The sequence below is a fragment of the Flavobacterium aquidurense genome (assembly GCF_001404985.1).
GTDB classification, from domain to species: Bacteria; Bacteroidota; Bacteroidia; order Flavobacteriales; family Flavobacteriaceae; genus Flavobacterium; species Flavobacterium aquidurense_B.
The window spans coordinates 288,358-346,028 of the sequence record NZ_JRLF01000014.1; the positions used below are offsets into that span (position 1 = coordinate 288,358).

Consider the following 57,671-nt stretch of genomic DNA (forward strand, 5'->3'; position numbering starts at 1 on the left):
AAAAATGTTTTGGATAAACGAAAAATGATTCTATCTTTGCACCCGCAATCAGCACGGTGCCTTAGCTCAGATGGTAGAGCAATGGACTGAAAATCCATGTGTCCCTGGTTCGATCCCTGGAGGCACCACCGTTAAAACCCGAATAGCAATATTCGGGTTTTTTGTTTTTAATACTTCTTTAAAAATTCCAATCTAATTCCAATACGTTTTACTGCTAGTTTGTCATTTCGAGGAACGAGAAATCACATTACATATTCACGGCTTCGTTGCTCTTTGGATGGGATTTCTCGTTCCTAGAAATGACAAGAATACACTATTATAGCTTTATGAACCTTTCTGTTTTTTTTAACGCAGATTTTGCAAATTGAGCAGATTTTCCTCAACATAATTACATAGTAAAATTTTAGCATTCATTTCTGGTAAAGATTCAGCCCGAGTTTTAATGCAATTAATAGTACTAAAAACCCATAAGTTAATAATTAAGCGCTTTTTGTTAAAAAAGTATCAACTAAATAAAAAAATATCTTATATATTCGTAAAATGATACTTAATGATTTTATTTATTACTAAAAACACATAGCATTTTATGGGCAAAACTTCTACAAAAGGTATTTGGAAAGTAATTTCGGCCTCATCAATGGGCACAATGATCGAGTGGTATGATTTTTATATTTTTGGAAGTTTAGCCGTTGTAATCTCCACTAAATTTTTCCCCAGTGATAATCCTACCGCAGCGTTTTTATCGACCTTAGCCACTTTTGCAGCAGGATTTGTAGTTCGCCCTTTTGGGGCATTATTCTTTGGAAGACTTGGCGATATCATTGGCCGTAAATATACTTTTATGGCTACTTTATTATTAATGGGCGGATCAACTTTTTTAATAGGCTGCATTCCCAGTTATGAAACCATTGGTTTTATGGCACCTCTATTAGTCCTGATTCTGCGTTTATTACAAGGTTTGGCTTTAGGCGGAGAATATGGCGGAGCAGCTACTTATGTTGCTGAACATGCTCCGGTGGGACAAAAAGGATATTGGACTTCCTGGATTCAAACCACGGCTACAGTTGGTTTATTTATTTCATTAATGGTTATTCTGGCTACAAAAAATGTACTTTCTTCTGAAGATTTTGATTCCTGGGGATGGCGTGTTCCGTTTTGGGTTTCTATTGTAATGGTAGGAGTTTCATATTTGATTCGTAAAAACATGGATGAATCTCCTGTATTTGCAAAAGCTAAAAAAGAAGGTACAACGAGTACAAATCCGTTAAAGGAAAGTTTTGGAAACCGATATAACCTAAAATTTGTTTTACTGGCTTTATTTGGCGCTACGATGGGACAGGGTGTAGTTTGGTATACCGGACAATTCTACGCCATGAGCTTTATGAAAACCGTAATGAACATCGATTCCTCTCAAGTAGATGGATTATTGGGAATTGCATTATTAATAGGAACTCCGTTTTTTATAGTTTTTGGATGGTTAAGTGACAAAGTAGGCAGAAAATATATTATGATGAGCGGAATGCTGCTCGCTATTATATTTTACAGACCAATCTATAAAATGATGTACAACACCACAGATGTTACTCATAAAACCGAAATCACAGACAAAAGAAGTCAAAGTGTTGAAAAAACAAAAAATAAGGACATAATAACCTCAATTGCAAAAACCTATACTGACGGAACTACGTATATCGAAAAGAGGACAGATTTTGCTAATAAAAAAGAATCTCAAAATAGTATTTCGATCACTATAAATTCAGCAGACGAGTGGACATTAATATTTTTAGTTTTCATTCAGGTGTTATTTGTTACAATGGTTTATGGACCTATCGCGGCTTTTCTGGTAGAAATGTTTCCAACAAAAATCAGATATACTTCGATGTCGCTGCCATATCATGTTGGGAATGGTATTTTTGGAGGTTTACTTCCTGCAATATCAACGTATTTTGTAACTCATTCAAAAGAAGCCGGAAAACCTGAATTTTATCTTGACGGACTTTGGTATCCTATTATTATAGCCTCGATTTGCTTCGTAATAGGAATGATTTATATCGATAATAAAAACAAAACTAATCACCTTTAATATAAATAATTATGAATGCGATCAAACAAATTTTAGGTGTTTTATGGATTGTTCTTGCGGTTGCAGCGGCTTATTTTTGCGTATTTGAATTTGGTTTACCCAAACTTCTATCAGACAAACAAGACGATTTAGTCTTTGGAATCATTATCCTTTTTATCCTTACTCCGCTTATTGTTTTAGGACTGGGAAGCTTTGGGTATTTTGCCGTAATTGGGGAATACAACAAAGAAAAAATGTAAAATAAAAGGGCTGCCTTTTTACAGACAGCCCCTTTACATTACTAACATAACCAAATTTTTATCTTGTCTAAGACAAAAGGGCTACTTAACAGTAGCCCTAATTTATTTACATTAAGAAATTAATCTAATGTTATTGTTTTTGCAACGTTGTCAATTTTTAATACTCTGGATCCTGTAGGTCCAATATATTTAAAGTTAGAATCTCCGTCACCTGCATTTACTAATTCTGAGTCAATAGCATAACCTAATCCTGAATAGTAGGTAAAGTTATGACTGTTGTCTCCACCCCAGTTACCACCACTTGTGAAGTCATTTTTTATAAATTCTCTAAATCCTTCTCCGCTTTTAAGAACAATAGTAACCTGATAGATATTACTTTGACCTGCAACTAAAGGAAACTCAGTTTCAGCATCGCCATCCCAAGACCATCCTCCAGGTGTAGCTGCTCCAACTAACCAGTGAGAACTAGCCAATGGTACATGATAAGGCGTTGCTTTGATTGTAAAACTATTAGAGTATTGAGGAATCCCTGAAGCTCCTACAACAGATCTAATACGAATATCAACATTGTTTACTTCTTTCTCTACAAAACCACCGTTTACTAATGCAGAATTTAATTCTTCTACTGTTACCTCTTGCGAAATACCAGTTGTGCTCATTACAGTTATTGGGTTAGCGAAATTAGTTCCGGCTTTTGCAACCTGAATAGTGTAATTTATTATTGCCTGAGGCACGGTATAAGTTGCTTTATTCCAAGTAACCGTTGTTGCAACATTTTTCTCAGTTTCTTTTGATAGTACAATACTAAAATCAGATTTTGGTGTTAATAATACCGGAGCAGTTGCTGCATCAATAACAGGTCTGTTCTCAACATCATCAGCATTACATGAAACCACCAAAACACCAATAAATGCGATTAAAATTTTATATATATTTTTCATTTTAATGTTTTATAAAGTTAGTATCCAGGGTTTTGTTTCAAAGTTGGATTTGCCTGAATATTTCTTGCAGGAATAGGCATTAAATCTCTAAATGACTCTGTAGCATTACCATTTATAGAACCGCCTTTCCATTGCCAGATCTTAGCAGAACCACTAAATTTTCCAAAACGAATTAAATCCGTTCTTCTGTGACATTCCCAGAATAACTCTCTTCCTCTTTCATCCAGGATAAAATCAAGAGTTAACTGAGGAAGTGTAATTGCTTGTGCATTTGCTCTTGCTCTAATTTGATTTACATAACCTAAAGCTGTTGCAAGATTTCCGCTTGCAGCTCCTCTAAGAGTTGCTTCGGCATACATTAAATAAGCATCAGTTAATCTGAACATTGGGAAATCGATATCCGGGATATCATTTCTTTGTGCTGCAGAACCATCAGCATTTTTATTGATGTATTTTGTTACTGCATAACCATCTGTAAAAGTCGAAACATTCTTAATGTCTTTAGATTGCCCGTTTGTATAAAACGTACCTCTTTTATCTCCGGTTGCAGTTTCGTCAGGAAAAAGATTTACAAACTCTCTACGAGTTCTAATCCCTTGCCATCCACCATCCATTCCTCTTGATGCAGCATCCATGCTGCCTCCAATAGAAGCGTGCATAATAAAACTCATACCTCCACCGGTTGCTCTAATGGCATTACCATCACCAACAATTGGGAAGATAACTTCAGACTGAGCACCATTTCTATTATTATCAGCAGAGAATAAATAACGGTAAGGAACATTTGCAAAAGTATATCCTGAACTAGTAATGATTTCGTTACACAATATTGCAGCTTCATTATTTTTATCTACACCTATATATACTTTAGCATTCAGATAAACTTGTGCCAATAAAAATTTAGCAGCCGTTTTATCAACTCTTCCATATTCATTTGCTTTTGAAGCCACTAAACTATTGTCCAGGTCTTTCAATTCAGACTCAACGAAAGCAAAAACTTCTGCTCTTGTTTTTTGTTCCGGATAAAAGAATCCAACAGGGTCTTTTTCTGTTGTAATTGGCACATTTCCAAACAAATCCATTAAGTTATAATAAGAGAAAGCTCTTAAAAAACGAGCTTCGGCTCTAAAGTTAGCGATATCAGCTTTTAAGTTTGCATCAACACCTCTTGCCGTTAATTTCTCATCTGTAGTTTGTCTTAAAAACTCATTAGCAACACTAATATGGTAAAATGCTCTTGAGAAAGTTCCTTCCAAAAATTCATTTGCAGGAGACCATGTTTGAGCGTTCAATGTTGGTAAAGTACCATCTGCCCATGCAATAATTGCTTCGTCTGTAGTAAATTCCTGTGTTACAAAAAGTAATCTTAAGTAACTGCTAAAGTCACCACCAAGTCCTGCAATATCCGGGCTTTTTCCAGGTATGGCAGCATCACCATCACCATCATTACCACCCACATACAAACCTGCGTATAATTTAGCCAAAACTTCTTTGTACGATGCTGGATCTTGAAAAAAGGTTTCTGATAAAAATTCATCATCATCCTTTGGCGTCACGTTTAAGTCGTCCGTACACGAAGTAAGCGTCATACTTAATCCTAAAACGAATAGGAAAAAATAAGATATATATTTAAATGATATTTTCATTTTGTTTGTTTTTAAATTTTTGATTTTCAGTCTACTATTAGAAATTCGCATTTACCCCAAACAAGAATGTTCTTGCTCTTGGATATACATTATTATCAATTCCGTTGAATTTCTCAGGATCTAAACCATTGTATTTTGTTAGAATAAAAACATTCTGAACTCCAGCTGTAAATCTTAAAGAAGCTGCTTTTATGATGGTTTTATCAAAAGTATATCCAAGTGTAACGTTATCTAATTTGATAAAAGAAGCATCTTTTACAAAATAGTCAGACAAGTAACGAGATGTACCATTATCTTCAAAAGTAAAACCAGTATTATAGTAATCTGAACTTACGTTAGACAAATCAGTTTGTCTTCTTAATCCAGCATCAGAATAACCTAAATTTGAACTTACGTTATCAAAAATTTTATTACCTACACTTGCTCTCCAGTTCATTGTAAAATCAAACTTTTTGTAGTTTAATGTAGAAAACAAACCAAACGTATAATCAGGAGCCGCTTTTCCAGCTCTGTAACGGTCACCTGTATCAATTTTTCCATCTCCGTTTCTATCTACATAAGCACCTGCAATTGGTCTTTTGTTTGCATCGTATAATTGCTCATATACAAAGAATGAATTTGGAGAATATCCTACTGAGTTAATAAGGATTTTATTCCCGTTTCCACCGGCGATATTATCTCCGGTCAAATATCCTTGAAAACCAGGAACTGTAATTCCTAACTCAGAAATATTCTGATCGATATAAGTCGTATTAAAAGCTACATTCCAAGTCAAATTATCGCTTTTTATAATATCAGAAGCAATACTAAATTCAACCCCTTTTGTTCTTACACTACCAATATTAAAGAAACCTTGATTTCTAAGATTTGCACCATCAGGAACCGCAATATCTGCTAATAAATCTGTAGATTTTTTATCAAAATAGTTAATAGATCCTGTAATTCTGTCGTTTAAGAATCCGTAATCGATACCAATGTTAGACTCTGTTAATTCTTCCCATTTAATATTTTCATTATATCCTTCTGGTCTCGCAGTTGAATAAATAGTATTTCCAAAAATGTATTGCGAATTAATTGTTCCAAGAGTTACTCTGCGTAAATAATCATACTGAGCCGAGATATCCTGTTGTCCTGTTGTTCCGTAACCAACTCTTAATTTTAAAGTAGAGACAGTTGAATTACCTTTTAAGAAAGCTTCTTCAGATAAATTCCATGCAAAAGCACCACCTGCAAAATTCCCCCATCTGTTATCTTCAGAAAAACGAGAAGTTCCGTCTCTTCTATAATTTAAAGTCAATAAATATCTACTGTCATACCCTAAATTCAAACGTCCGAAGAACGATTGTAAGTTAACATCAGGATCTGTAGCAACATCCTCATTAGGATTTGGCTGTCTGGTTTCTCCAGATGAATATTTCTCTTTTTGAAACAATTGGTAGTTATAACCTGCAGTTGCATCAATTTTAATTTTTCCTATATCTTTAGTATAGTTAAAATAAGCATTTAAGTTTTTATTTTGAAGCGCATCAGTATAGTTACTGTAGTTTCCTAAATTTACATAAGCCGGATCACTAAATGCTTTTGGCTGATATCCTAATGCACTTTGTGTACTTACTTCTGTATATCCGCTACTATCAAATCTATCGATACCTGCTTCTGCAACAACTCTTAAATCTTCAAAGAAATGAAGTTTATAATCTACTCTCACATTCCCCCATTTTCTGGTTGAAGTTGCTCTTCTGTTATCCTGATTTAATCTTGCAACAGGATTTCTTGCCGGTAATAAAGGTAAGTTTCCAGTTGGCTCTAACCATTCAAAATATCCTCCGTAACGAGAACCTGCCTGATAAACCGGTTGTGTAGGATCAAATCCAATAGCACTTCCAATAACTCCACCCTCGTCCTGAAATTGATTTTTACCAAAAGATAAATTTCCGCTAATATCAATTTTCAAGTGATTGTCAAAAAGAACAGGATTTAACGATATCGATGTCGTAGTTCTTTCAAAAGAAGTGTTTCTTAGGATTCCTGGATTATCAACATTTCCAACAGATAAACGCACAGGCAATTTGTTGAACAAAGAACCACTTACAGATATATTATTGTTAGTTGTCAGGGCTGTATGAAAAATTTCATCTTGCCAGTTTGTATTTGCATTCCCCAATAAAGCTTGTTGAGCTGGCGAACCTTTAGTCTTTACCAATTCTCTGTATTGATCTGCGCTCATTACATCTACTGTATTAGCCACTGTATTGATACCTATCTGAGAACTGAAGTTAACTTTTACACCACCTTTACTTCCTTTTTTAGTCGTAATAACGATTACACCATTTGCTGCTCTGGACCCGTAGATCGCTGCTGCAGATGCATCTTTAAGAACCGTAAATGATTCAATATCATTAGGATCAATTGTAGATAGAATACTTGTAGAACCACTTGGCACAGCATTACTTAACGGAAGTCCATCCAGAACGATCAAAGGCTCATTTGAAGCATTTAAAGATGATCCTCCACGAATTCTAATATCTGCTTTAGCTCCCGGAGCACCTCCTCCAGTTACATTTACACCAGAAATACGACCACTGATTAAAGTCTCAGGAGTTACGTTGATTCCTTTATTAAAATCTTTCGCTGCAATTTGAGATACAGAACCTGTAGCATCCTTTTTCTTAACAGTACCGTAACCTACTTGTACCACAACTTCTTTAAGTTGATTTGTATCTTCTTCTAAAGAAACGCTTAATGTTTGTTGACCATTAAAAGTTACAGTTGACGTTTTATATCCAATAAATGAAACCAAAATTTTGTCTCCATTTTTTAAATTAGATAACTGAAATTTACCGTCAAAATCTGTTGATGTTCCGCCCGGAGCACCCTGTACACTTACATTTACTCCCGGGATTGGTTGTCCCGTTGCCTGATCAGCAACTGTTCCTTTTAAAGTACTTTGAGCTAGTACAGTAAACGGTAACAGTAAGAATAAAAATAACAACTTTTTATAAATTGTTTTCATACTTTTTGTTTAAATTAGTTTGAGTTTTTGATTGTTAGTTAAGTTTTTAATTTTACTTCGAATTTCAAAATTAGGAATTTATTAACACGGCCAACCAGTTACAATTTATATTGGATTACGAAAACGTGATAGTGTTGAAAACTTTCTATATTTTGTAATCTTTTCAGTCAAAAAATGACAAATCAAAAAATAAAAGATACCTTTATTAATAATTAGATTTTTTTCAATAATAACTATGAAACGCAAAATAACCTTAAAACAGATTGCGAAGGAACTTGACGTGTCTATTTCAACTGTCTCAAAATCACTTAGAAACAGCCTTGAAATAGGAGAAGAAACCCGCCTTAAAGTCCAAGCTTTTGCAAAGTTTTACAACTACAAACCAAACAATATTGCCCTTAGTTTAAAAAATCGAAAAACCAAAAGTATTGGTATTATTATTCCGGAAATTGTACATTATTTTTTCTCTACTGTAATCAACGGAATCGAGCAGGTGGCTAACGAAAATGGCTATAGTGTTGTCATATGTTTATCTGACGATTCTTTTGATAAAGAAGTCCTGAATATGGAAATGCTAGCCAACGGAAGTATCGATGGTTTTATCATGTCACTTTCTAAAGAAACCCAGTATAAAGGTGATTTTCACCACATTACCGAAGTTATAAATCAAGGAATGCCCGTTGTCATGTTTGACCGTGTGACCAATGATATTTTATGCGATAAAGTGATTATTGATGATAAAGCTGCCGCTTATGAAGCCGTTCAGAGTTTGATTGATAATGGCCGAAAAAAAATCGCTCTTGTTACTACTGTTGATTATGTAAGTGTTGGAAAATTGAGAACAGATGGTTACGAAAAAGCACTTCTGGACAACGGATTACCATTTAATGAAGATTTAATCATAAAAATTGAAGATGTTGATACCTGCGAAATCACGATAAGCCAACTTTTACACGACAGGGCTTTTGATGCCGTTTTTGCTGTAAACGAGCTTTTTGCCGTAACAATTATCAAAACAGCAAGCAAAATGGGACTTAAAGTTCCGGAAGATCTTGCCGTAATTGCTTTTACTGACGGAATTATCTCAAAATACTCAACCCCAAGTATTACAACAGTAAGCCAAAGTGGTGAAAAAATGGGAAATAAAGCGGCTAAAATGCTGATCGAAAGGCTCGAAGCAGAACATAATGACGACGAAGAAGAAAATGAAAATTATACTACTGAAGTTATCGAAACGCATCTTATAAAAAGAGAATCTACTGACTAATTTTCTTAAAATCAAATACATTCTAAAGCCATAAATAATATTTGTGGCTTTTTTGTTAGCATATATCTAAAAATAATTTATACTTTTACCGCCGTCAAAGCTTTTACTTTTACTTCGAAAAAAACAGTAAGTTTTGATAAGCAAAGCGCTTATCGTCTAATTAATTCTTTAATTACGATAATGGAAAAGCGTAAATTAAGTTTCTGGGAAATTTGGAACATGAGTTTCGGATTCCTGGGAATACAAATGGGGTTTGCACTTCAGAATGCAAATGCCAGCAGAATTCTTCAAATTTTTGGTGCCGACGTACATGAACTTTCATGGTTCTGGATTATTGCTCCGCTTATGGGATTAATTGTTCAGCCAGTAATTGGTCATTATAGCGATAAAACCTGGGGACGATTTGGCAGACGAAAGCCGTTTTTTCTTGTAGGCGCTATTTTAGCTTCGGTAGGATTAATTTTAATGCCGCAAGCTAACATTTTCATTTCAGTATTGCCTGCTTTATGGGTTGGAGCAGGAATGTTAATGATCATGGATGCTTCTTTTAACATTGCCATGGAGCCTTTTCGTGCTTTGGTTGGTGATAATTTAAGAACAGATCAGCGTACTGCAGGTTTCAGTATTCAAACTTCATTAATTGGTTTTGGGGCCGTAATTGGTTCAGCATTACCGTATGTTTTAACGAAATATTTTCATATTTCAAACAATGCCATTCCCGGAAGTATTCCTTTAAATCTGAAATTATCATTTATAATTGGAGCAGCCGTTTTAATAGGTTCAATTTTGGTAACATTGTTTACAACCAAAGAATATACTCCCGAAGAATTAGCCAATTTTGAAGATCCACAAAGTGAAGTGGATATTCCTTCTGAAGAAAAATCAAAACTTACAGACATTTTTACAGACTTTGCAAAAATGCCAACAACAATGCGTCAGCTAAGTTGGGTGCAATTTTTTTCCTGGTTTGGATTATTTGGTATGTGGGTTTTTACAACTCCTGCAATTGCACACCACATTTACGGTTTGCCTTTAAGCGACACTTCAAGCCAGCAATATCAAGATGCCGGAGATTGGGTGGGAATTCTGTTTGGAGTTTACAATTTAGTTTCTGCTATTATCGCACTGTTTTTCTTACCCTATATCGCTAAAAAAATTGGCCGAAAATCAACTCACGCACTTTCATTAATCATTGGAGGAATTGGATTAATCTCTATTTATTTCATGCCAAATGAAGATTGGGTTGTATTGCCAATGATTTTAATTGGTGTTGCCTGGGCAAGTATTCTGGCAATGCCTTACGCTATTCTTGCGGGATCAATTGCTCCTAAAAAAATGGGGGTTTACATGGGTATTTTCAACTTCTTTGTTGTAATTCCTCAAATTGTAAATGCTCTTATTGGAGGTCCAATTGTAAAATACCTTTATAATGGCGATGCTATTTACGCCTTAATTACCAGCGGAGTCAGCTTTTTAATCGCTGCTCTTTTAGTTTACAAAGTAAAAGATGTAGACGACACTATTCAAAAATAATAAAGAAGAATTTCTCATATAATGAACAAAAAAGCATTCATATTCGACCTTGATGGCGTAATTGTCGATACCGCTAAATATCACTTTTTGGCTTGGCAGAAAATCGCTCAATCATTAAATATAAATTTCACACACGAAGATAACGAGTTGCTCAAAGGTGTAAGTCGCGTACGTTCGTTAGATATAATTCTTGAATTAGGAAATGTTCAGGCTTCGCAGGAAGACAAAGACAAATGGTTAATTCAAAAAAATGAAGATTACTTATCTTATTTAGTTGACATGGACGAAAGTGAGATTCTTCCCGGAGTTTTTAAAATTCTGCAGCTATTAAAAGAAAAAAATCAAGGAATTGCATTGGGTTCTGCCAGTAAAAATGCAAGACCAATCCTTGAAAAAACAGGAATCATTTCGTATTTCGATGTTATTGTTGACGGAAACGATGTTACCAATGCAAAACCAGATCCGGAAGTTTTCTTAAAAGCGGCTCAATTACTACATATTGATCCAAAAAATTCAATTGTGTTTGAAGATTCTGTTGCCGGAATTCAGGCAGCAAACATAGGAGAAATGGTAAGTGTAGGAATTGGTGAGGAAACAATTTTACATGAAGCTGATTATATTTTTAAAGATTTTACAGAAATCGACGCACAGTTTATCGAGAAACTAATCGGTTAGTGAAGAATGTGGCAATGTGTCAATTTGATAATTAGAAAATTCATAATGCCGCATTTAACAAATCAATTAGATATTTTAAAAATATAAATCATCTAAATTAAAAAGTAAAATAGTAAAACAACGAGCAATTAATCAGATTAAAGATCACTAAAAGAAAATAATTATCTCATTTTCTAATTGGCACATTTTCTAATTAATCTAATTGCCCAATTATCTAATTAAAAAAAATGAATCAAGATTATATAAAACCAGACAATTGGTCCATAATAGAAGAAGGATTTGATGTAGAAAGAGTAAAATCGTCTGAAAGTCTTTTTAGTATCGGAAACGGTGCTATGGGACAACGCGCCAATTTTGAAGAAACTTATTCTGGTGAAACTTTTCAGGGAAGTTACATTGCCGGGATTTATTATCCGGATAAAACTAAAGTAGGCTGGTGGAAAAACGGATATCCAAAATATTTTGCAAAAGTATTAAATGCTCCAAACTGGATTGGAATTGACGTTGAAATCAACGAAGAAAATCTTGATTTAAATACGTGTACCGAGGTTAGAAATTTTCGCAGAGAATTGAATATGAAAGAAGGCTGGTACAATCGTTCTTTTGAAGCTACGTTGAAAAACGGAACTGAAATTGCCGTAAACGTACGTCGTTTTCTTTCTTTGGATCTGGATGAAACGGGAATTATTAAATTTGATATTACACCTTTAAACAAAGATGCAAAAATTGTTTACAAACCGTATGTTGATGCCGGTGTAACCAATGAAGATGCTAACTGGGAAGAAAAATTCTGGGAACCTCTTGAAGTAAAAAAAGGAACAAACGAAGCTTTTGTAACGGCTCAGACTTTTAAAACGCATTTTAAAGTAACTACTTTCATGCACAATACGATTCTGGCAAATGGCGAAAATGTAAATATTTCACCTTCTACAATCGATTCTACTGCAGATAAAGTTCAGTTTACTTACGGAACTATTATTGCAAAAGGGCAAACCTCATCTATCCAGAAAATTGGAGGATATACGGTTTCTTTAAACCATGATAACACTTTGGCTGCAGCCGAAAAAGTAATAAAATCGGCCCTTAATTCAGGATACGATGCATTACTTCAAAATCAAATTGATGCTTGGGCAAAAATTTGGGAAATGTCAGATATTACCATTGATGGCGATGTAAAAGCGCAACAAGGAATTCGTTTCAACATCTTTCAATTGAACCAAACTTATTTAGGAAAAGATTCTCGTTTGAATATTGGTCCAAAAGGTTTTACCGGAGAAAAATACGGCGGATCTACTTATTGGGATACTGAGGCGTATTGTATTCCGTTTTATATGGCTACAAAAGATCAGCAAGTTGCACGTAATTTATTGACATACCGTTTCAATCAATTAGATAAAGCAATCGAAAATGCCAAAGACAATTTAGGTTTCAAAAATGGCGCTGCTTTGTATCCAATGGTTACCATGAATGGTGAAGAATGTCATAACGAATGGGAAATCACACATGAAGAAATCCATAGAAATGGTGCGATTGCTTTTGCGATTTATAACTATTACCGTTTTACCGGAGATTACTCTTATATTCCTGAAAAAGGCCTGGAAGTTCTAATTGGTATTGCACGTTTCTGGCACCAAAGAGCTTCTTTCTCTAAAGAAAAAAATCAATATGTGATTCTTGGAGTTACAGGTCCAAATGAATATGAGAATAACATCAATAATAATTTCTATACCAATTATATTGCAAAATGGTGTATTGATTATGCATCGGAACAGATTATAAAAGTAGCTGCAGAATATCCTGCAGACCACAAACGTATTTTAGAAAAAGTAAATCTTTCGGCTTCTGAAATTCAGGAATGGAAAAAAGTGGCTGATGATATGTATTTCCCAACTTCTGAGGAATTAGGTATTTACTTGCAGCAAGACGGTTTCTTAGACAAAGATTTAGTTCCTGTAAAAGATTTAGATCGTTCTCAACGTCCAATTAATCAAAAATGGTCTTGGGATCGTGTTTTACGTTCGCCTTACATCAAACAAGCCGATGTTTTACAGTGTTTTTATTTCTTTGAAGATCATTTTTCTAAAGAAGAATTAAAACGCAATTTCGAATTTTACGAGTCATTTACGGTTCACGAAAGTTCACTTTCACCTTGCGTTCACTCGATTCAGGCTGCCGTTTTAGACAAAATGGATATGGCGTATACCTTCTATTTAAGAACTTCTCGTCTTGATCTTGATGATTATAATAAAGAAGTAGAAGAAGGTTGTCACATTACCTCAATGGCAGGAACCTGGATGAGTATTGTGGAAGGTTTTGGCGGAATGCGTGTTAAAAATGACCAGCTTCATTTTTCTCCAAAAATTCCAAAAGAATGGGACGGTTATTCGTTTAAAATCAACTTTAGGAATCAAATTCTGAAAGTGGATGTCAATCATCATGAAACCAATTTTACTGTAGATGGTGATCAGGATTTAACAATTGTAGTGAATGGAAATTCTATAATTGCAAGTAAATTTGTACAAATAAATTAAATACAATACCCTTAAAACTAAAAAACATGAAAAACTTATTTTTCGCAAGTTTAATCTTGTTTGCTTTTAGCTCAATTGCTGAAGCGCAACAATTAAAATCACCCGAAGGCAAGTTCGTAATGGAATTTTCGCTTCAAAACGACGGAACTCCAACTTATAATCTGAAGTATAAAAACAAAGAGGTTGTAAAAACCAGTAAATTAGGTCTTGAACTTAAAGATGACAAAAAATCTTTATTGAATGATTTTACTGTTACAGATACAAAATCATCCACTTTTGATGAAACCTGGAAACCGGTTTGGGGAGAAGTAGATAATATTAGAAATCATTATAATGAATTGGCAGTAACTTTAAATCAAAAAGGAACTGACAGACAAATCATAATTCGTTTTCGTCTATTTGATGACGGTCTTGGATTTAGATATGAATTTCCGGCTCAAAAGAATCTTACTTACTTCGTAATCAAAGAAGAAAGAACTCAGTTTGCAATGGCGGGCGACCACACAGCTTTCTGGATTCCGGGAGATTATGATACTCAGGAATACGATTATACAAAATCTAAATTATCTGAAATTAGAGGTTTATCTCAAAAAGCATATACAGCAAATGTTTCGCAAAAAAACTTTTCACCAACAGGAGTTCAGACATCTTTGATGTTAAAAACTGCTGACGGAATCTACATCAACCTGCACGAAGCAGCTTTGATCAACTATTCTTGCATGCACTTGAATCTTGATGACAAAAACATGATTTTCGAATCTTGGTTAACACCAGATGCAAAAGGTGATAAAGGATATATGCAAGCACCAAGTCATTCACCTTGGAGAACGATTATGGTAAGCGATAATGCGACAGAAATCTTGTCTTCAAAAATGACTTATAACTTAAATGATCCATCAAAAATTGAAAACACTTCCTGGATTAAACCAGTAAAATATATTGGTGTTTGGTGGGAAATGATTACAGGAAAAAGCTCTTGGTCCTACACCAATGATTTTCCAACGGTACAATTGGGAGTTTCTGATTTCTCTAAAGCAAAACCAAGCGGAACACACGGAGCTAATAATGCTAACGTAAAAAAATACATTGATTTTGCTGCTGCAAATGGTTTCGATGCTGTTTTGGTTGAAGGTTGGAACGAAGGTTGGGAAGACTGGTTTGGTCACTCAAAAGATTATGTTTTTGATTTCGTAACACCTTATCCTGATTTTGATGTAAAAGGTTTGCACGAATACGCAAAATCTAAAGGAATCAAAATCATCATGCACCATGAAACTTCAGGTTCAGTTCGTAACTACGAGCGCCACATGGATAAAGCGTACCAATTCATGAAAGACAACGGATATGATGCTGTAAAAAGCGGATATGTTGGAGATATCTTACCTCGCGGTGAAAACCATTACAACCAATGGATTGTAAACCACTATCAATATGCTATCGAAAAAGCAGCTGATTATAAAATTATGGTGAATGCTCACGAAGCAGTTCGCCCAACAGGAATTGCAAGAACGTATCCAAATTTAATTGGAAACGAAGCAGCTAGAGGAACAGAATACCAGGCTTTTGGAGGTTCTAAACCAAATCACGTAACGGTTTTACCATTTACACGTTTAATTGGTGGACCAATGGATTACACGCCTGGAATCTTCGAAATGGATATCAGCAAAATGAATCCTGACAACAAATCTCATGTAAACAGTACTATTGCAAACCAATTAGCATTATACGTTACTATGTACAGCCCATTGCAAATGGCAGCTGATACTCCGGAGAACTACAACCGTTTCCCGGATGCATTCCAATTCATCAAAGATGTAGCTGTAGACTGGTCAGAAAGTAAATATATCGAAGCTGAGCCAGGAGATTTTATCACGGTTGCCCGTAAAGCAAAAGGAACAAATAACTGGTTCGTAGGAAACGTAAACGGAGAAACGCCTCGTACATCAAACATTGATTTTAGCTTCCTTGAAAAAGGTAAAAAATATACCGCTACAATCTATGCTGATGCAAAAGATGCGCATTATAAAACAAATCCGCAAGCTTACACAATCAAGAAAATTGCTGTAACAAACAAATCAAAATTATCGCAGTTATCTGCTCCGGGCGGAGGTTATGCCATAAGCATTATCGAAACTAAATAAAACTTTAAAAAGCCAGAGCAATGATTTAAATTATCACTCTGGCTTTTAATTTAGGAATACCTCTCACTAATAACATTATTCAAGTCCTCATGGTTAAATACTTATCAATAAGAATTACTGCTTTTGTAATTATGCTAATTATACTATCAAAAATGGCATATTATACTTTACCAAAGCATATTCAGGAAGACGGATATAGTTTTATTGAAGAGATTGATTCATTTATAAAAATGAGTCTGACATTCACAATCATTTCATTACTATTTGTTTTAAATGAAGCTAATAAGTTTAATAAAAAGAACTTGATAATCTTACGAAATTCAGCTTTGGGATTAGCTTGCTTTTTTTCAATACTAACAATCTCATTAGTGATTTTAAATTATATTTATTAATCCATATAAATTATGAATACTCCAAAAACATCAATTAAGATAAACCATTCATTATATAAAATAATCCTGTTTGTCCTTTTATTTTCAGCCTCCGCGAAAGCGCAAATCCAGAAAGTAGAACCGCCATTTTGGTACGCAGGAATGAAAAATCCGGAACTACAAATCATGTTCTACGGAAAAAACATTGCACAATATGAAGCTTCGGTTTCAAATAATGTGGTGATTAAAAATGTAGAAAAAACAGAAAATCCAAATTACCTTTTCGTTACAATTGACACACAAAACCTAAAAGCTTCTGAATTGGTTTTCTCTTTCAAAACCAAAAATAAAGTAGCTTTTACTCAGAAATATTCCCTTAAAGAAAGAAAAGCAAATTCGGCAGACAGAAAAAGTTACGATGCATCTGACATGATTTACCTGATCATGCCGGATCGTTTTGCGAACGGAAATCCTAAAAACGACAGTAATGCTATTTTAACTGAAAAAGGAAACCGTCAGGATCCAAGCGGACGTCACGGCGGCGATATTGAAGGAATTATTAAAAATCTGGATTATATTTCGTCTCTTGGTGCAACTACAATTTGGAGTACGCCTTTATGCGAAGACAACGACAAACAACATTCATATCATACCTACGGACAATCTGATGTTTACAAAATTGATCCGCGTTACGGAACCAACGATGATTATGCTCGTTTGTCTGCAGAAATGCATAAAAAAGACATGAAGCTGGTAATGGATTATGTAACCAATCACTGGGGAATTACACACTGGATGATCACCGATTTACCGACGAAATCATGGATAAATCAATTCGAAAATTATACACAAACACATCACCGTCGTGAGGTAATTACAGATATTCACGCTTCAAAATTAGATCAGGAAGTTTGCGTTGATGGTTGGTTTGTACCTTCTATGCCGGATTTGAATTTAAGAAATCCTCTAGTAGCAAAATACTTAACTCAAAACGCCATTTGGTGGATTGAATTTGCCAATCTTGACGGATTCAGAGTAGATACTTATAACTATTCTGATGCAACTGCAATGGCAAATTGGGCTAAAGCAATTACAAATGAATATCCTAATTTTAATATTGTGGGTGAAATCTGGATGCACAATCAGGCGAATTTAGCTTATTGGCAAAAAGACAGCAAAATTGGTGCAATCGAAAACTACAATTCGAATTTACCAAGTGTAATGGATTTTACTTTGCAAGATCAAATTGGTTCTGCCTTTAATGACGATAATGCAAACTGGGACAATGGAATGATCAAATTCTACAACAATTTTGCTTTAGATTATTTGTATCCAAATCCAGACAACATTTTGGTTTTTGCCGAAAATCACGATACAGATCGTATCAATCATACTTATAAATACGATTTTACAAAATACAAATTGGTAATGACATTGATGGCAACCGTTCGTGGAATTCCACAATTGTATTACGGTTCAGAAATTGGAATGGGCGGTGATAAAGGCAAAAATGGCGACGCAGACATTCGCCAGGATTTTCCGGGTGGATGGAACGGTGATAAAAACAATGCTTTTATAAAAGAAGGAAGAACTGCTGAACAAGCTAAATTCTTCGATTTTACATCCAAATTATTCACTTGGAGAAAATCAAATGAAGCCGTTCACTTCGGCAAAATGACTCATTATATTCCAGAAAACAATACTTATGTGTATTTTAGATATACGGATGCTAAAACCGTAATGGTAGTTTTTAATAACAATGCTACAGCACAAGTTGTTAAAATAAATCGTTTTAAAGAAAATATCAAAAACTTTAAATCAGGAAAAGATGTCTTGACCGGAAAAACATTTGATTTAGTTAGTGAAATTACTTTAGAACCTAAGTCGGCTATTGTTTTAGAATTAGAATAAGAAAGTTGCAAGGTTAGGCGCACAGCAATGCGTCTAACTCAACATATGTTTTTCCGCCACGAATTCACGAATATTTATAAAATATAATTCGTGAATTCGTGGCGGTTTTTCTTTATCTTTAATATTCTGGCACAAATAAATTTTAATGAATAAAGACAATACTTCGAAAACACCTTTCGTTTGGGAAGGTGCAAACATATATTTTTTACTTACCGATCGTTTTTATAACGGAAATCCTTCGAACGATATCAACTTTAACCGTACCAAAACCTCAGGAAAATTACGTGGTTTTGAAGGCGGAGATATCATTGGAGTTATCAAAAAAATTGATGAAGGTTATTTTGATCAATTAGGTATAAATGTAATTTGGCTTACGCCAATTGTAGAACAAATTCACGATGGTGTCGATGAAGGAACCGGTCTTAGTTATGGTTATCATGGTTATTGGGCAAGAGACTGGACGGTTTTAGATCCAAACTTCGGAACCAAAGAAGATCTTACCAATCTGATTAAAAAAGCACATGAAAAAGGAATCAGAATTATGCTTGACGGCGTTATCAACCATACCGGACCAGTAACTGCCGAAGATCCTGTCTGGCCTGAAGATTGGGTTAGAACCGGAATTGTCTGTGATTATAAATCATTCGAAAACACAACGATGTGTACTTTGGTAGATAATCTTCCGGATATAAGAACCGAAAGTAATCAAGATGTAGCATTGCCTTCTTTTTTAATAGAAAAATGGAAAAATGAAGGGCGTTATGACAAAGAAATTAATACACTGGATGCGTTTTTCGAAAGAACAAAATATCCCCGATCACCAAAATATTATATTATAAAATGGCTGACAGATTATATTCTGGAATTCGGTATTGACGGTTACAGAGCCGATACAGTAAAACATACCGAAGAAAACGTTTGGGCTGATTTTAAAAAAGAATGTGAATATGCTTTCGAAACCTGGAAAAAAAATCATCCATCAGAAATAATAGATCAAAATCCTTTTTATACCATTGCTGAAGTTTATGGTTATGCAATAAGCAGTGGGCAAAATTATGATTTTGGAGATCGAAAAGTAAATTATTTTCAGAATGGCTTTAACAGTATGATCAATTTTGAATTTAAAGATGATGCTCAAAATGATTATGAAGCTATATTTTCGAAATATTCAGATAGACTTCAAAATGAATTAAACGGTTACAGCATTCTTAATTATATATCCTCACACGACGATCCTGATCCTTTTGATGGTAATCGCAACAGAACTTTTGAATCCGGAACAAAACTATTGCTTTCTCCCGGTATTTCTCAGATTTATTATGGCGATGAATCAGGCCGTTCGCTTGTAATCGAAGGTACAGAAGGCGATGCCACTTTACGATCTTTCATGAATTGGGATGATATTGAGTCAGACGAAGAAACACAGAAAATACTTTGGCATTGGCAAAAATTGGGACAATTTCGCAGAAATCATCCCGCAGTTGGTGCAGGAATACACAAACTAATTTCAGAACAGCCTTATATTTTTTCCAGAAGTTATACGAATGAAAATTATACCGATCAGGTCATCATTGGTCTAGATTTAGGAATTGGAATAAAAGAACTTCCTGTTGATTCTATTTTTCAGGATGGAACAAAATTAAGAGATGCTTTTTCTAGTGAAGAAACAGAAGTCCAAAACAGGAAAGCAATTATTGATTCTGAATTTGGACTTGTTTTATTAGAAAAAATATAGATTTTAACCGCAAAGTTTTTTAGCTACAGATTAAAAGAATTTTCAAATCTGTGGCTAACTTTTTTCTAATTCGTACTGCTGTGATTAAGCTTTTAAAAATCTTTCTCTCGCAGATTTTGGAGATAAGGCAGATTAAAAAATCTATGCATACAAATTATTTATAAATATATTCTAAAAAAAATCTGCTCACCCGAGCGATAGCGAACAGGCGAAGCAATCTGCAAAATCTGCGAGAAACAAAAAATCATTTTAATCTGGGCTAACTTTTTTTCCATTCCTTGTGACCTTTGCGTAAAACTTTGCGACCTTTGCGGTTAAAAGGTTAAACTCTCCATATATGCTAAAAATAGCTCATCGCGGTGCCAAAGGATACGAACCCGAAAATACCTTAAAAGCATTCCAAAAAGCATTGGACTTAAATGCTGACGGAATTGAACTGGATGTTCACCTGAGTGCTGACGGACATATTATAGTAATTCATGACGAAACGATTGACAGAACAGCCAATGGTAAAGGTTTTGTAAATAATTTTTCTTTATCTGAGTTAAAGACATTTTTGATTGATGGAAAATATCAAATACCAACTTTAAAAGAGGTTTTGGAATTGATCGACAAAAAATGCCTCATCAATATCGAGCTAAAAGGTTTAGGAACGGCGAGTAAAGTTGTTGCGTTAATCGAAGAATATATTTTAGATAAAAACTGGAATTATGAGCATTTTATAGTTTCAAGTTTCGATTGGAATTTGTTACAGGAAACATCAAATCTAAATTCAAAAATTAAAATTGGAGTTTTAACAGAAGAAGATCTGGATAAAGCTCTGGCTTTTGCCGAATTGATAAAAGCACACGCTATTCATCCCGATTATCAATTATTGAATTCTGAAAACGTAAAACAAATACAAGAAAAAGGATTTCTCGTTTTACCCTGGACAGTCGATGATATTGAAGACATTCAAAAAATAAAAAGCTATAAAGTAGACGGAATCATTTCTGATTTTCCTGACAGACTATAATAAAAGAATAGCCACAGATTACACGGATTAAAAGAATTTTAGAATCTGTTTTAATCTTGCAAATAAAAAAATTAGTGCCAATTCGTATAATGGCAAAAAATAAAATATGATCAAAAATTTCGACATAATCATTGTTGGCGGAGGCGCTGCAGGTTTTTTTACAGCGATTAATATTGCAGAAAAAAATCCTAAACTTAAAATTGCCATTTTAGAAAGAGGAAAAGAAGTACTTTCTAAAGTGCGTGTTTCCGGTGGCGGAAGATGCAATGTAACACACGCTTGTTTTGAGCCAAATGAACTGGTAAAATTTTATCCTCGTGGCGAAAAAGAACTTCGCGGGCCATTTCATCAGTTTTGTTCCGGTGATACTATCGAATGGTTCGAAAAACATGGTGTTGAACTAAAAATTGAAGACGACGGCAGAATGTTTCCCGTTTCGAATTCATCACAAACTATTATTGATTGTTTTCTGGAAGCAACCGGAAAATTAGGTATCAAAGTATTAACTGGTCAAAGTGTACAATCTATTTTTAAAGGGGAGAATCATTGGAAAATTGACACGCAGGATGAAAATTATGCTACAGAAAAATTAGTACTTGCCACAGGGAGTAATCCTAAAATTTGGGAAATGTTACAAACACAAGGACACGCCATTGTAAGCCCTGTTCCTTCCCTATTCACTTTTAATATCAAAGATTCCCGTATAAAAGAATTGCCCGGTGTTGCGGCGCAAGTTACAGTAAACGTAAAAGATACTAAACTAGAATCTACCGGACCTTTATTAATAACGCATTGGGGAATGAGTGGTCCGGCAATTTTAAAACTTTCGGCCTGGGGTGCACGTACTTTATTCGATAAAAATTATCAGTTTACGATTTATGTCAATTGGTTAAATGATGTCGATAGCGAAGATGCCGAAAAAATCCTGAAAGACTTAAAACAAGAACATGCTAAAAAAGCAGTTTCGAAAAAATCTCCTTTCGACTTCCCAAATCGTTTATGGGAAAGTTTGGTTTTAGCCTCAGGAATTGAAACCGAAACAAAATGGGCAGATTTATCTAAAATCCAATTACAGAATTTAGTTTCTCAACTCACAAAAGCTGAATTTAAAGTAAACGGAAAAAGCACTTTCAAAGAAGAATTTGTTACTGCAGGTGGAATAGATTTAAAAGAAATCAATTTTAAAACCATGGAAAGCAAATTGCATCAAAACCTTTACTTTGCCGGTGAAATTGTTAATATTGATGCAATTACCGGAGGTTTCAACTTTCAGAATGCCTGGACAAGCGGGTTTATTTTGGCTAATAATATTTAATAGAATGAAATACAAAGGAATTATTTTTGATTTAGACGGAACGTTAGTAAATTCATTAGAAGACATTTCCGACGCAATGAATAATGTACTTACAAGTCTGAATTATCCAATACATACTTATGATGCTTATCAATATTTTATTGGAAGTGGTTTACGCAATTTAGTTAGTAAAGCTTTACCTTCATCAAACAATAGTGAAGAACAAATTGAAACTTGTTTTGAAACTATGATTAATGAATATCGTGAAATTTGTACACTTAAAACAAAACCTTACAACGGAATTATTGAATTATTAGATAATTTGGTTTCACAAAATATTAAACTAGCCGTATTTTCAAACAAAGCCGATGAGCTTACTAAAAAAATAGCTGCAGAGATATTTCCTGATTATTTTAATAATGCAATTGGACTAAGTACTGAAGTGCTTAAAAAACCAAATCCATTTGAAGCTGTAGAAATAAGCAAAAACTGGAATTTAAAACCTGAAGAGATCATTTTCGTAGGAGATTCTGATATCGATATGAAAACAGCTACAAATGCTAACATGTTCCCAGTTGGTGTAAGTTGGGGTTATCGAACAAAAGATGAGTTGATTGCCAGTGGTGCAAAATTGGTAATAAATAATCCTTTGGAATTAATTGAAATAGTATAAAAAAGTATACCACTGCAGTTATCAGTAATAATCTACTTTTTAAAATTGCAACTGGGAATACAAACATATATAAAACAAATTAACACGAATTTACAGATTCTGTAAGTTTTCATTAAGAGTATTCTAATAATTTTACTCTCATCTAATTATCCCTAAATGAAAGTAACGTTACTTACTATAATTTCTTTTTTAACATACCAGCTTGGAATCTCACAAACAGAAAAACTACTTCACGGAATTGTTCTCTCTAATAATAATCCGCTTAACAAAGTAGAAGTTATAAACAAAACCGCAAAAACCAGCAGTAGAACAAATGATTTAGGAGGATTCTCTATTTTGGTTCAGGTCAACGATAGTTTGTTATTTTTCTCGAAAGATTATTTTTTTACAAGATTAAAAATAACTCCTGAAATTATAAATCATGATAATCTCACCGTTAATATGACCATTAAGGCCGAAGAATTAAGAGAAGTTGTAGTTACTTCTATAAAATTTGACCCGGTTCACAGTTCTCAAAAAAACATAGATGATATAAAATTAGCAAAAGACAACCGGTCTTTACAAAAATACACGGGCGTTAACGACGGAACTATTACCAATGGCATGGACTTTGCCAGAATGGGAACCGGACTTTTTAATTTATTCAAAAAAGATAAACAAGGAGAACTCAAAAAGAAAACTTCTGAAACTGGTTTCAAAAAATTAGTAGCAGCATCAATTCCTTATGCATTTTTTACCCAGGAATTAAAATTAAAACCAGAAGAAAAAGATCTCTTTATTGATTTCTGCGATGCTGACCCAAGATCAGCAAAACTTTTAGAAAACAATAACATATTGACTACAATGGACTTTTTGTATGCTAAAAATGAGATGTTCAAAAAAGAGAAACAAGAGTTTAAAAATTAAGAAACACTATCTATTCAGCCACCAGATAGAAGCATTCAGAATTCCGGCAAAAGCAACCCAAGCCATGTAAGGAATTAATAAATACCCTGCTGTTTTATTGATTTTTATAAACTTTAAATACGTTTCGTAAATCATTAGCCATAATAGCGCAATTTCGATTAAAGCCAACATTGGATTTTTTAAACCAAAGAAAATATACGACCATATAGCGTTCAGTGTCAATTGAATTAAAAAGAAACCTAAAGCTTTTTTCACCTCTTCGTTCTGTTCCTTTATTTTGTCCCAAACTAATCCGGCCGCAACTGCCATTAAGATATAAAGCAATGTCCAAACAGGCATGAAAATCCAATTGGGCGGATTAAAAACTGGTTTTATAATCGTTGGATACCAGGTTTCAACACTTGGTCTTGTTACGACACTTGCAGAATATCCAACCATTAAACAAACTATTAACGCTATTACGATCTTAACTACCTTATTCATTCTATTCAATTTTTATCCAAAAATAGTTAAAAAGAAAGTTTAAACCATATAAGTGGTATAAGTTCATTTTAGTTGAAGTTTCATTTATATTTTCTTATATAACTTATATGGTAAAAATATTTAAAAACTATCTTTGCCAAAATTTTATAATTCATGTTTACAGCAACTGATTTTATTCCTAAAAAATATACTTCGACTATAGCAAATGGAAATTTTGAATGGAGTGCTCCAAGCAATATTGCATTAGTAAAATATTGGGGAAAAAAAGAAAATCAAATTCCAGCAAATCCATCGGTAAGTTTTACGCTTAATAACTGTAAAACGATTACCAAATTAGGTTTTAAAAGAAGAGATATTTCTCCCGAAGCCTCGGGATCGCTCAATATGCCAAATAATAGTTTTTCTTTCGATTTACTTTTTGAAGGAAAACCAAAAGAAGATTTCAAACCTAAGATTCAAAAGTTTTTAGAACGAATTGAGGTTTATTTGCCTTTTCTAAAAGAATATCATTTTACGATTGATACGCAAAATACGTTTCCGCACAGTTCAGGTATTGCATCTTCGGCTTCAGGAATGGCAGCTTTGGCAATGAATTTTATGAGTCTGGAAAAAGTATTAAATCCTGAAATGACAGAGGATTATTTCTTTCAAAAAGCGTCTTTCTTAGCTCGTTTAGGTTCCGGAAGTGCTTGTAGAAGTATTAAAGGAAATGTTGTTGCCTGGGGAAAACAGGCAAATATAAAAGGAAGTTCTGATTTATTTGGAGTCGAATTTCCATATACAATTCATGAAAACTTTAAGAACTATCAAGATACAATTTTATTGGTTGACAAAGGCGAAAAACAAGTTTCGAGTACTGTAGGACATGATTTAATGCACAATCATCCTTATGCCGAAAGACGTTTTACTCAGGCACATGAAAATCTGGATCAATTGATTACTATTTTCGAAAATGGAAATTTAGAGGAATTTATTAAAGTCGTAGAAAGTGAAGCTTTGACTTTACATGCCATGATGATGACATCTATGCCGTATTTTATTTTAATGAAACCAAACACATTGCAGATTATAAATGCGATTTGGAAATTTAGAAATGAAACACAAATTCCGGTTTGTTTCACACTTGATGCCGGAGCAAATGTTCATGTACTTTATCCCGAAAACGTTAGCGAGAAAGTATTACAATTTATTAAGGACGAATTAATTGTATTTTGTCAGAATGGTCAGTACATTTGTGACGAAATTGGAGACGGTGCAATTGCATTATAATTTTACGTATATTTATATAATATATTTCAAGCCAAGAATATGAATACTGCTACTATAAAACTTTACGATTTATTTAGAAAAGAACTTAATCTTGACGAGAGTAAAGCTAAAGAATTTGTTGAAGCAATCGACAGAACGATTAGCGAAGAAATTAGGCAGGATAAAAATGAAATTGCAACTAGAGATTTTGTAAAGAAAGAAATCACAGATGCAAAAAATGATATGATAAAATGGTTTGTTGGTCTGTTTTTTGCATTGGCCATGATGATTATTGGATTATACATTAAAGGTTAATAAACGAAGAACACTTCTTCTTAAAATAAGAAAGACATTAAATAAACATGAAAGGACCATTATTTTACTCAAAAATATTACTCTTTGGAGAATACGGAATCATACGTGACTCTAAAGGACTTTCTATTCCTTATAATTTTTATAATGGTGCTTTGAAGAAAATCGAAGATCCTTCGACTGAAGCAATAGCATCAAATGCAAGTTTAAAACGTTATACAACTTATCTTGAAACTTTACAAAATGAGCAGCCTGAATTGGTTACTTTTGATTTGTTAACTTTAAAAAATGATGTTGAAACCGGAATGTATTTCGACTCAAGTATTCCGCAAGGATATGGAGTTGGTAGTAGTGGAGCCCTTGTTGCCGCTATTTACGATAAATATGCTACACACAAAATAACGGTTTTAGAGAATTTGACTCGTGAAAAACTGTTACAGCTAAAAAATATTTTTGCTCAAATGGAGAGTTTCTTCCATGGAAAAAGTTCTGGTTTAGATCCTTTAAACAGCTATTTAAGCATTCCTATTTTAATAAATTCTAAAGATAATATTGAAGCAACTGGTATTCCGACTCAAAGTTTTGACGGAAAAGGCGCTGTCTTTTTATTAGATTCAGGAATTGTTGGAGAAACTGCACCAATGGTTAACATCTTCATGGAGAACCTTAAAGACAAAGGTTTCCGCACAATGCTTAAAAACCAATTCGTAAAATATACTGATGCCTGTGTAGAAAACTTTTTACATGGAGACATGAAATCTTTATTTACGAATACTAAAAAGCTTTCAAAAGTCGTTTTAAACAACTTTAAACCAATGATCCCGGAACAATTTCACGGAATCTGGCAAAACGGGATTGACACAAATGATTATTACTTGAAACTTTGTGGTTCTGGCGGAGGTGGTTATATTCTTGGTTTTACCGAGGATTTAGAGCGTGCTAAAGTATCTTTAAAAGATTATAAATTAGAGGTTGTTTATCAATTCTAAATTAAACTTTCTTAAAAAAATACCGGCCTATTGAATAATTGTTTCCTGGAAATCATCACTCTAAAAGTTATTTAATATGAAAAGTATTTTAAAGATTATCAAAGCAACTTTTTTAGGCGGAATTCTATTTCTGGCACCATTAGTTTTATTGATGGTTCTTTTAGAAAAGGGATATCATATCATTCAGAAAATTACGCTTCCAATTATAAATTATTTTCCTAAAGTGAAAATTTTGGGATTGGCAGCAGAAGAAATAATAGCGATTTTAATCCTATTCATTATTTGCATTACTGCCGGCCTAATTTCCAGAACAGCTCATGCAAAAAAATTGGTTCAAAAACTGGAAAACGGAATCTTAAGTTTCGTTCCCGGATATTCATTTATGAAAGGTATAAATGAAAGTATAATGGGTTTTGAATCTAATGAAAACTTAAAAGTTATTCTCGTTCCTACAGATGCAGGACTGCAATTTGCTTTTTTGATAGAGCAAATAAACGAAAACAATTTTGCAGTTTTTATTCCGGATGCACCAAGTCCGTGGAGTGGTTCTGTTTGTTTTGTAGAAAAAAAAGATATCACAGAAGTAGGAATTTCTCAAAAAGAAGCCTTAGCTTGCATTCGAAAACTTGGTCTTGGTTCAGCAGCAATACTAAAAGACAAACTTTAATATTTGCATCAAAACTCACTTTTTAAACCAAGACTTTAATTAAAATCCCAAACTAACTTTAAAAAATGTTAAGCAGACAGCATAAACTTTTAGTAATGAAAATTGTTAGTCTGTTCTCCGTAGTGAGAGGCTATAACATTCCGATTATTGTTTTGGCACAATATTTATCCGCTATCTTTATACTGGCTCCAGAAAAAAGAGCACTTGACATTTTACTCGATTTCAAGTTGTTTCTAATCGTTTTTGCCTCTGCAATTACTATTGCATCAGGGTACATAATTAATAATTTTTACGATAGTCAGAAAGATTTAATCAACAGGCCCAACAAATCAATGCTGGACAGATTAGTAAGTCAAAAAACAAAACTTTCGGTTTATTTTACACTAAATTTTATTGCCGCTTTAATGGCTTTGATCGTTTCATGGAGAGCTTTTATATTCTTTTCAGCTTATATTTTTCTGATTTGGTTTTACTCCCATAAAATAAAAAAATACCCTATTGTTGGCAATTTAACTGCTGCTTTTATGGCTGTGATTCCTTTTTTTGCAATTCTTTTATATTTCTATAATAAGATTTCTTTTGAAGAGATTGAAGATCATATGAGTCATTTTATGGTGATTTCTGCACATGCGATTTTCTTGTTTTTATTATTACTGATTCGTGAAATGATAAAAGATCTTGAGAATTTAAAAGGTGATTTGGTGAACAATTACAGAACGATCCCAATCATTTACAACGAGACCGTTTCTAAACAAATCATTACAGCTTTGACCATTTTAACCGTAATTCCGGTTTATATCTTAATCAACATTTATGATGTAGGCTACATGGACATTTATTTTTATGTCTGTTTTGGGGTTTTATTATTTTTCCTGATTTATTTATGGAGATCGAACTCTAAAGGACAGTTTTTGCTTTTGCACAATGTACTTAAGTTCTTGATTGTTTCTGGAGTTTGCTGCATTGTTTTGATTAATCCGAGTGTTTTATGGCACGGAAAGAACTTGCTTTTACATCCCTAGACTGGATAATGGCTTATGCTAAAAATGGCACGCAGATGACGCGGATCTAGGCAGATTTGCACAGATTTTTTATTTCCAACTTTGTGTTTTCTCTGTGTAAAATCTTTGTGTATCTCTGTGGTAACCTTTCTCAAAATGTCTAAAAAAAGCCAATTGTCTTAAACTAGCCCCGATTGCAGTAGAAATCCTTTTATTTTTTTCCTTTAAAAAAATAAAAGATTGAAAGGAAAAGCGGGAGAATATGCCTGAAAAAAAGCCGATTGTGCTGCTCCTGCAACTTCCAAAAATAACAGCTATTAATCTAAGAACAATGAACTTAGGATTATTTAGCAAGAATAAACTATCTTTGCACAAATTACAGAATTTATGAACAATAAGGAAGGCAATAATAAAAGAGGCGGATCAAGACCAAATAGTTCAAGATCAAACTCTAACAAGCCAAAACCTCCTATGGCGAAGCGCGCACAAGGGCCAAAAAAAGTGAAACCTGCTGTTAAGGCTGCGGAAGAAGAAGCAGCGCAAAAACTTAAAAAACAGAATCAGGCTCCAAAAAGACAAAAAGCTGCAGACGAAATTCGTTTGAACAAATACATCTCTAATTCCGGTGTTTGTTCGCGTCGTGATGCTGATATATACATTCAATCCGGAAACGTTAAAGTAAATGGCGTACCAGTGACTGAAATGGGCTATTTAGTAAAATTAAATGATGTTATTAATTTTGATGGTGTTGTTTTGACTCCGGAAAAGAAAGAATACATCTTATTGAACAAACCTAAAAACTTTACTACGGCACTTGACGAAGGTCAGGAATACCGTAACGTACTTGAGCTTGTTCGTGGTTCTACAACAGCAAAAATTGCTCCGATTGGAAGAATGGACAAAAACACAACTGGTTTGTTGTTGTTTACGAATGATACTGATATGATTCGTAAATTTACTCTGCCAAGTCAGAAATCATCAAAAATCTATCAGGTTTCCCTAGATAAAAATCTAAAATTTGAAGATTTAGAAAAAATAAGTAAAGGCCTTGTTCTTGACGGACATCGCGTGTTTGTTGAAGAGATTAGTTACATTGAAAAAGAAGCAAAAAGTGAAGTAGGTCTTAAATTGCGTTCATCGAATGTAAAAGTGGTTCGTGCGATTTTCGAAAACTTTGACTACGATGTTTTACGTATAGATCGTGTATCATTTGCCGGATTAACAAAAAAGAATTTACCAAGAGGTAACTGGCGTTTTTTGACCGAGCAAGAAATTATCAATTTGAAAAACGTTTAAGAAACATCTCAAAATTGATTTAAATATAAAATCCTGTTTTACTTTTGTAAGATGGGATTTTTTTTATTCTAGAAACTGAAAAAATTATGACCAAAAAGAGTAAAGATAGATCTACCGATAGATTGGTTTTTTTCTTCGACTGATTCGTAACATGAAAAACCAAGGATAATTTTGATTCCGGGAGGAATACTGTTTAAAATATCTCTTTTTTGATCGTCGAGAAGTAATTTTAAACTCTCCAGTAATTGAAGATTGTTTTTAAGATAAGAAGCAACTAATAGGGCTGAAAAATTAAGGATTTCTCTTGCTGTCTCGCTTTTGATTCCGACTTCATTTGAAATCATTTCTGAAATTCTTCCTTTTTTATTGGTGAAAATTTCTTTCAGTAAAGCATTTCCTTCTAAACGGTAACAATCATCTACTGATAAAATTCGACCGGATGTAAAATCGACTTCCTGATAAAAGGTGGAATCTTCCGGTATTTGTGAAACAATTCCTTTACAAAAATCCGAATCATCAGATCTATTATACAAGCCCATTAAAACTGTCCCTATTGAAACATCAATTCCTTTAATTAAAAGGGCATCATTTTCAAAATAAAACTTGTTCAACTTTGAAACAACATTAGAAGAAATAAAACGTCTAAGTTCAATTTGTAGGTTAGGAGTCATACTTAAATTGTTTAAAATTATTTAAATCAGTTCAAAATAACCGATAAAGTGAGGCTTTTTATCGTTTATCAGGATAAAAATATAAAATATTTTAACATTTCCAAAAAGCTAGTTAAATACTTCAAAGAGCAATTAACAGTTGTTTAAGAAAAAAAACTCCTCTAGCCAGTAAATATAACCCCTTCGTTATCAAATAAAAGTAAAATTATTTTTTTGTAAATTTTACATTTAAAACAAAAAATAAGAAAAAAGCTTAATAAATGTTATATAATTAAAACAAAAGGTTTCGATATTCCCATGTTAGACTTAAAAATATGCCTAGAAAAATGATACAAAACATAAAATTGATAAAACTCGACGCGAGAAAACCTAGTAAAAATCCTGTTGCCGCTTTTAATGCGCGTTTATGATTTTTAGAGTCATAAATTAACTCCCCAGCTAAGGCTCCTACAAAAGGACCAATAATAACGCCAAAAGGTATTGGAGCCAGAATACCAACTATTAATCCAATGTTTGTACCCCAAATTCCATAAGAACTTCCGCCAAATTTTTTGGTTCCTTTTGCCGGAATTACATAATCCAAAACCGTGACAATTATTGTTATTACAAGTGTAATACCTAAAATCCAATAATTATTTTCGACTGCTTTTGTCATATACAATAATAGCAAGCCAACCCAACAACTTGACAGACCAGGTAAAATGGGTAAAAAACTACCAAAAACACCCACAATCATGCATATAAAACCAAGTAATAACAATAGTAAATCCATATAAATTTTTGTAATTTTGCACCTACAAACCTTTAACTAAAGCTAGTCAATGCGCAGACTTTTGCAATTTGTAATATTTATATTCTTGATCATTTTGATCAACGAAACCACCTATGCGCAAACTAAAAAATTATCTGTCGACGATCAATTAATTCAGGATAGCATTTATAAAAGTAAGAAGAAAAAAGTTTTAAATTTTTCAATGAAAGAATTTGATACGCTTTTCTTCGAATATTTTAATCGCAAAAATGATCCGAATGTTGTTTTAACCAAAAAAGAATTTTACAATTATACTGTTCAAATTGCCACTTTTTCTGATAGATTATCATCTTTATATCCTGAACAAAAAGAAATTGCTGCAAAAAATAAAGAAAAATGGCTATCAGAAAACTATGAAGATTATCTGCAATACAAAGGTTCCCAAAAAAAATAATCGTATTTTTATACTTTAATTATTTCATTCAATCAACATCAGAATCTTGAAGCAGTTTTTCCTTTTTTTAATTATCCTATTTTTCAATTCTTGTCAATATTTTGAGAAGCAGGTTCCCTCTGAAAAAGAGTTACTTCAAAAAGAATTAAAATCAATCAACTGGAAAGAAGTTGACGAATATCCATCTGTAGCTAATTGCGAAAAAATTGCCAATAAAAAACAACGCCAACAATGTTTTTTTGAAGTTATGGCGCAGCTTATCCAGGAGAAACTAGATATCGATACACTTTCTATATTGTATCCTGAACTTGATACGATTCAGGTAAAAGTAACGGTTTATCCTAACTCAACCATGAAATTCGAACCGCAATTTCCTAAAGATTCTGTTGCTTACGACACCATCAAAATCGATAGTATTTTGCATGCGAGGTTAGTCGATTTCCCTAAAATAAATCCTGCCTTAAAACGCGGACTTCCGGTAAAAACCCAATTTATTTTGCCTGTTATTCTTAAAGAAAAAGGGAAAGAATAAATTTTACTTTTTAAGATTTATTTTTTTTAGGAGCTATTTCCTGCTGTTCCTTCCAATCTTTTATGCCGAACCCCGGCACAAAAGGATTTTCCCTCCCATCAGGGCTAGGGCTTCGGTTTTCATAAAAACATTTCTCAAGAATAGAAGTTTTCAAAATAAAAATCCGCATAAATCCGCGCTTTCGCGAAGCGAATCTGTGTAATCCGCGTGCCATTTAGCGTTCCAAATAGTATAGGTTTTCCATTGGAATTTGGAATTTATCCCAAGCCTTCGGGATTGGAATTTAATTTCTAAATCTTCTTCCCTTCCATTCATACGTTCCAAACAAACTATACAAAGCTACAGCTGAACTAAAAAAAGGATATAATAAACTACTTAAAATCAAACTCTTTATTCTCGATTTCGTTAAAAACTGATTCGTTTTATAAAGCAAAACAAAGTCGATTGTAAACTTAAAAAACACAAGCAAAATAGAAAATGGATAAGGCCAAATCCCGAAAACAAAGGCAAAAAAACCAATTACAAAACTCAAATTCCCAAAGAAAACGATCAATCCCAACATCTTACCAAAATTACTTTGATACGAACTTGTTTTCGCAGCCCAACGTACTCTTTGATAAAATAAAGCTTTCCAGTTTTCAGTTGGCTTTGTAATCACAATAGCTTCTTTAGCTTTTAAATAATGAACTTCCGTTGGGTATAAATTCGCTGCTTTTTGTAATAAAAAAACATCATCGCCACTCGCGATTTTATTATTTCCTTCAAATCCATTTAGTTTTTCGAACAGGGATTTCGTGTAAGCAAAATTCGCACCGTTGCACATAAAAGCTTTTTTAATACCAAAACTACCTATTGTTGCTCCTTGCAAACTCGTTAAATCTAATTGCTGAAAATGGTCCAGAAATGAATTTTCACATTTATACGTAACTGCCCCAGCAAGCATCGAAACATCATTTTGCTGAATATAATTATCGAACGTTAAAAGCCAGTTTTCCGGCACTAAACAATCGGCATCTGTCGTAATTACCCAATTGGTTTTTACGTGTTGCGTCGCCGTAGCAATAGCATCTTTTTTAGGCGAATTCGAAACTCGAATATTGTCTATTTGTAAAATATGAAATGCGAAATGTGAGGCTTGAAATTTCTCATGAGAATTGTCATCTACTAAAATTACTTCGAATAGATCATTCGGATAATTTAAGTTTGAAAAACTGTTTAAAAGATTCGGCAAATTCTCAGCTTCATTCCTAAACGGAACTATAATTGTAAAACTTGTTTGAGGTTTTAAATCTGTTTTCTGATATCTTTTTACTTTGGTAAAGCCATAAATAAGTAAGCTAATGCTAGTTATGTAAATTGTCAATATGAGAAACAGAACCAAAATCATTCTACCGTTTTCGTTTTAAAATTCAACACATAATAAGCTCCAATAATCACTGGCAAAACTACATTAAGAAACCACATCAAAGTACTTATAAAAACCACAATCCATTCGTTTACTCCCAAAATCCCGAAGAAGTAAATCGCTACACTTCCTTTTACGGCAAAATCCAGAAACTGAAAAGTTGGCAATGATGACGCCAAAAAGTAAACTACAGCAATTGTCGCAATCAAAGTAAAATAAGGTAAATCTACATCAAAAGCCAGAAACAAAAAGTAATACTGATGCGAGAAAACCAAATAACGCAAAACACCTAAAAGAATATTTTTACGATGAATTGGTTTGGGAATCTCATTGATTTTATGCAATAACTTTTCGATCGAATATCCTTTGATTTTTATTTTCTTTAATGAAAACAAAACAATAAAAAGCAATACAAAACCTCCAAACAAAATGGCAACTGTTTGAGTCGTAATAACTTCATATTTAGCATTAAAATACAATAAGCCAAAAAGCCCAAAAATCACAGTTAAGATCATTTGGATTCCGTTGCAAATCAAGTTAAGAAAAACCACTTGTTTAGCTTCAGATTTTGGATAAAACAACGCTTTTCCGGCGTACTCTCCTACTCCGTTTGGCGTGAAGATTCCGGCCGTAAGCGCTGCCAGAACTTGCTTTGTAGCTTCACCCAATGAGATTTCATGAATTACTTTAGCAAGATTCTGCCATTTTAAAATCTCGAAATAACGATTCAAAACACTCAAAAGCAATATAAACCCAATTCCTAAAACCGATTGGTTTTTACGAAACAACGTAATGAACTTTTGCCAGTCGAGTTTGTCGTTGTTCGCCAACTGATTATAAATAAAATAAAATGCGCCACCTACAATCAAAAGTTTGACCAGAAGAACAAGGAATTGTTTAGCTTTGTGAGGAATTGAAATCATGCCGCAAAAGTAATCAATTTGAAAATGTGGCAATGAAAATGTACCGATTTGAAAATTAGAAAATTGTCCGTTTTCTAAAACTTAAACCTGAAATAAAAATCACTTGACAAAAGAACGCATCATATTAGGTATTGACCCAGGAACCACCATCATGGGTTTTGGATTGATTAGAGTAATCAATAAAAAAATGGAGTTTTTGCAACTTAACGAATTGCAACTCTCTAAGTACGACAATCATTATCAAAAGCTGAAAATAATTTTTGAACGTACCATCGAATTAATCGAAACGCACAATCCTGACGAAATAGCGATTGAAGCTCCTTTTTTTGGTAAAAACGTACAATCGATGCTAAAATTAGGTCGCGCACAAGGCGTTGCAATGGCAGCAGGACTTTCCAGAGATATCCCAATTACGGAATATGAGCCAAAAAAGATAAAAATGGCAATTACCGGAAACGGAAATGCCAGCAAGGAACAAGTTGCAAAAATGCTCCAACAGCTTTTAGGATTAAAAGAGTTGCCTAAAAATTTAGATTCAACAGATGGTCTGGCAGCTGCAGTTTGTCATTTCTTTAATTCCGGAAAAATTGTTGCGGGAAAAAGTTATACTGGTTGGGATGCTTTTGTAAAACAAAACGAAGATAAAGTAAGAAAATAGTTTTCAGTCGCAGTGGCAGTTTACAGTTAATCTGAGACTGAAAACTGAGACTGAATACTGAGACTGAATACTATAAAAATGAGCGGCATCTACATTCATATTCCTTTTTGCAAACAGGCTTGTCATTATTGCGACTTTCATTTCTCTACTTCGATGAAAAAGAAAGATGAAATGGTTTTGGCTTTAGCCAAAGAAATTGTCATGCGCAAGAATGAGTTTTCAACTGAAATTATAGAAACGATTTATTTTGGTGGCGGAACTCCATCGGTATTGACAAATGACGAAATAAATTTTTTAATTGATACCGCTTACAGCAATTATAATGTTGTCGAAAATCCCGAAATAACGCTCGAAGCAAATCCGGATGATTTATCTACAGAACGAATTTTGGAATTATCTAAAAGCCCTATAAATCGTTTAAGTATTGGGATTCAGTCTTTTTATGAAGAAGATTTGAAGATGATGAATCGCGCTCATAATTCGGCAGAAGCCATAAATTGTTTACAAGAAGCAACTAAATACTTTGATAATATTTCGCTTGATTTGATTTATGGAATACCGGGACTGACAGATGAAATGTGGAGAAAAAATATCGAAACAGCTTTAAGTTTTCGCATTCCGCATATTTCGAGTTATGCTTTGACAGTTGAACCTAAAACTGCTTTAAGAAAACTAATCGATACCGGAAAAATTGCTGAACTACAAGATGAAGTCGCTTCCAACCACTTTATTATTCTGGTTGAAACACTTCAAAAAAACGGATTTATCCATTACGAATTATCTAATTTTGGAAAAGAGAATTACTTCTCGAAAAACAATTCGGCGTATTGGTTAGGGAAAAAATATATTGGTATTGGTCCTTCGGCGCATAGTTATGATGGCGAAAAAAGAGGATGGAATATTGCCAATAATTCACTTTATATAAAGTCGATTCTGAACGATGAACTTCCAATCGAAACTGAAATCCTCACCATTTCTGATCGTTATAACGAATATATTATGACAGGACTACGAACCATTTGGGGTGTTTCTCTGGAAAGAATCGAAAATGAATTTGGTTTAGAATATCTTAATTATCTCAAAAAACAAAGTCAGAAATTCTTAAATGATGATTTACTTTTCATTGAAAACAAGATCCTCAAACCAACAGCGAAAGGAAAATTTTTAACAGATGGAATAGCTTCAGATTTATTTTATTTAAATTTGGAAGAATAAAAATTGAACGCTGATAAAAATCCGTAATCCGCGTTAGAATACCTAAAATCCGCGCTCCATTATGCTAGCACTTATTGACGAAAAATATCAAATAGACTTATCGAAACCCATTGATATTTCGATTCCGTTAACGAATACAGACGAAAATCCGATTGCGTGGTATATTGAAAAACCGGCTATTGAACCAGTAGTTTTTGGAGATTGGATCGGGAAAGTTTCTGAGGGAAAATCATCGACTAATTTCAATAATATTTTCTTCAATCCTCATGGGCATGGAACGCACACGGAATGTTTAGGACATATTACGAATGATTTTTACAGTATCAATCAATCTTTAAAACAGTTTTTCTTTTATGCAAAATTGATTACGGTTGAACCTGAAAAGATTGGGGATGATTTGGTGATTACGAAAGAAAGCATTTCGACTTCGCTCAGTGGGAAATCTTTGGAAGCAATTATTGTCAGAACACTTCCAAATAAAAAAGACAAAAAATCAAGAAAATACTCGAATACAAATCCGCCTTATTTGTCTGAAGAAGCAGCGATTTTTATTCGCGAAAGCAAAATTCAGCATTTATTGATCGATTTACCAAGTGTAGACAAGGAACATGATGAAGGCAAATTACTAGCACATAAGGCATTTTGGAATGTAAAAGACACCTTAAACTTAAATTCTGACGCCAGATTAAATGCAACAATTACAGAAATGATTTATATTCCGGACGAAATAAAAGATGGAGAATATATTCTAAATCTTCAAATTGCTTCATTTGAAAATGACGCGAGTCCGAGTAAGCCAATATTATACAAAATTTAGATTTTAGTCCCGAAGTTTCGGGATAGATTTTAGATTTACTGAATACTTAAAACTGAGACTGAATACTATGATTAATGTTTCTACAGATAAAACTAAACTTGACGTTCCGTTTATACAAAACTTTTTAAAAGACATTTATTGGGCTGCGGGAAGAACTATCGAAGAAGTTCAAACTACAATTGATGCTTCGGTTTGTTTTGGAATTTATTTAAATGAGCAACAAATTGGCTTTGCCAGAGTAATTACTGATTATGTGGTTTTTGGTTATGTAATGGATGTTTTTATTACTGAAGAACATCGAGGTAAAGGATATTCTTCTATTTTAATCGAAAATATGATGAATGAACCTATTCTTAAAAACATTCAAATTTGGAGATTAGCCACTACTGATGCGCACTTTTTATATCGTAAATTTGGTTTTACAGAATTGGAATATCCTGAAAAATTAATGGAGAAAAAACTATAATGAAAACAATTATCAAACTTGAAGAATTAGGTTTATTTATTTTGGGAATCTATTTATTTAACCGCTTAAATTTTGATTGGTGGTGGTTCCCAGTTTTAATTTTGGTGCCGGATTTATCCATGTTCGGATATTTATTTGGCAATAAAAACGGTGCATTTTTTTATAATGTATTTCATCATAAAGGGATTGCACTTTTTATTTATGCCTTAGGATGTTATTTAAATATTGAAAGTATTCAATTAATTGGAATTATTCTATTTTCACATTCGGCAATGGACCGGATTTTTGGCTACGGTTTAAAATATGAAAAAGGCTTTAAGTATACTCATTTAGGTGAAATTGGTAAATAAAAAATAATATGAATCTAGAAACGTTTTACGAATATTGTCTTTCGAAAAAAGGCGTTAGCGAACATTTTCCTTTTGATGAAGATACACTGGTTTTTAAAGTTGGCGGCAAAATGTTTGCTTTATCCTCTTTATCTCAGTGGGAAAAGAATGAACCTTCGGTAAATTTAAAATGTGATCCTGAGCGTGCACAGGAACTAAGAGCAGAATATGACGAGATAAAACCAGGCTTTCATATGAGTAAGGTGCACTGGAATACGATTGACCTGAATGGCAATTTATCGAATGCTTTTGTAAAAGAATTAATCGATCATTCATATGAACTGGTTTTCAAAAGTTTGACAAAGAAAATTCAGAATGAAATTATTGAATTAGAAAATTAGGCATTACATTTGCAGCAAATCATAGCTGAACAACTCAATTAATTTGCAACCAAGCAACTTACAGAACATGAAAGAACAATTTAAAAAATTTCTGAACGAAGAACAAGATCCAAAAGCGATTGAAAAAATCACTTCGAAACTCAATGATTTATTGATGAAAAACGAAGAAATTGGTTATATCGCGGTTCAAAAAAAACCGGCAATTACTGTTTTTCCAGATAGCATAATCCTGACCAACAAACGTATTATTATCTGCAAACCTAAAAATTTAGGTCTTTCAATGGATTTTACAGATTATACGTGGGATGATATTACAAGCACTTTTGTAAAAGAGAATATTTTGGGTTCTGAATTTTCTTTTGGAACTACAACTGACCTGACTATTTCTATAGATTATATTCCGAAAACGCAGGCAAGAAAAATTTATACATATGCTAAAGAACAATTAGATTTAATTAAAAATCCTATTGTTGCTGAAACTCCAGTCGTAGAAACTGCACAAGTTATTGAAGAGGAAGAGGATGAAGTTGAAGAAGTTGAAACTGAAGAAGTAACGAGTTATGCTGAAATATTACCAGCAACAACTCCTTATGAAACTTATGAGCCAATTCAGCCAGCTCAACCTGCAAGCGGAGATCGTAAATTAAGTGAGTTATCTAAAGAAGAGCTTTTTGATAAATTACAGAACTACAAAAAATTGCTTGATAACGGATTAATAATGCAAGGTGAATATGACGCTTACAAAAAAGAAATATTGAGTTACATGTAAGTCTTAAAGTCGAAAGTCATAAAGTCTTAAAAATTTTCGTTGACAAAATAAAAAGCCAGAATAGAATTTTCTATTTCTGGCTTTATCATTTCTATTCTTTTTGACTTTCGACCTTCGGCTTTAAGACTTAAAGAGTTGCTTTCTGCTTTTCTACAAAACTATGTGCTTGTAACTCTAATAATTCTGTTGCTTTCTTGCGTTGTAAATCATATAGACTTTTATCTTCGGCAATATCGGCGTATACTTTATCGTGCATTTGAGCACTGGTTTTTACCAATAATTCGCGTTGATATTTGTTTTGCGTGAGAGTTGCTTTCATTGCCGTTTCGGCTTCTTCCTGTTTAAAATCAAATTCACCTTTTGGAGCCAATAGTTTTGCAATAATAGGAGAAGTTTCTATAGCCAGAAATAACAGCATAATAAAAAATGAAGGCAGCCAGGGCAATTTATCTAACGCATTTATACGCGCCATCAATCCGTCAAAACCTTCAATAATGGGTTGCGTTTGCGATACTTTTTTATCTAAATCGGCTTGTAATTGTTTGCCTGTTTTTTCTTTCTCAGCAATTTTTGCTTCATTAGTAATTTTTAAAGCCGCCAATTCTTGTAAAGAGGCATCATGTTTCTCCCGTTTCTCTTTATAAACCGGACCTTTTCCCAGTTTTTTAGTTCCGGCAGTTCCCTCAGCTTCTGTAATATAAGTAGAATAAAGAGCGTTGACTTCTTTTTCTTTCTTTAGAATATCATTTTTTAATGAGGCAATTTCCGCTTTATTTTTATCTAAATCTGATTTGAAATAATTACCAACTTGCTTTTTATTGGCTAATTCCATTTCGTTTTTCTCTTTCAATAAAACAGTATTGATTTCTTTTTCGAAAATTTTAATCTCTAAAGGTTTAGAAATAACGATGGCAATAATAACTGCCAATATAATTCGAGGTGTCGCTTGTATAAATTCGTCAAAAAAGCGATCTCTTTTTTTAATTGTAGAAACGATAAACCGGTCGAGATTAAAGATTAATAAACTCCATACAAACCCAAAAATTAAAGCAGGATAAATAGAGTCAAAAACAGTGAAAAGTGCATAAGCACTAGCCAAAAAAGCCATTACTGCGGTAAAAAAAACGGTGGCCCCAATACCAACATATTTGGTTTGCTCACCTTCTGAGCAGCCTTCGAGTAAATCCCGATCTGCCCCGGAACATACGATAAAAAATTGTTTTAACATGATTGATGATTTTTGATTGTGATTGATAGGGCAAATTTAGCGCCAAAAATTTAATTCTCAGGTAAATAGTTGATTTGTTTTTAGTTGCGGCTATAAAAATTCTTTTTTTATTAAATGTTATTTAAAGATTAATCATTCTAAATATGTAAGGGGAATCATAACACTATGTTAATTTTTTCTAACGGCTTTAGTAACATTAAGGTTCTAGTTTCGCAGGAAATCAAATTAAAACACAATGAAAAAAATTTATTTAGTAATAACATTCATGCTATTAGCCTTTTCAGGTTATGCCCAAAAAGCCATAATCTCAGGAAAAGTATTAGACATAGACGACAAACTTCCTTTACCGGGAGCGATGATTCAAATAGTAGGTGAAAACAAATACACAGTTTCAGATTACAATGGTCGTTTTGAATTACTTAATATTAATGTTGGGACTTATAAAGTAGAAGTAAAATATATAGGATATACTGCCATAACTCATGAAATTACTGTTGAGCAAGGCAAAAACAATGTACTTGATTTTAGCCTTAAAACTTCAGGAACAGAGCTGAACGAAGTAGTTGTTGGGGATATCTTAAAAGGTCAGGCAAAAGCATTGAATCAACAAAAAAACAGTAAAAATATTGGAAACATCATTTCATCTGATCAAATGGGTCGTTTTCCGGATGCCAATGTTGGAGACGCCTTAAAACGAGTTCCGGGTATTACGATGCAAAACGATCAGGGTGAAGCGCGTAACATTATTATTAGAGGCTTAGCTCCATCTTTAAACTCTGTAACTTTAAACGGAGACAGAATTCCGTCTGCCGAAGGAGATAACAGAAATGTACAAATGGATTTGATTCCATCTGATATGATTTCTACTATCGAAGTCAATAAAACCTTAACTTCAGACATGGATGCAGATGCGATTGGAGGTTCTGTAAATTTAGTTACAAGAGCGACTCCAAATGGCGAAAGAATCTCTGCAACTCTTGCTGGTGGTTATATGCCAATTCGTGAACACGGAACTTATACAGCTGGTTTAGTTTACGGAAATCGCTTTCTGGACAATAAACTTGGTGCTGTTTTCAGCGGATCTTATAATAATGTAGATTATGGATCTGATAACATCGAAAACGAATGGGTAAAAGATGATTTTGGGAATGAATATCTTCAAGCTTCAGAAATTAGAAAATATGATGTACAACGTATTCGCCGCAGCGGATCTGTAGCTTTAGATTATAAATTTGACGAAAATAACACCATTTTCGCCAATGCTATTTACAACTGGAGAGATGATAGAGAAAACCGTTTCAGAACTACTTATGATGATATCGAACCTATTTATAATGGCGAACAAATTACAGGTTTTGAAGGTCGTGTAAAACGTCAGACAAAAGGCGGAGTCGATAATAATCGTAACAAAAACAGACGACTAGAAGATCAGCGTGTTCAGAATTATTCGATTCGAGGAGAACATTTGATCAACTCTAAACTAGATTTAGACTGGTCAGCCAATTATGCTAAAGCCAGAGAATATCGTCCGCAGGAACGTTATATCGAATACCGTCAGAAAGGTTTGGAAATGACTGAAGATTTATCTGATATCAGATTTCCTTTGATGACAACAGTTGGAGAAGCAACAGATGAATTCAAATTTCAAACGGTTACTGAAAATACAGATGAAACCAGCGAAAGTGAATTTGGAGCAAAAGTTAATATCCGTTTCCCTTTTACCATCATTCCATCTGAAAAAGGAAGATTAAGAACAGGACTTAGACTTCGATTAAAAGAAAAAGAAAGAAATAATAACTTCTATTCGTACGAACCAATCAACGATGGAATGGAATTATTATCTGAAGTTCCAAACAGTTATTACGACGGAAAAAACTTTAATCCGGGAAGCAAATATGTTCCGGGAAGTTTTGCTTCGGCAGACTTTTTAGGAAGTCTAGATTTAAATAATGCGGCATTATTTGATAAATCATCCGATCCGGCAGAATTTTTAGCCGTAAATTATAATGCTAAAGAAAGAATTTCTGCTGCTTACATAAGATGGGACCAGGATTTTAACGACAAACTTTCTATGGTTTTAGGTTTTCGTGTAGAGAATACTCATATTGATTATACAGGAAATCGCGTTTTAGATGAAGAAGAATTAGAAAGTGAGATCAATACAACAAACTCATACACTAATTTGTTGCCAAGTATTTCGTTTCAATATAATGCCACTAAAGATTTAGTTTTAAGAGCTGCAGTTACAACAGCTTTAGCGCGACCTAACTATTATGCATTAGCTCCTTACGTAAACAATATTGCTGCCGAGAAAGAAATTACAGCCGGAAATCCGGATCTTGACGCAACATACTCTTACAACTATGATTTTATGGCTGAGAATTATTTCAAATCTGTAGGTTTAATTTCAGGAGGTGTTTTTTACAAAAGATTAGATAATTTTATTTACAATTATAGCGACAATCAATATACAGATGCAAAATTTGCTGCCGATTTCCCAAATCAGGCAAACCCTATTCCTGCTGGAGAAAACTGGTCATTTTTGCAATCAAGAAACGGAGATACGGTTGACGTTTATGGTTTTGAAGTTGCATTTCAACGTCAGTTAGATTTTCTTCCTGGTAAATTCCTAAAAGGTTTTGGTATCTATTTGAATTATACCTACACAAAATCTAAAGCAAAAGGAATTGCTGATGAAGACGGAAACGAAAGAAACAACATCAGTCTTCCAGGTACAACGCCACATATGTTTAACGGATCTTTGTCTTGGGAAAACAAACGTTTTTCGGCAAGGGTTTCGACGAATTTCACTTCAGATTATTTAGATGAATTGGGTTCTGAATCTTACAAAGACAGTTACTACGACAAGCAGTTTTTCTTAGATGCCAATGCTTCTTACAAGATTACACCAAAACTTCGCCTTTTTGCCGAAGCTAACAACTTAACTAACCAGCCTTTACGCTACTACCAAGGAGTTGAGGCGCATACCAAACAAGCAGAGTACTATCAGGCCAGATACAATTTTGGTTTGAAACTTGACTTGTAATAATCAATTTATAAAATGCTTAAATTAGACAGAACTTAGCGGTTCTGTCTAGTTTATTTAAAATGAAATCCATAATGAAAAACAAAACCATAATAGCTTTTTTACTCTTAAGCACCTTGTTTACAGCTTGTAAAGATGACAAACTTGCTCCTATTGCTGCAAATGCAGTAAAACCAACTGTTGTAACTCAAGCTTTGCCTCACGATACAGATGATCCTTCGATCTGGATTCACCCAACAGATGCTTCTAAAAGTATTATAGTAGGAACTGATAAAGATACTGACGGTGCTTTGTATGCATTTGACTTGAAGGGAAAAATAGTTGCAAAATCAGAAGTATTAAAACGTCCAAATAATGTTGATATCGCTTATGGTTTGGTAATCCACGGAAAAAAAGTTGATGTTGCCGTAACTACCGAACGTGAATCGAACAAAATAAGAGTTTTTAGTTTACCAGATTTAAAAGCAATTGACAACGGCGGAATCGCTGTATTTGAAGGTGAAGAATTACGCGACCCAATGGGAATTGCATTGTACACCAGAAAAAGCGATGGTAAAATCTTTGCCATTGTAGGTAGAAAATCAGGACCATCAGGCAGCTATTTATGGCAATATGAACTTTCCGGAAACGGGAAATTCGCTACAGCTAAAGTCGTTAGAAAGTTTGGTGCTTACAGCGGAAAAAAAGAAATCGAAGCTATTGCAGTTGATAACGAATTAGGAACTGTTTTATATTGTGATGAACAATTCGGGATTAGAAAATACAAAGCCGATCCTGCTTTAAACGATAATAAAGAAATTGCTCTTTTTGGAAAAACAGGCTTTAAAGCCGATAACGAAGGGATTGCCATTTACAAAAAAACAGATTCTACCGGATATATTTTAGTATCAAACCAGCAAGCAAATACTTTTATGGTTTATCCGAGAGAAGGCACAAAAGGAAATCCAAACGATTATCCTTTGTTAGCCGAAATACCAACTTCAACTATTGAATGCGACGGTGCTGATGTTACCAGTATTAATTTAGGAGGAAATTTCAAAAACGGACTTTTCGTAGCCATGAGCAACGGAATGACGTTTCATTATTATGCCTGGGATTTGATCCAGAAACGTATCGACGATAAGAAATAAGTTTTCAGTGGCAGTCGCAGTTTTCAGTTTCTTAACTGTGACTGAAAACTGTGACTGAAGACTGAGACTGAGACTGAGACTGAGTACTAAACAAAAAAGCTGTTCATCACTGAACAGCTTTTTTTAGTTTGAATTAGTAATCTTCCTTATTCTGTAATCGGTGCTCCGGCTAAAATTTCAACGTTTGCAAACTCTTCAAATTTGGCGAAATTAGCTTTAAATTTCTGAGCCAATTCAATTGCTTTTTTATCGTATAACTCAGGATCTTCCCAAGTATTTCTAGGATTTAAAATTTCACTTGGAACATTTGGACAAGATTGTGGTTTTGCGATTCCAAATACTGCATGATTTTTATATTCTACATTATCCAGCTCTCCGTTTAATGCAGCGGTAATCATGGCACGGGTATATTTTAGTTTCATACGCGTTCCTGTTCCGTATTCTCCACCTGTCCAACCTGTGTTTATCAACCAAACTTTTACATCAGCATCTTTCATTTTTTTCGTTAACATTTCAGCATAACGTGTTGGATGTAATGGCATAAATGGTGCTCCAAAACAAGCTGAGAAATTAGGTTGCGGTTCTGTAACTCCTGCCTCAGTTCCTGCAACTTTTGCCGTATATCCTGAGATAAAATGGTAAGCAGCCTGACCTGGAGTCAATTTTGAGATTGGAGGCAAAATTCCGAAAGAATCTGCCGTTAAGAAAAATATATTTTTAGGATTATGTCCAATAGAACCTGGCTGAATATTATCAATATGTGTTATTGGGTAACTTACACGTGTATTTTGCGTGATAGAAACATCATCATAATCAACCTCATTAGTTCCTTCTTTGAAAACCACATTTTCCAGAAGCGCTCCTTTTTTGATTGCTCTAAAAATGTCCGGTTCATTTTCTTCTGTCAGATTAATTACTTTTGCGTAACAACCACCTTCAAAGTTAAAAACCGTATTCTCTGCCGTCCATCCGTGTTCATCGTCACCAATTAACTTACGTGCAGGATCTGCTGATAATGTAGTTTTTCCGGTTCCTGATAATCCAAAGAAAATAGCAGTATCACCGCCTTCCCCAACATTAGCACTGCAATGCATTGGTAAAGTATTTTCGAAAACTGGTAAAATGAAGTTTAAAGCAGAGAAAATTCCTTTTTTCATTTCTCCTGTATAACCTGTTCCGCCAATAAGTGCTATTTTTTTAGTAAAATCCAATATAGCAAAATTAGATTGGCGTGTTCCGTCTACAGCAGGATCTGCCATAAAACTTGGAGCACAAATTACGGTCCATTCCGGTGTAAAGTTAGCTAACTCTGACTCTTCTGGTCGCAAGAACATATTATAACAGAACAAATTAGACCAGGCAGTTTCTGTAACTACACGAACATTTAATCTGTAATTTGCATCAGAACAAACATAAGAATCACGTACAAAAACTTCTTTATTTGATAAAAACTGAGTGACCTTATTATATAGTTTCTCAAAAGCAGCCGGTTCAAAGGGAATATTTACTTTTCCCCACCAAACCTGATCTTCAGTAATAGTATCTTTTACAATATAACGATCCTGAGGGGAACGTCCTGTAAATTCACCTGTATTAATTGCCAATGCGCCTGTAGAGTTCTCAACACCTTGGCCTGATTGCAAAGTGATCGCATGCAATTCATCAGCAGATAATTGGTAGCGAACTTTTGCATTTTCAATTCCTAGTTCATTTAGCGAAATCGATTGCGTGAAAACGGTGTGACTGTCCATAAATTTTTAGTTGTGTGTGATATTTAATAAGAAGCAAAATTACAGATTTATTATTAATCCATTAAAAAAACTAAATTCTACTTTTATTTATATTAATAAAGTAAAATTTGATCTTAAAAATCAATAAAATAAAAAAATAACCGCTTCCAATTTGTTTTCTTATAATCTTATAAATGAATTTGTTATATTTTTCACCTATTAAAGTAAAAAACAAGATAAATTCACATAAATAAGATTATATGTTATTTATGAGACAAAATTAAAGATTAATTTTTAGATAGAATTTTTTATTCGGGATTTTATGATTTTCTCCTCAAAATCGTAACAAATAATGCTGCCCAAGCAATAATTAATAAAAAACCACCCAAAGGTGTTGCGAATACGATAATTTTAAAATCGAAAAGTGTAAGACTTTTTGTCGCTAATAAATAGATAGAACCGCTAAAAAGAAGAACACCGGCAACAACTAAATTATAGATCGTTTTTACGGTCTTTTCAGCAATGTCTTTTCTGGTAGAAAGAAAAAGCAAAAACAAGGCATGATACATTTGATAACGAACACCAACTTCAAAAGTATTTAATTCTTCTACAGATAAATATTTTTTAAGTAAATGTGCGCCAAAAGCGCCTAAAATGATTGCTATCATACCCATCAAAGCTCCTGCTAAAACAATTTTTCTTTTCATATTTTCTATACTTTTTATTCTTCAGCAAAAATACTTCAATACATTTTAAAAAGCATTTTAGTTTTAAAAAATCTTTTCCGGAAAAAGAAATCTGTTGTGATTTGGCTTCAAAATAAAAAATAACGCATTTTTACAAAATTAAAATTGTTACATATTTAACAATTTAATATATTTGTGTTATATATGTAAAATATGAGAAGCATTTTAATTATTGGAGCCGGAAGATCTGCGTCGTCGCTGATACGTTATTTATTAGCAAAATCAGAGACCGAAGACCTTCATCTTGTTGTAGCTGATTTATCTTTGGCTTTAGCCGAAAAAAAGACACAAGGTCATCCCAATGCAACTCCAATTGCTTTGAATATTTTTGAAACTGAAGAAAGAAAATCAGCAATCGAAAAAGCATCTATCGTAATCTCGATGTTACCCGCACATTTGCATATAGAAATTGCAAAAGATTGTCTTGAATTCAAAAAACATTTGGTAACCGCTTCGTACGTAAGCGACGCAATGCAGGCACTTGATGAAGAAGTAAAGAAAAATAATCTGATTTTCATGAACGAAATTGGTCTTGATCCCGGAATAGATCATATGAGCGCCATGAAAGTTATTGATGAAATTAGAGAAAAAGGTGGCAATATGCTACTTTTTGAATCTTTTTGCGGCGGATTAGTCGCTCCGGAATGTGACAACAATTTATGGAATTACAAATTTACCTGGGCACCAAGAAACGTAGTTCTGGCAGGACAAGGCGGTGCAGCAAAATTTATTCAGGAAGGCACGTATAAATATATCCCATACGGAACTGTGTTTCGCAGAACCGAATTTCTGGAAGTCGAGGGGTATGGAAAATTCGAAGCATATTCTAATCGGGATTCTCTTAAATACAGATCGATTTATGGGTTAGATGATATTCTGACTTTGTATCGCGGAACGATTAGAAGAGTGGGCTATTCTAAAGCATGGAATATGTTTGTGCAATTAGGCATGACAGATGATAGCTATATCATGGAAGGTTCTGAAAACATGAGTTATCGTGAATTTGTGAATTCATTTTTACCTTATCACCCAACAGATTCTGTAGAAATTAAGACAAGATTGATCTTAAAAATCGATCAGGACGATATTATGTGGGATAAACTTCTGGAACTGGATCTATTTAATCCAGACAAAAAAGTGAATTTACCTAATGCAACTCCGGCACAAATATTAGAAAAAATATTATCAGACAGTTGGACTCTGGAACCCAATGACAAGGATATGATTGTGATGTATCATAAATTTGGATATGAGCTTGATGGCAAAAAACGACAAATCGACTCAAAAATGGTTTGTATTGGCGACGATCAAACTTATACAGCGATGGCAAAAACGGTTGGATTACCAGTTGCAATGGCAACATTATTAATCTTAAATCGAAAAATTATAACTCCTGGTGTACAGCTTCCTATAAAAAAAGAAGTCTATTTACCTATTTTGAAAGAGTTAGAAGAATATGGGGTGATTTTTAACGAACAAAATATGCCCTATTTTGGATATAATCCAGACTTATTTTAAGACTGGATTTGTTAGTTTTTAGAATTTTTTTTTTAGTTTTTTAATTTATCCGCTTCATGAAACTGAAGCGGATTTTTTATTAAAAAGGTTCAACAGCAACAAAGTTTTTTTTGAATAGTCCGCAGTTTTAGCTGGTGTTTATAATAAAGGCAACGAAAATGGCTTTAACCAAATAAATCATTACATGTAAAAATTCGGCTAAAGCCAATTCTTATCTAAAAAAAACTCCAGCTAAAGCTGGAGCCTATTCATCTTCAAAAGGAACCTATATTTCTGTCGCTTTGGACCTTTAGTCCTTTTCAGAATTTAATGTTTTAAAAAAATCTATTTCTCGGGCTGAACCAGAATAGGTAAACTATACATCACCCGAACGGCTTTTCCTTGTTGAGTTGCAGCAATCCACTTTGGGGAAAGTTTTAAAACACGAATCGCCTCATCACCTATGCCATAACCAGCGTCTTTTAGTGTAATAATGTTTGATAAACTTCCATCCTTTTCTATAATAAATTGCATATAGGTTTTTCCTTCAATCTTGTTTTTTCCAACTTCCAACGGCGTTTTAAAATTTTTACCAATAAATTTATAAAACTCATTCATACCGCCAGGAAACTCAGGCAATTTTTCAACATCTTCTAATACATAAAGATCTTTTTCTTTTACATCTGCTTTATTAGCTGTTTTTTGAGCTATTGCTTTTGTACTAAAAACAAACAATAATAGAGTATAAAATACACCTACGGTAAATACTTTTAGAACAATTTTAATGGGAGATTCTTTTTTGGTCATCATAAGTAAACGTTTTTTAGTTATTAAATAATTGATATTGCTTGCCAAAGCAATGGTGTTTTTATTTGAAGCAAAATCCAATAATAGATTCTGATAACTTTTTACAGATCCAAACTGTTTGTTTACAGCGTCATCAGCCAGAAATTCGTGATTGAGTTTAATTGCTTTTTTGTAAAACACAAGCAACGGATTAAACCAAAAAACAATTTGCAAAACCTCGATAAAGAGAATATCCAAAGTATGTTTTTGTTTCAAATGTGCTTTTTCGTGCGCAATTAATTCTGATGGAATTTTACCATCTTCGAATGCATTTTTATGGATAAAAATAGATTTCCAAAACGAATGTGGTAAAATAGGTTCATCGATCAAAACTATTTTTTCTCCTTTGATAAATTGAACTTCATTCGTTTTTATTGTTTTATAAAAAGAATATAAACCAAATATAAATCGGGTTGTTAGCAACAAAACTCCCAGACTATAAACAACAATAATTAAAATCAGTAGAAAATCATTCAATGAAATAGTTTCCAGGTTTTTATTGTTTTTCTGAATCACCAGTTCGCTCAATTCAACCAATCCTATTTTATTCGATAAAGCAGATTGAAAAGAAAAAATTTGCAACGGAATCACAAAACTAAAAACCAAACTGGCTAATAAATAAGCCCGATTAAAATGAAACATTTTCTCGTTTTCAAGCCATAATTTATATACTGCATAAAAAACCAAAAGCAGTATTCCTGATTTTAGAAGATAAAGTATCATTTTTTCTTTTTTTGAATTTCTGAATCGATTATTTTTCTAAGTTCTTCTAATTCTGAAGTCGACAAATTGGTTTCTTTGGTAAAAAAAGAAGCAAATTGCGATGCCGAATTATTGAAAAAACTACTGATTAATCCGTTTACATGTTTCGAGAAATAAGCGGTCTTTTCGACCAAAGGATAATATTCTCTCGAATTTCCGAATTCGTTATACGCTACGAATTTCTTATCGATCATTCGTTTCAATAGCGTTGCAACGGTTGTGGTTGCGGGTTTTGGCTCGGGATAGGCTTCGAGTAAATCTTTCATAAAAGCTTTTTCAAGCTTCCAAAGATGTTCCATTAATTGTTCTTCTGAGTTTGATAGTTGCATGTTTCTAAGGTGCTAAGGCTCTGAGTTTCTAAGTTGCTGAGTTTTTTTGATAATTAAAATCAATCTATATTCTATATTCTATATTCTATATTCTATATTCTATATTCTATATTCTATATTCTATATTCTATATTCTAAAAAAAACGTGGTCTATTGTATTTCTTGTTCCGAAATTAAATTCCCATTATTGTAATTCTTTATTTCGGCTAGTTTTCCTTTATCGGAGTAAAATTTCCAGACTCCAAAATAAAACCAATGTGTTTCTACTGAATCAACTTCGATTTTTGTTTTTCCTTTTGATTGTAATTTTCCGTTTTCGTAATAATATTTTACGATGCAGATTCCGTTTTTATATTTCTCGGTTTTGTAGATTTTTCCGTTAATGTAGGATTTCCACTTTTTTACCGGCTGATCATTCTTATAATATTCGAACGATTTATATGTCGTACTATCTTGTTTGTAATTATCGATCCAAAGACCTTCTTTCTTTTTATTAACCTTCTGATTTACAAGCTTGCTTTTACAACTTAAAAGCATGATACCACAAAAAAATAATAGAAGAAAGTTTTTCATATTTCCAATTTAACTCTACATTTATAGACATTGTTCTACAAATGTAGAGTTATTTTTTTTAATAAACAAAAAAAATTACTAAGATTCTAAGTCACTAAGGTTCTGAGGTTTATTTTTTCAGGTTCAAAGGTGCAGAGATTCAAAGCAGCAAAGATTTTGAATAGGCTCCAGCTTTAGCTGGGGTTTAGAATAAATGTTTAGGAAATGGCTTTAGCCGAATAAATACGCTTATAAAAGATTAAAGAATTCGGCTAAAGCCAATTACTCTTTTCACAAAAAACTCCAGCTGAAGCTGGAGGCTATTCAATTTTGATGCGAAAAACCTTTGTCACTTTGTTCCTTAACAACTTTGTACCTTTTTTAGGTTTTTGTTAATCGGGAATATAGCCGAAAGCCCGACCGAAGGGAACGCCCAAAAAAAAATCCGCTCATTTCTGAACGGATTTTATATGGTTTGAGATTCATCTTTTTCAAAGTTTTAAACTTTGAAAAAGAGCTAAACCTAAAAAACTTTGTGTCTTAGTGCCTTCTTGGCAAATTACTTAGAAAGCTCTACAAAATATTTGTAAAACAACGGAATAGTTTCGATTCCTTTTAAGAAATTGAAGATTCCGAAGTGCTCGTTTGGGGAGTGAATCGCGTCGCTGTCTAAACCGAAGCCCATAAGGATGGTTTTGCTTTTTAATTCTTTTTCGAACAACGCTACAATTGGAATACTTCCGCCTGAACGAACCGGAATTGCAGGAACTCCAAAAGTCTCTGTATAGGCTTTGTTTGCTGCCTGATATCCAACGCTGTCAATTGGCGTAACATAACCTTGCCCACCATGATGTGGCGTTACTTTTACGGTAACTCCAGACGGTGCAATGCTTGTGAAATGTTTAGTAAAAAGTTCTGTGATTTCATGCCAATCCTGATTAGGAACCAAACGCATTGAGATTTTAGCGAATGCTTTACTAGCAATAACGGTTTTTGCTCCTTCACCTTGATATCCGCCCCAGATTCCGTTTACATCTAATGTTGGACGAATTGAGTTACGTTCGTTGGTTACATATCCTTTTTCGCCATAAACATCATTTAAGTCTAAAGCTTTTTTATATTTTTCTAAGCTAAAAGGCGCTTTTGCCATTTCGGCTCTTTCTTCAAGAGATAATTCTTGTACATTATCGTAGAAACCAGGAATCGTAATATGATTGTCTTCGTCATGCAAAGAAGCGATCATTTTTGCCAAAACATTAATTGGGTTCGCCACTGCTCCACCGTATAATCCGGAATGCAAATCACGATTTGGACCTGTAACTTCTACCTCTACATAACTCAAACCACGCAAACCTGTCGTAATCGACGGTTGTTGATTAGAGATCATTCCGGTATCTGAAATAAGAATTACGTCATTTTTCAGTTTCTCCTGATTGCGTTCTACGAACCAAGCCAAACTTGCTGAACCTACTTCTTCTTCGCCTTCGATCATGAATTTTACGTTACATGGTAAAGTATTGGTTTGCACCATAAGCTCAAGGGCTTTTACGTGCATGTACATTTGTCCTTTGTCATCGCAGGCTCCACGGGCAAAAATTGCACCTTCCGGGTGAATTTCGGTTTTTTTAATTACGGGTTCGAATGGTGGCGATGTCCATAATTCGATAGGATCTGGCGGTTGAACATCATAATGTCCGTAAACTAGAACTGTAGGTAAATTTGGGTCGATTATTTTCTCTCCATAAATGATTGGATAGCCCGGAGTATCGCAAATTTCGACAAAATCACAGCCAGCTTTTGTTAAACTTTCCTTAACAGCCTCGGCAGTATCGATCACATCTTGCGAATATGCAGTGTCGGCACTTACCGACGGAATTTTTAATAATTCGATCAATTCATTGATAAACCGATCTTTATGTTGTTGAACATAAGACTTAATATTTTCCATTTCAATTATTTTTATAGAAATTCAAAAATACAAAAAATAGAATTAATATTTTTTTTCAAAAAATGCTTTGAAATATAGAACTTATGTTTATCTTTGCACCCACAATTGAGCGGATATGGTGAAATTGGTAGACATGCCAGACTTAGGATCTGGTGCCGCAAGGCGTGTAGGTTCGAGTCCTATTATCCGCACTGAAAAAAGCTTCTGAGAAATCAGAAGCTTTTTTGTTTTTGGTATTTTACCAAATATTACCACTATTTGAACCATATAAGTGATATAAGTTCATTTTAGACAATCTCGAAATCTTTGTCAAAGTTAAAACTTTGACAAAGATAAAAATACAAAGTCTTTGTCGAGCTTCTTGTGAAGAATAGATTAAAATCCATCCCTGCAATATGTTACGTACCTCTGGAAATCTTTATAAAATTCCGGAGGAATGATTTATTTTGCAGCTAGGGATTTCAATCCCTTGAAGCGCAACGTAACCCCAATATTCTAAACCCGACAGGTTTTAAAAACCTGTAGGGTTTAGAATATGCATCATTGTCGAGTTTCTTACGAAGATTTCTCGTTCCTCGAAATGACAAACTGTATGTTTAATCAAACATCTAAATAAGGATCTAAAACTTCGGCTAATTTATTGAGCCAATAAAAATTATCTTGAATACTATTTATTTCAGATTCTATCGTTTCGCATCCTCGCATTACACATAAGGAAAGAGCAAAATTTACTTCTCGTATTGTCTTTGCCATATCTTGAGGATCTATAACATCAATAAAAAAATCTTTTAATCTGTTTTCAACTTCTTTGGACAGATGATTTTTGTTCATAATTTTAAAGTTTGAAAAGCAAAATTCCTCAAAACTTATTTGCATTTGAACTCATATATGCCTTCAACTTTAATTGTTATTTTCATATATAAAATTAAATTTCGGCTAAAGCCCTTCCCTACAAAACATAAAAAACCTCCAGCTAAAGCGAGAGGCTATTAATTTACTTTGTGATTGTAATCGCTAAAATGGATTAAAATCCATCCCTAAAATATATTTTGTTCCTCTATAACTCTCTGTAAAATTCCGGAGGAATGATTTATTTTGTAACAAGGGATTTCAATCCCTTGTTACACAAAGTAACCCCAATCTTGTCATTTCGAGGAACGAGAAATCTCCACGAGAAGCTCGACAAAGATTGGCTTTTCGTTGCGGAGTTACTTGCGAAGATTTCTCGTTCCTCGAAATGACAAACTTTGTGTAAAAAAAAACCTTTGTCAAGTTTAAAACTTTGACAAAGGCTGTATTTAAATGAACTTATATCACTTATATGGTTTAAAAATTCTAGCTTTCTAATAACTCCAAAACCTTATCGACATTTACTTCGCTATAATCATTGATATAAAAACTACATGGCGGAAGCTGTTCTTTTGTATGTGTACTCAAAACACCAACGACTTTCATTCCTGCATTTAATCCCGCTGTAACGCCCGAGAATGAATCTTCGAAAACAATACAATCAGACGGAGAAACTCCAACACGCTTTGCAGATTCTAAATATACTTCGGGATTTGGTTTATGAAATTTTACATCTTCGCTTGACATAACAGAATCCATTTTGTCCTGGAATTGTAACGCCCCCATAATCAAATCAAGATTGGCGCGTGGTGCAGATGTTGCAACAGCGGTTTTAAAACCTCGCGATTTTAATTCGGCTAAAAAGTCGAGATAATGCGGAATGGTTTCGACTTTGTCTTTATAAATTTCCCGAAACATTCCTTCTTTTTCATCTTCGAGTTTTACGAGTTCTTCTCCAGTAATCGGACGTTTGAAGAAATGCGTCATAATATAACCATTGTGTTTTCCGTACATATGTTCTTCAAACTCTGGTTCTGAATGAGGAATTTGATATTTATCGAAAAATGCCTCGAAAGCTTTTGCATGATGCGGATTCGTGTGACAAATCACGCCATCCATATCAAAAATAACACATTGCTGCTTCATTTTATATTTTGTTTTTAACGGTTGCAAGATACTTATTTTCTGCGGAGGTTTTTTATAGAATCTCGCAAAGTCAGTCTCTAGGCTTCGGGAGCAAAGATTTTGTTTCACGCAGATTTTAAAAAGATCTAAGCCGATAAACGCAGATAATTATTAAAATTAAATCTGCTAAAATCTGCGGAATCTGCGTGAAAAAAATCCTTTAAATCTTATTAATCTGTGGCTTTAAAATAAAAAACTTTGCTCCCGAAGCCTCGGGACTGCGACTTTGCGAGATTAAATCATCAGCCAATCCAAATCTTACTCTTAACCAAAGTCATTGTTTGTCTCAAATGTTGATTACACGCAATGAGAATAATCAAAACCACAAGACCGTAACCTACGATGGTATAAATTTCCATATCGGCCAATAAAGTCGATTGTTTGGTGATGGCTCCAAAAAGTTTTTTGAGCGCCAAAGTATTCGCATTATCTGCCGAATATCCTTTTGCCATAAAGCTCTGCGCTGTTGAAGCGATTGTTTGCTGAGCTTGCGGATTATCGCCGGTTACGAATTGGCTAAGTTTCAGAAAGTGTTTTTTATTCAAAAAAACCATCGCATTCTGCATTACACAAAATCCAATTGTGCTTCCCCAAAAACGTCCAGAAACTCCAACAATTCCTGAAGAAACCGCCATTTTTGCCGGAACAGATGATGTGGTAAATAATATTAAAGGCACGAATAAAAATCCAACTCCAATTCCTTGCAAAACATACGGAATGATAATATCTGACAATGCAACATCTGGCACGAAAAGAAAGGTGAACCAGAAATGAAAAAGCGCAATTAGCGAAAAACCAATTATAAAAATGACTTTCGTCGAAACGGATTTCATCAGAAAAAAAGCAGCTAAAATCAATCCAATTACATTTCCTAATCCGTTAATATATTGCACGCCTGCAACTCGTGATGGATCCCAATTCCAGATCGAAAACATCGCCGAATGACAAAGACTCAACGTTGCCCGACTGATATAAAAAAGGAAAAACAACAAGAATCCAATTCGGAGATTGGCATATTTAAAGACTTCAAAATCAAAAGTGGGTCTTTTTACCAAACGCTCTTTAAAGATGAATAAACCTCCTGTTATTAAAGCAATCATCAACATTATAACCATATGAGAAGACTCGAACCAGTATTTTTTTTCGGCATAAACAAAAAAGTAAGCACCGCAAAGAATCGCTGTCAAAACCAAAATATAACTAATCCAATCGATTTGATACAACGGAATTTTCTTTGTGATTCTATGTCCGCGAAAAGTCACTAAGATCAAAAAGACATTCAGAACCTGAAGTCCGCCCGAAACATACAGCATGTATTTCCAATCGTAATGATCCAGAAACCAAACGGCAATATTCATAATAAACGGCGTTGACAATAACAATGAACCGTAATAAAAGGAGAAACCAATGATTATGGCATTTTTAGAATGAAACTGCTCGATTAATAATTGTCTGATCGTGATTACCGGAAGCGCCATCAAAATCCCTTCGGCAACTCTTAGCAATAAAAAGAGATAAAAATTGGTAATATACGCCGATGAAATAATCGTAATCCCGATTAAGGAATAAACTGCCATCAGGTAATTTTTTGCCGGGAAAAAACTCGAAAACCTACTTTCGATCAAGATTGTTGCCAGCAAAGTTCCGTAAGTTACACACATTGCAAACTGCAAATCTTCGGGCTCAATGTCCAGAAAACTTGCCGCGTAAGTTACGTTTGAAGTATAAACTCCCAATAAAATCATGGAATGCAGCAAACAGACAAACAAAATAATAATGATTGCCCATTTGGGAACCCAGGATTTAAAAATACTTTTATCTTCCATTTTATTGGTGTTCGGCAATAACGGTGATGTTCATTCCGGCTCTTAAAAAATCAGCCTGTTTATCAGTGTCTTTCAATTGAATTCTAACCGGAATTCTTTGCTCAATTTTCACAAAGTTTCCTGTTGCATTATCCGGTGGCAATAACGAAAATCTCGCTCCACTTGCAGGAGATAACGAAGTCACAACTCCTGTAAATTCTTTACCATTTATAGCATCAGCCTGAATTTTCACTTCCTGACCAACCGTTAAATACTGTAATTGTGTTTCTTTAAAATTGGCTGTAATCCATTTTTCTTTACTTACTATCGAAAGTAAAGATTGTCCTTCTTTTACCATTTGTCCAGGTTGCAAAGTTCTTTTACCAACCCAACCGTTATAAGGCGCCGTGATTATCGTATACGAAAGAAATAGTGCCGCATTGTCTGCCACAGCTTGCTTTGACGCAATATTTGTTTGCGTTGTAGGAACATTTGCCTGCGCTTGAGAAGTACTCAAATTTGAAGATTGAATTCTGTCTCGCATTTCTTGTAAATGTGCTTGCGCCGATTCGTAATCTGCTTTAACTTTTTCTAATTGTTGCGAAGTTGCAGCTTCGTCTTTAACCAAAGCTTTGTATCTGTCGTATTCTAATTTTG

51 protein-coding genes and 2 tRNA genes (1 of these 53 running past the window's edge) are annotated in these 57,671 nt (G+C 33.8%); 34 read left to right on the forward strand and 19 right to left on the reverse strand.

The window, feature by feature from the left end:
• Nucleotides 1-55: 55 nt before the first annotated feature.
• The 3 genes from RC62_RS16775 (at nucleotide 56) to RC62_RS16785 (ending at nucleotide 2,322) form a co-directional block, all read left to right on the forward strand.
• Nucleotides 56-128 (forward strand) — tRNA-Phe (locus tag RC62_RS16775).
• 458 nt (nucleotides 129-586) lie between these two features.
• Nucleotides 587-2,083, forward strand: coding sequence for an MFS transporter (locus RC62_RS16780; protein WP_055097284.1), 1,497 nt, complete (start codon nucleotides 587-589; stop codon nucleotides 2,081-2,083).
• A gap of 11 nt (nucleotides 2,084-2,094) precedes the next feature.
• A complete protein-coding gene (locus tag RC62_RS16785; protein ID WP_055097286.1) occupies nucleotides 2,095-2,322 on the forward strand; it encodes a DUF6814 family protein in 228 nt (75 codons plus the stop codon).
• A gap of 119 nt (nucleotides 2,323-2,441) precedes the next feature.
• Here the strand turns inward: RC62_RS16785 and RC62_RS16790 are convergent, their stop codons facing one another.
• Genes RC62_RS16790 through RC62_RS16800 form a run of 3 tightly spaced genes read right to left on the reverse strand, consistent with a single transcriptional unit; the run spans nucleotide 2,442 to nucleotide 7,922 of the window.
• Nucleotides 2,442-3,263: a SusE domain-containing protein gene (locus RC62_RS16790; protein WP_055097288.1), complete on the reverse strand. Its 822-nt coding sequence runs from the start codon at nucleotides 3,261-3,263 to the stop codon at nucleotides 2,442-2,444.
• A gap of 17 nt (nucleotides 3,264-3,280) precedes the next feature.
• On the reverse strand, nucleotides 3,281-4,909 hold the full coding sequence (locus RC62_RS16795; protein ID WP_055097757.1) for a RagB/SusD family nutrient uptake outer membrane protein: 1,629 nt from the start codon (nucleotides 4,907-4,909) through the stop codon (nucleotides 3,281-3,283).
• A 37-nt stretch (nucleotides 4,910-4,946) separates the two neighbouring features.
• Nucleotides 4,947-7,922, reverse strand: a complete 2,976-nt coding sequence (locus RC62_RS16800; RefSeq protein ID WP_055097289.1) for a SusC/RagA family TonB-linked outer membrane protein — start codon at nucleotides 7,920-7,922, stop codon at nucleotides 4,947-4,949.
• A 235-nt stretch (nucleotides 7,923-8,157) separates the two neighbouring features.
• Here RC62_RS16800 and RC62_RS16805 point away from each other — a divergent pair, with 235 nt between their 5' ends.
• The 12 genes from RC62_RS16805 to RC62_RS16860 all read left to right on the forward strand — a co-directional run bounded on the left by RC62_RS16805 (nucleotide 8,158) and on the right by RC62_RS16860 (nucleotide 23,974).
• The gene (locus tag RC62_RS16805; RefSeq protein ID WP_055097291.1) at nucleotides 8,158-9,189 is read left to right on the forward strand and encodes a LacI family DNA-binding transcriptional regulator; all 1,032 of its coding nucleotides are present in this window, start codon (nucleotides 8,158-8,160) and stop codon (nucleotides 9,187-9,189) included.
• Between the two features lie 180 nt (nucleotides 9,190-9,369).
• Nucleotides 9,370-10,722, forward strand: a complete 1,353-nt coding sequence (locus tag RC62_RS16810) for an MFS transporter (protein ID WP_055097293.1) — start codon at nucleotides 9,370-9,372, stop codon at nucleotides 10,720-10,722.
• A 21-nt stretch (nucleotides 10,723-10,743) separates the two neighbouring features.
• A complete protein-coding gene (gene pgmB / locus RC62_RS16815) occupies nucleotides 10,744-11,397 on the forward strand; it encodes a beta-phosphoglucomutase (RefSeq protein ID WP_055097295.1) in 654 nt (217 codons plus the stop codon).
• 227 nt (nucleotides 11,398-11,624) lie between these two features.
• Nucleotides 11,625-13,928, forward strand: a complete 2,304-nt coding sequence (locus RC62_RS16820; RefSeq protein WP_055097297.1) for a glycoside hydrolase family 65 protein — start codon at nucleotides 11,625-11,627, stop codon at nucleotides 13,926-13,928.
• 26 nt (nucleotides 13,929-13,954) lie between these two features.
• Nucleotides 13,955-16,069, forward strand: a complete 2,115-nt coding sequence (locus tag RC62_RS16825) for a glycoside hydrolase family 97 protein (RefSeq protein ID WP_055097298.1) — start codon at nucleotides 13,955-13,957, stop codon at nucleotides 16,067-16,069.
• 152 nt (nucleotides 16,070-16,221) lie between these two features.
• Nucleotides 16,222-16,461: a hypothetical protein gene (locus RC62_RS16830; protein ID WP_157472553.1), complete on the forward strand. Its 240-nt coding sequence runs from the start codon at nucleotides 16,222-16,224 to the stop codon at nucleotides 16,459-16,461.
• A 12-nt stretch (nucleotides 16,462-16,473) separates the two neighbouring features.
• A complete protein-coding gene (locus tag RC62_RS16835; RefSeq protein WP_055097302.1) occupies nucleotides 16,474-18,351 on the forward strand; it encodes a glycoside hydrolase family 13 protein in 1,878 nt (625 codons plus the stop codon).
• A gap of 145 nt (nucleotides 18,352-18,496) precedes the next feature.
• Entirely contained in the window at nucleotides 18,497-20,086 is a 1,590-nt protein-coding gene (locus RC62_RS16840; protein WP_055097303.1) for an alpha-amylase family glycosyl hydrolase, read from the forward strand.
• Between the two features lie 337 nt (nucleotides 20,087-20,423).
• Nucleotides 20,424-21,101, forward strand: coding sequence for a glycerophosphodiester phosphodiesterase (locus RC62_RS16845; protein ID WP_055097305.1), 678 nt, complete (start codon nucleotides 20,424-20,426; stop codon nucleotides 21,099-21,101).
• 106 nt (nucleotides 21,102-21,207) lie between these two features.
• The gene (locus tag RC62_RS16850) at nucleotides 21,208-22,416 is read left to right on the forward strand and encodes an NAD(P)/FAD-dependent oxidoreductase (RefSeq protein ID WP_055097306.1); all 1,209 of its coding nucleotides are present in this window, start codon (nucleotides 21,208-21,210) and stop codon (nucleotides 22,414-22,416) included.
• 4 nt (nucleotides 22,417-22,420) lie between these two features.
• Nucleotides 22,421-23,068 carry an HAD family hydrolase gene (locus tag RC62_RS16855; protein WP_055097308.1) on the forward strand — a complete coding sequence of 216 codons (648 nt, stop codon included), beginning with the start codon at nucleotides 22,421-22,423 and terminating at the stop codon, nucleotides 23,066-23,068.
• Nucleotides 23,069-23,224: 156 nt separating this feature from the next.
• Nucleotides 23,225-23,974, forward strand: a complete 750-nt coding sequence (locus RC62_RS16860) for a hypothetical protein (protein WP_055097310.1) — start codon at nucleotides 23,225-23,227, stop codon at nucleotides 23,972-23,974.
• 6 nt (nucleotides 23,975-23,980) lie between these two features.
• On the opposite strand, the gene RC62_RS16865 is transcribed toward RC62_RS16860, so the two are convergent.
• The gene (locus tag RC62_RS16865; RefSeq protein WP_055097312.1) at nucleotides 23,981-24,457 is read right to left on the reverse strand and encodes a TspO/MBR family protein; all 477 of its coding nucleotides are present in this window, start codon (nucleotides 24,455-24,457) and stop codon (nucleotides 23,981-23,983) included.
• 153 nt (nucleotides 24,458-24,610) lie between these two features.
• Here RC62_RS16865 and RC62_RS16870 point away from each other — a divergent pair, with 153 nt between their 5' ends.
• From RC62_RS16870 to RC62_RS16895, 6 genes are all read left to right on the forward strand, one after another.
• Complete coding sequence (locus tag RC62_RS16870; RefSeq protein ID WP_055097314.1) at nucleotides 24,611-25,726, forward strand: diphosphomevalonate/mevalonate 3,5-bisphosphate decarboxylase family protein; 1,116 nt, start codon at nucleotides 24,611-24,613, stop codon at nucleotides 25,724-25,726.
• Nucleotides 25,727-25,765: 39 nt separating this feature from the next.
• Complete coding sequence (locus RC62_RS16875) at nucleotides 25,766-26,020, forward strand: hypothetical protein (protein ID WP_055097316.1); 255 nt, start codon at nucleotides 25,766-25,768, stop codon at nucleotides 26,018-26,020.
• 47 nt (nucleotides 26,021-26,067) lie between these two features.
• Complete coding sequence (locus RC62_RS16880; RefSeq protein ID WP_055097318.1) at nucleotides 26,068-27,006, forward strand: mevalonate kinase; 939 nt, start codon at nucleotides 26,068-26,070, stop codon at nucleotides 27,004-27,006.
• 76 nt (nucleotides 27,007-27,082) lie between these two features.
• Nucleotides 27,083-27,673: a hypothetical protein gene (locus RC62_RS16885; RefSeq protein ID WP_055097320.1), complete on the forward strand. Its 591-nt coding sequence runs from the start codon at nucleotides 27,083-27,085 to the stop codon at nucleotides 27,671-27,673.
• Between the two features lie 65 nt (nucleotides 27,674-27,738).
• Entirely contained in the window at nucleotides 27,739-28,695 is a 957-nt protein-coding gene (locus RC62_RS16890) for a geranylgeranylglycerol-phosphate geranylgeranyltransferase (protein WP_055097322.1), read from the forward strand.
• A gap of 366 nt (nucleotides 28,696-29,061) precedes the next feature.
• Entirely contained in the window at nucleotides 29,062-29,970 is a 909-nt protein-coding gene (locus RC62_RS16895; RefSeq protein ID WP_055097324.1) for a pseudouridine synthase, read from the forward strand.
• Between the two features lie 68 nt (nucleotides 29,971-30,038).
• Here RC62_RS16895 and RC62_RS16900 read toward each other — a convergent pair whose 3' ends face one another.
• Both RC62_RS16900 and RC62_RS16905 read right to left on the reverse strand, forming a co-directional pair.
• Complete coding sequence (locus tag RC62_RS16900) at nucleotides 30,039-30,641, reverse strand: DUF937 domain-containing protein (RefSeq protein WP_055097325.1); 603 nt, start codon at nucleotides 30,639-30,641, stop codon at nucleotides 30,039-30,041.
• A 271-nt stretch (nucleotides 30,642-30,912) separates the two neighbouring features.
• Complete coding sequence (locus tag RC62_RS16905) at nucleotides 30,913-31,413, reverse strand: DUF456 domain-containing protein (protein ID WP_055097326.1); 501 nt, start codon at nucleotides 31,411-31,413, stop codon at nucleotides 30,913-30,915.
• A gap of 49 nt (nucleotides 31,414-31,462) precedes the next feature.
• On the opposite strand from RC62_RS16905, the gene RC62_RS16910 reads away from it, so the two are divergent.
• Together RC62_RS16910 and RC62_RS16915 are read left to right on the forward strand one after the other, a co-directional pair.
• Nucleotides 31,463-31,846 carry a hypothetical protein gene (locus RC62_RS16910; RefSeq protein WP_055097328.1) on the forward strand — a complete coding sequence of 128 codons (384 nt, stop codon included), beginning with the start codon at nucleotides 31,463-31,465 and terminating at the stop codon, nucleotides 31,844-31,846.
• A 46-nt stretch (nucleotides 31,847-31,892) separates the two neighbouring features.
• The gene (locus tag RC62_RS16915; protein ID WP_055097330.1) at nucleotides 31,893-32,378 is read left to right on the forward strand and encodes a hypothetical protein; all 486 of its coding nucleotides are present in this window, start codon (nucleotides 31,893-31,895) and stop codon (nucleotides 32,376-32,378) included.
• 283 nt (nucleotides 32,379-32,661) lie between these two features.
• On the opposite strand, the gene RC62_RS16920 is transcribed toward RC62_RS16915, so the two are convergent.
• On the reverse strand, nucleotides 32,662-33,765 hold the full coding sequence (locus tag RC62_RS16920) for a glycosyltransferase family 2 protein (protein WP_055097331.1): 1,104 nt from the start codon (nucleotides 33,763-33,765) through the stop codon (nucleotides 32,662-32,664).
• The gene (locus RC62_RS16925) at nucleotides 33,762-34,706 is read right to left on the reverse strand and encodes a lysylphosphatidylglycerol synthase domain-containing protein (RefSeq protein WP_055097332.1); all 945 of its coding nucleotides are present in this window, start codon (nucleotides 34,704-34,706) and stop codon (nucleotides 33,762-33,764) included. The genes RC62_RS16920 and RC62_RS16925 overlap by 4 nt, the downstream gene beginning before the upstream one ends.
• A gap of 103 nt (nucleotides 34,707-34,809) precedes the next feature.
• Between RC62_RS16925 and ruvC the strand changes: the two genes are divergently transcribed.
• From ruvC to RC62_RS16960, 7 genes are all read left to right on the forward strand, one after another.
• Entirely contained in the window at nucleotides 34,810-35,364 is a 555-nt protein-coding gene (gene ruvC / locus RC62_RS16930; protein ID WP_082421310.1) for a crossover junction endodeoxyribonuclease RuvC, read from the forward strand.
• A 78-nt stretch (nucleotides 35,365-35,442) separates the two neighbouring features.
• Nucleotides 35,443-36,579 (forward strand): radical SAM family heme chaperone HemW, encoded by a 1,137-nt coding sequence (gene hemW, locus RC62_RS16935; protein WP_055097333.1) that lies wholly within the window; start codon nucleotides 35,443-35,445, stop codon nucleotides 36,577-36,579.
• A gap of 61 nt (nucleotides 36,580-36,640) precedes the next feature.
• Nucleotides 36,641-37,396 (forward strand): cyclase family protein, encoded by a 756-nt coding sequence (locus tag RC62_RS16940; protein WP_055097334.1) that lies wholly within the window; start codon nucleotides 36,641-36,643, stop codon nucleotides 37,394-37,396.
• Between the two features lie 67 nt (nucleotides 37,397-37,463).
• Nucleotides 37,464-37,862 (forward strand): GNAT family N-acetyltransferase, encoded by a 399-nt coding sequence (locus tag RC62_RS16945; protein ID WP_055097335.1) that lies wholly within the window; start codon nucleotides 37,464-37,466, stop codon nucleotides 37,860-37,862.
• Entirely contained in the window at nucleotides 37,862-38,212 is a 351-nt protein-coding gene (locus tag RC62_RS16950; RefSeq protein WP_055097337.1) for a DUF4260 domain-containing protein, read from the forward strand. The genes RC62_RS16945 and RC62_RS16950 overlap by 1 nt, the downstream gene beginning before the upstream one ends.
• An 8-nt stretch (nucleotides 38,213-38,220) precedes the next feature.
• Nucleotides 38,221-38,592, forward strand: a complete 372-nt coding sequence (locus RC62_RS16955) for an MmcQ/YjbR family DNA-binding protein (RefSeq protein WP_055097338.1) — start codon at nucleotides 38,221-38,223, stop codon at nucleotides 38,590-38,592.
• Between the two features lie 67 nt (nucleotides 38,593-38,659).
• The gene (locus RC62_RS16960) at nucleotides 38,660-39,361 is read left to right on the forward strand and encodes a PH domain-containing protein (RefSeq protein ID WP_055097340.1); all 702 of its coding nucleotides are present in this window, start codon (nucleotides 38,660-38,662) and stop codon (nucleotides 39,359-39,361) included.
• A 127-nt stretch (nucleotides 39,362-39,488) separates the two neighbouring features.
• Here the strand turns inward: RC62_RS16960 and RC62_RS16965 are convergent, their stop codons facing one another.
• Nucleotides 39,489-40,589 carry a DUF4407 domain-containing protein gene (locus RC62_RS16965; protein WP_055097341.1) on the reverse strand — a complete coding sequence of 367 codons (1,101 nt, stop codon included), beginning with the start codon at nucleotides 40,587-40,589 and terminating at the stop codon, nucleotides 39,489-39,491.
• Between the two features lie 235 nt (nucleotides 40,590-40,824).
• On the opposite strand from RC62_RS16965, the gene RC62_RS16970 reads away from it, so the two are divergent.
• Both RC62_RS16970 and RC62_RS16975 read left to right on the forward strand, forming a co-directional pair.
• Nucleotides 40,825-43,635, forward strand: coding sequence for a TonB-dependent receptor (locus tag RC62_RS16970; RefSeq protein WP_055097342.1), 2,811 nt, complete (start codon nucleotides 40,825-40,827; stop codon nucleotides 43,633-43,635).
• Nucleotides 43,636-43,709: 74 nt separating this feature from the next.
• Entirely contained in the window at nucleotides 43,710-44,765 is a 1,056-nt protein-coding gene (locus tag RC62_RS16975; protein WP_055097343.1) for a phytase, read from the forward strand.
• 146 nt (nucleotides 44,766-44,911) lie between these two features.
• Here RC62_RS16975 and pckA read toward each other — a convergent pair whose 3' ends face one another.
• Together pckA and RC62_RS16985 are read right to left on the reverse strand one after the other, a co-directional pair.
• Complete coding sequence (pckA, locus tag RC62_RS16980) at nucleotides 44,912-46,516, reverse strand: phosphoenolpyruvate carboxykinase (ATP) (RefSeq protein ID WP_055097345.1); 1,605 nt, start codon at nucleotides 46,514-46,516, stop codon at nucleotides 44,912-44,914.
• Nucleotides 46,517-46,815: 299 nt separating this feature from the next.
• Nucleotides 46,816-47,202, reverse strand: a complete 387-nt coding sequence (locus RC62_RS16985; RefSeq protein WP_055097347.1) for a DUF423 domain-containing protein — start codon at nucleotides 47,200-47,202, stop codon at nucleotides 46,816-46,818.
• A gap of 192 nt (nucleotides 47,203-47,394) precedes the next feature.
• Between RC62_RS16985 and RC62_RS16990 the strand changes: the two genes are divergently transcribed.
• Nucleotides 47,395-48,759 carry a saccharopine dehydrogenase family protein gene (locus tag RC62_RS16990; RefSeq protein WP_055097348.1) on the forward strand — a complete coding sequence of 455 codons (1,365 nt, stop codon included), beginning with the start codon at nucleotides 47,395-47,397 and terminating at the stop codon, nucleotides 48,757-48,759.
• A 324-nt stretch (nucleotides 48,760-49,083) separates the two neighbouring features.
• Here the strand turns inward: RC62_RS16990 and RC62_RS16995 are convergent, their stop codons facing one another.
• From RC62_RS16995 to RC62_RS17010, 4 genes are all read right to left on the reverse strand, one after another.
• A complete protein-coding gene (locus RC62_RS16995) occupies nucleotides 49,084-50,307 on the reverse strand; it encodes a M56 family metallopeptidase (protein ID WP_055097349.1) in 1,224 nt (407 codons plus the stop codon).
• Nucleotides 50,304-50,675 carry a BlaI/MecI/CopY family transcriptional regulator gene (locus RC62_RS17000; protein ID WP_055097350.1) on the reverse strand — a complete coding sequence of 124 codons (372 nt, stop codon included), beginning with the start codon at nucleotides 50,673-50,675 and terminating at the stop codon, nucleotides 50,304-50,306. Before RC62_RS17000 ends, RC62_RS16995 begins: the two co-directional genes overlap by 4 nt.
• Before the next feature lie 150 nt (nucleotides 50,676-50,825).
• Nucleotides 50,826-51,248, reverse strand: coding sequence for a hypothetical protein (locus RC62_RS17005; RefSeq protein WP_055097352.1), 423 nt, complete (start codon nucleotides 51,246-51,248; stop codon nucleotides 50,826-50,828).
• A 538-nt stretch (nucleotides 51,249-51,786) separates the two neighbouring features.
• Nucleotides 51,787-53,175 (reverse strand): dipeptidase, encoded by a 1,389-nt coding sequence (locus tag RC62_RS17010; RefSeq protein WP_055097353.1) that lies wholly within the window; start codon nucleotides 53,173-53,175, stop codon nucleotides 51,787-51,789.
• A gap of 109 nt (nucleotides 53,176-53,284) precedes the next feature.
• Here RC62_RS17010 and RC62_RS17015 point away from each other — a divergent pair.
• Nucleotides 53,285-53,366, forward strand: a tRNA-Leu gene (locus RC62_RS17015).
• Nucleotides 53,367-53,775: 409 nt separating this feature from the next.
• Here RC62_RS17015 and RC62_RS17020 read toward each other — a convergent pair.
• The 4 genes from RC62_RS17020 to RC62_RS17035 all read right to left on the reverse strand — a co-directional run.
• Entirely contained in the window at nucleotides 53,776-54,006 is a 231-nt protein-coding gene (locus RC62_RS17020) for a hypothetical protein (RefSeq protein ID WP_055097354.1), read from the reverse strand.
• Between the two features lie 504 nt (nucleotides 54,007-54,510).
• Complete coding sequence (locus RC62_RS17025) at nucleotides 54,511-55,170, reverse strand: HAD family hydrolase (RefSeq protein WP_055097356.1); 660 nt, start codon at nucleotides 55,168-55,170, stop codon at nucleotides 54,511-54,513.
• A 281-nt stretch (nucleotides 55,171-55,451) separates the two neighbouring features.
• The gene (locus tag RC62_RS17030) at nucleotides 55,452-57,035 is read right to left on the reverse strand and encodes an MFS transporter (protein WP_055097357.1); all 1,584 of its coding nucleotides are present in this window, start codon (nucleotides 57,033-57,035) and stop codon (nucleotides 55,452-55,454) included.
• A gap of 1 nt (nucleotide 57,036) precedes the next feature.
• Nucleotides 57,037-57,671, reverse strand: the 3' portion of a protein-coding gene (locus RC62_RS17035; protein WP_055097358.1) for an HlyD family secretion protein. Its footprint extends 418 nt past the window's final position; the window shows 635 of its 1,053 coding nt (coding positions 419-1,053); the start codon falls outside the window, past its right edge; the stop codon is at nucleotides 57,037-57,039.

Excerpts from the sequence above, each read along its gene's own strand:
- RC62_RS16780 (WP_055097284.1), top strand. The coding sequence starts at position 587 with ATGGGCAAAACTTCTACAAAAGGTATTTGGAAAGTAATTTCGGCCTCA.
- RC62_RS16785 (WP_055097286.1), top strand. The coding sequence starts at position 2,095 with ATGAATGCGATCAAACAAATTTTAGGTGTTTTATGGATTGTTCTTGCG.
- RC62_RS16790 (WP_055097288.1), bottom strand. The coding sequence starts at position 3,263 with ATGAAAAATATATATAAAATTTTAATCGCATTTATTGGTGTTTTGGTG.
- RC62_RS16795 (WP_055097757.1), bottom strand. The coding sequence starts at position 4,909 with ATGAAAATATCATTTAAATATATATCTTATTTTTTCCTATTCGTTTTA.
- RC62_RS16800 (WP_055097289.1), bottom strand. The coding sequence starts at position 7,922 with ATGAAAACAATTTATAAAAAGTTGTTATTTTTATTCTTACTGTTACCG.
- RC62_RS16805 (WP_055097291.1), top strand. The coding sequence starts at position 8,158 with ATGAAACGCAAAATAACCTTAAAACAGATTGCGAAGGAACTTGACGTG.
- RC62_RS16810 (WP_055097293.1), top strand. The coding sequence starts at position 9,370 with ATGGAAAAGCGTAAATTAAGTTTCTGGGAAATTTGGAACATGAGTTTC.
- pgmB (WP_055097295.1), top strand. The coding sequence starts at position 10,744 with ATGAACAAAAAAGCATTCATATTCGACCTTGATGGCGTAATTGTCGAT.
- RC62_RS16820 (WP_055097297.1), top strand. The coding sequence starts at position 11,625 with ATGAATCAAGATTATATAAAACCAGACAATTGGTCCATAATAGAAGAA.
- RC62_RS16825 (WP_055097298.1), top strand. The coding sequence starts at position 13,955 with ATGAAAAACTTATTTTTCGCAAGTTTAATCTTGTTTGCTTTTAGCTCA.
- RC62_RS16830 (WP_157472553.1), top strand. The coding sequence starts at position 16,222 with ATGGCATATTATACTTTACCAAAGCATATTCAGGAAGACGGATATAGT.
- RC62_RS16835 (WP_055097302.1), top strand. The coding sequence starts at position 16,474 with ATGAATACTCCAAAAACATCAATTAAGATAAACCATTCATTATATAAA.
- RC62_RS16840 (WP_055097303.1), top strand. The coding sequence starts at position 18,497 with ATGAATAAAGACAATACTTCGAAAACACCTTTCGTTTGGGAAGGTGCA.
- RC62_RS16845 (WP_055097305.1), top strand. The coding sequence starts at position 20,424 with ATGCTAAAAATAGCTCATCGCGGTGCCAAAGGATACGAACCCGAAAAT.
- RC62_RS16850 (WP_055097306.1), top strand. The coding sequence starts at position 21,208 with ATGATCAAAAATTTCGACATAATCATTGTTGGCGGAGGCGCTGCAGGT.
- RC62_RS16855 (WP_055097308.1), top strand. The coding sequence starts at position 22,421 with ATGAAATACAAAGGAATTATTTTTGATTTAGACGGAACGTTAGTAAAT.
- RC62_RS16860 (WP_055097310.1), top strand. The coding sequence starts at position 23,225 with ATGAAAGTAACGTTACTTACTATAATTTCTTTTTTAACATACCAGCTT.
- RC62_RS16865 (WP_055097312.1), bottom strand. The coding sequence starts at position 24,457 with ATGAATAAGGTAGTTAAGATCGTAATAGCGTTAATAGTTTGTTTAATG.
- RC62_RS16870 (WP_055097314.1), top strand. The coding sequence starts at position 24,611 with ATGTTTACAGCAACTGATTTTATTCCTAAAAAATATACTTCGACTATA.
- RC62_RS16875 (WP_055097316.1), top strand. The coding sequence starts at position 25,766 with ATGAATACTGCTACTATAAAACTTTACGATTTATTTAGAAAAGAACTT.
- RC62_RS16880 (WP_055097318.1), top strand. The coding sequence starts at position 26,068 with ATGAAAGGACCATTATTTTACTCAAAAATATTACTCTTTGGAGAATAC.
- RC62_RS16885 (WP_055097320.1), top strand. The coding sequence starts at position 27,083 with ATGAAAAGTATTTTAAAGATTATCAAAGCAACTTTTTTAGGCGGAATT.
- RC62_RS16890 (WP_055097322.1), top strand. The coding sequence starts at position 27,739 with ATGTTAAGCAGACAGCATAAACTTTTAGTAATGAAAATTGTTAGTCTG.
- RC62_RS16895 (WP_055097324.1), top strand. The coding sequence starts at position 29,062 with ATGAACAATAAGGAAGGCAATAATAAAAGAGGCGGATCAAGACCAAAT.
- RC62_RS16900 (WP_055097325.1), bottom strand. The coding sequence starts at position 30,641 with ATGACTCCTAACCTACAAATTGAACTTAGACGTTTTATTTCTTCTAAT.
- RC62_RS16905 (WP_055097326.1), bottom strand. The coding sequence starts at position 31,413 with ATGGATTTACTATTGTTATTACTTGGTTTTATATGCATGATTGTGGGT.
- RC62_RS16910 (WP_055097328.1), top strand. The coding sequence starts at position 31,463 with ATGCGCAGACTTTTGCAATTTGTAATATTTATATTCTTGATCATTTTG.
- RC62_RS16920 (WP_055097331.1), bottom strand. The coding sequence starts at position 33,765 with ATGATTTTGGTTCTGTTTCTCATATTGACAATTTACATAACTAGCATT.
- RC62_RS16925 (WP_055097332.1), bottom strand. The coding sequence starts at position 34,706 with ATGATTTCAATTCCTCACAAAGCTAAACAATTCCTTGTTCTTCTGGTC.
- hemW (WP_055097333.1), top strand. The coding sequence starts at position 35,443 with ATGAGCGGCATCTACATTCATATTCCTTTTTGCAAACAGGCTTGTCAT.
- RC62_RS16940 (WP_055097334.1), top strand. The coding sequence starts at position 36,641 with ATGCTAGCACTTATTGACGAAAAATATCAAATAGACTTATCGAAACCC.
- RC62_RS16945 (WP_055097335.1), top strand. The coding sequence starts at position 37,464 with ATGATTAATGTTTCTACAGATAAAACTAAACTTGACGTTCCGTTTATA.
- RC62_RS16950 (WP_055097337.1), top strand. The coding sequence starts at position 37,862 with ATGAAAACAATTATCAAACTTGAAGAATTAGGTTTATTTATTTTGGGA.
- RC62_RS16955 (WP_055097338.1), top strand. The coding sequence starts at position 38,221 with ATGAATCTAGAAACGTTTTACGAATATTGTCTTTCGAAAAAAGGCGTT.
- RC62_RS16960 (WP_055097340.1), top strand. The coding sequence starts at position 38,660 with ATGAAAGAACAATTTAAAAAATTTCTGAACGAAGAACAAGATCCAAAA.
- RC62_RS16965 (WP_055097341.1), bottom strand. The coding sequence starts at position 40,589 with ATGTTAAAACAATTTTTTATCGTATGTTCCGGGGCAGATCGGGATTTA.
- RC62_RS16970 (WP_055097342.1), top strand. The coding sequence starts at position 40,825 with ATGAAAAAAATTTATTTAGTAATAACATTCATGCTATTAGCCTTTTCA.
- RC62_RS16975 (WP_055097343.1), top strand. The coding sequence starts at position 43,710 with ATGAAAAACAAAACCATAATAGCTTTTTTACTCTTAAGCACCTTGTTT.
- pckA (WP_055097345.1), bottom strand. The coding sequence starts at position 46,516 with ATGGACAGTCACACCGTTTTCACGCAATCGATTTCGCTAAATGAACTA.
- RC62_RS16985 (WP_055097347.1), bottom strand. The coding sequence starts at position 47,202 with ATGAAAAGAAAAATTGTTTTAGCAGGAGCTTTGATGGGTATGATAGCA.
- RC62_RS16990 (WP_055097348.1), top strand. The coding sequence starts at position 47,395 with ATGAGAAGCATTTTAATTATTGGAGCCGGAAGATCTGCGTCGTCGCTG.
- RC62_RS16995 (WP_055097349.1), bottom strand. The coding sequence starts at position 50,307 with ATGATACTTTATCTTCTAAAATCAGGAATACTGCTTTTGGTTTTTTAT.
- RC62_RS17000 (WP_055097350.1), bottom strand. The coding sequence starts at position 50,675 with ATGCAACTATCAAACTCAGAAGAACAATTAATGGAACATCTTTGGAAG.
- RC62_RS17005 (WP_055097352.1), bottom strand. The coding sequence starts at position 51,248 with ATGAAAAACTTTCTTCTATTATTTTTTTGTGGTATCATGCTTTTAAGT.
- RC62_RS17010 (WP_055097353.1), bottom strand. The coding sequence starts at position 53,175 with ATGGAAAATATTAAGTCTTATGTTCAACAACATAAAGATCGGTTTATC.
- RC62_RS17020 (WP_055097354.1), bottom strand. The coding sequence starts at position 54,006 with ATGAACAAAAATCATCTGTCCAAAGAAGTTGAAAACAGATTAAAAGAT.
- RC62_RS17025 (WP_055097356.1), bottom strand. The coding sequence starts at position 55,170 with ATGAAGCAGCAATGTGTTATTTTTGATATGGATGGCGTGATTTGTCAC.
- RC62_RS17030 (WP_055097357.1), bottom strand. The coding sequence starts at position 57,035 with ATGGAAGATAAAAGTATTTTTAAATCCTGGGTTCCCAAATGGGCAATC.